This window comes from Actinoplanes sp. TFC3 (genome assembly GCF_001553785.1).
GTDB lineage: Bacteria > Actinomycetota > Actinomycetes > Mycobacteriales > Micromonosporaceae > Actinoplanes.
This window is the reverse complement of sequence record NZ_LOJP01000001.1, coordinates 2996633-3045279: the sequence shown is the minus strand read 5'-3', so window position 1 is coordinate 3045279 and position 48647 is coordinate 2996633. Positions and strand designations below refer to the sequence as shown.

Below are 48647 nucleotides of genomic sequence, written 5' to 3'. Positions count from 1 at the left end.
GGGGTGCTGTCCACCCCGGCGCCCATCGCATCGACCGCTTCACCGGTCGACGTCCCCGCCGGCCCGCCCACCCTGCGGCTGGAGAAGGTCACCGCGGCTTGGGCCCCGGGCCGCCCGGTGCTGCACGACACCGATCTGGTCTTACGGGCGGGAGAGCGGGTCGCGCTGGTCGGCCCGAGCGGTTGCGGTAAGAGCACCGTGGCCGCCCTGCTGGTGCGTTTGCTCGACCCGTCGGCCGGTCGGGTCACCCTCGACGGTGTCGACCTGCGCCGCATTGCACCCGAACGGGTCCGGCAGCTCGTGGGTTACCTGGCTGAGGACGCGTACCTGTTCGACACGACCATCGCGGCCAACCTGCGGATCGCCAGCCCGCAAGCCACCGAGGAGCAGCTCCGCGGCGCGCTGGCCGGCGCGCGGCTGCTCGACTGGGTGGACACCCTGCCCGACGGCGTGCAGACGCTGATCGGTGAGCATGGCCGGTCCCTGTCCGGCGGTCAGCGGCGGCGGCTGGCCTTGGCCCGGGCGCTGCTGGCCGATTTCCCGGTGCTCATCCTCGACGAACCCACCGAACACCTCGACGACCCGACCGCGGTGTCCCTGCTCGCCGACCTGCTCGCCGTCGCCGCCGGCCGGACCGTGCTGGTGATCACCCACCGCGCCGACATCGCCGCCCGGGTGGACCGCGTGGTCGATCTGCACCGCCACCCGGCACCCGTCTGAGCCTCCTGCACCGAGGGCAGGAACCGGCCGCGGGTTCAGCGGCCGGTGCGGTGACGGGGATATCCGTTCGGGTACGACCGCACCCTCCACTATGGCCATCCGGCTGAGCCGGTGGCGTCGAACGGGCATTCCGCCGGCCGGTGAGGGCATCGATGGGGGTATGGCTAAGGTCACACGGTGGCGGGCGTGCGGGGATTTACCCCAGCAAATATCTCGGCGAATCGGCCATATCCGCTCTCCGTAATGCCGATGTCGTCGGTTTTTACCCCGTTTCGCGGCTCCCGGCGCCGCCGTCGCGCGGCTTGAATACTCTCCGATTGCAAGCCTTGACCCATCGTTACCGCCGGGATAGCTTTTCCCTGGCCACCTGACCGAGTGGTTTCTCAGCTGCATTCCACGCCGTTTTGCGCGCCTGCGGGATCGGTGCCCGGTCAAGCCAGCTCCGCGCCCTCGACAATGGTTGTCGGCAGGCGCGAAACAGCCGCATACGCCGGGCGCTGAACCATGCCCGAAATGACGAGGTGAATTCCCCTGAGCAGGCCGATATCATGACGCGTACCCTTGTTCTCTTCGACGGCCTCGGCGGGAACAACGATAAATTGCTGTCCGCGCTGGCAGCGCTTTATGCCGAGCCCGCCAATGCCGCCTATTTCCATTGTGTTTTCGCTGCCCTCGATCAGGTGCGCGAGCGCTTCGCCGCCGAGGCCACGCCGGCGCCGGTGCACCTGCTGAACCTGCGGCAATGGCTGGAGAAGCCGGGCACCGTCCCGGCGGACCCGCTCTGCAACTCGATCGCCGCCGGCATCTGCGTGGTCGTGCACCAGCTCTGCCGGCTGCAACCGGCCCGCCGCCTGGGTGCCGGCCCGGTCGTGGCCGCGCTTGGTTACAGCATCGGGCTGCAGGCGGCCCTGGTCTGCGGTCTGCGACTGCGGCGCCTCGACGCCTTCCTCGACGCCGTGACCTGGTCAATCAGATTGGTCGCGAGCAGTCTGATCCGCGCTCACCACCTCACCGCCGAGCACAGCGCCAGCCCGGCAAGCCCGATGGCGCTGCTGAGCGGGACGTCACGCCAGGACGTGCAAGAGGCGGTGGAGGCCTACAACAAGGTACGTCCCCAAGCCCTCACCGTCGGCCTGGTCAACTCGCGGTCCGTGCAGGTGGTCAGCGGCCCGGCCCCCGACCTGCTGGACTTCCACCGGGTGCACGGACCCGAGCTGATCCGTACCGGCGCCACCTGGTCCTTTCTGGCCAACACCATTCCCTTTCACAGCCCGGCGCTGGCCGAAGCGGTGCGCCAGGTCCACGCCGATCGTGCGTTCATCGGCGGGTCACCCACCGGCCCTGACCTGCAGTTACCCGTTTACGCGATGGATCGGGCCGGCAATCTGCAGGATGCCGGTGACCTGATGACCGAGTTTCTCGACCAGGTTTTCCTGCGCCGCGTCGAATGGGAAACGGCCATCTCGCACGCCATTTCCGACGCCGATATCGAACGCATTGTCGACTGCGGTCCGGGCGTGAGTGCCCGTCGTTTCTCCCGGGAATGCATGCAGCCTCTTTCCCGGCGACTGCGTTTCGAATCGGTCCAGCAGTTCGCTCATCATGCCCACGAGGAGTAACGCGTGACCGATACGAGTGCCACCGTGCGATGTCTACTTTTTCCTGGTCAGGGTGTGCAGCGCCGGGGAATGGGAGCAGAACTGTTCGACCGGTTCCCCGAGGACACCGCCGCCGCCGACGAGATTCTTGGCTTCTCCATCAAACAGTTGTGCCTGGCCGACCCCGACCGGCAGCTACGCAACACCCGCTACGCCCAGCCCGCGGTGTTCGTGGTCAACGCGCTGCTGGGCCGCGAGCAGCTCGCCGCGGATCCGCAGCGGTACCGGTTCTTCGCCGGGCACAGCCTGGGCGAGTACAACGCGCTGGTCGCCGGTGGGGTGCTCGACTTCGCCACCGCGCTGCGGGTCGTCAAGCGCCGGGCCGAGCTGATGGCCGAGGTCACCGGCGGTGGCATGTCGGCAGTGCAGGGGGTCCCGGCTGCCTTCGTGCGCCGGGCGCTGGCCGAGGCCGGGCTGACCAAGGTGTTCATCGCGAACCTCAACGCCGACACCCAGACCACCATCGCCGGGGACCGGGCCGAGGTCGCCGTCGCGGGCAAGGCCATCGCCGCGCTGCCCGGCGCCCGGGTGGTCCCGATCAACGTCAGCGGTCCCTTCCACACCGAGCTGATGCAACCCGCGGCCGACCGCCTGCGCGCTGTGCTCGACGACTGCGTCTTCCAGCCACCGCAGACACCTGTGGTTTCGAGCATCACCGGCGAGTTGTTCGACGTCGCCGACGGCGCCGGCCTGCTCGCCCGGCAACTGTCGGCGCCGGTCGAATGGGTCCGCGCCGTGACCACCCTGCGCTCGGCCGGTGTGACCGCCTTCGACGAGGTAAACGGCCACACCTTGAGTTCACTTGTCAACAAGATCGCTGAGGGAAGCCTGAAATGAACACGGATATCGCGGTCGTCGGCGTCTCGGTCGAGGTGCCCGGAGCTCGAACCCTCGAGGAGTTCTGGCAGATCATCAGCACCGGCACCAGCCTCACCCGCCCCTTCCCGCAGGAGCGGCGGCACAAGCTCGACGAGTACATCCGCTACCTGCGGGCCACCAGCGTCGACCCGGTGACCGACCCGGACATCGACTACCACAACGGCTGCTTCCTCGACATCGTCGACAGCTTCGACTACGCGCTGTTCGCCATGAACCCGCGCCAGGCCACGCTGACCGACCCGCACCACCGCATGGTCATGCGCGCCATGTTCCTGGCCCTGGAGGACGCGGGCTACTCCAGCGATCGGCTGCGGGGCAGCCGGACCGGGGTGTTCGTCGGGTTCGCGGTCAACCCCGGCTCGACGTACCTGGACTACATCTGCCGGGTGGACCCGACGGTGGGCCAGCAGGCGATCACCGGCAACATCCCGACGATGCTGGCCAACCGGCTGTCGCACTACCTCGACCTGCGGGGGCCCAGCATGACCGTGGACACCGCCTGCTCGGCCACCCTGGTGGCGGTGCACCAGGCCAAGAACGCCCTGCTGGCCGGCGACTGCGAACTCGCCGTGGTCGGCGGCGCCCGGATCGTCTTCGCCCCGGTCAAGCATCCGCACTCCACCATCGGCATCGAGTCCTCCGACGGTGTCACCCGCACCTTCGACGAGGCGGCCGACGGCACCGGCTTCGGCGAGGGCTCCGGCTCGGTGGTGCTCAAGCGCCTCGACCAGGCAGTGGCCGACGGCGACCAGATCTACGCGGTCATCAAGGGCAGCGCGGTCAACCACGACGGCAACACCGAGGGCATCACCAACCCCGACTCCGACTCCCAGGCCGATCTGCTGGACGCGGCCTGGCGCAACGCCGGGGTCGACCCGCGTTCCATCGGCTATCTCGAGGCGCACGGCACCGCCACCCGGGTCGGCGACCCCATCGAGCACGAGGGGATGCGCCGCGCGTTCGCCCGGCACACCAGCGACCGCAACTTCTGCGCCGTCGGGACGGTCAAAGCCAACGTCGGCCACCTCTTCGAGGGTTCCGGAGTCATCGGGCTGCTCAAGGCGATCGCCGTGCTGCGTCGCCGGGCGATCCCGCCGCAGGCCAACTTCGTGCACCCCAACCCGAAGCTCGACTTCGCCTCCGGCCCGCTGTACGTCTCCACCGACCTGCACCCGTGGGAGTCACCCGGCGGCCCCCGTCGCGCCGGGGTCAGCGCGTTCGGCCTGGGCGGCACCAACGCCCACGTCGTCGTCGAGGAGTACGTGCCCGCCGACGCGGCCACCCCGGACGCCGGCGGCCCGTACCTGTTCACCCTCAGCGCCGCCACCATCCGCTCGCTGAGTGCCCTGGCCGAGAGCTACATCGCGTTCATCGACAACGGGGGCCTGGCCGGGGTCAGCATCGCCGACGTCTGCCACACCGTACGGGCCTCGCGCAGCTCACACCGGCACCGCATCGCCTTGGCCGTCACGTCCGCCGCCGACCTGCGCGAGCAACTGGTCGCAACGCTGGCCGGCGGTGCCACCCCGGTGCAGGGTCCGCTGGCCGAGCAGGCGTCGGCGTACCTGCAGGGCGCTCCGGCCGGCAGCACCGGCGCGGGCCACCGCCCTCGCATCGTGCACCTGCCCGGGTACGAGTTCGACGAGAGCACGGCCTGGGTGGAGTTCCCCGCCACCTGGCGCGAGCAGTTGTCCCTGGCCACCGTGGACGAGAGCCACCCGGTGACCCACGGCGTGGAGCTGCAGCCCGCCGCTGCCCCGGAGGTGCCCGCCACCGCCGGGGCAACGAAGGTCCTCATCCTGGCCGACCCGGACACCGGCGGCGAAGCTGTCGCCGTGGCCGCGAGTGGCGCGGACGCTCAGGTGCTGCGCCTCGGCGAACCGGTCGTTGCCGGGGGCACCGCGTTCGACGCCAGCGATCCCGCCTCGTTCGAGGCAATCGCGCGGATCGTCGGCGACGAGGACGTCACGCACATCGTGCACGCCCTGGCGTTCGAGGCCGGCCCGGCCGTTTCGATCGACGAGATCGAGCGCCGGACCTCGAAGAACCTGCACAGCCTGTTCCTGCTGTGCAAGGCGCTGATGGCGGCCGGTGTCAAGGTGGACCTGACCGTGCTGACCCACCGCGCCGTCTGCGCCATCGACGGCGAGGAGGCTGTCGTCGCCGAGAACGCCGCCCTGGCCGGCTTTGGCAAGGTGATCAGCCGCGAGTACCCGTACATCCGGACCACGCACGTCGATGTGGACACCGAAGTACCCTCCGGCGCCTTGCGCGCCGAGATCCTGTCCCACGAGTACGGCCTGTTCGTGCTGCGCGGCACCGAACGCCGCCGCGAGGTCTTCGTCGAGGTCGAGCAGCCCGCCGGCGAGGATCCCGCGGCCTACCTGCGGCCCGGCGGCACCTACCTGATCACCGGCGGCACCGGCGCGCTCGGGCTGGCCGTGGCCACCTCGTTCGCCCAGCGCCAGAGCGGCATCACGCTGGCCCTGCTCAGCCGCTCCGGCATGCCCCCGCGCGAGCAGTGGGACACCCTGCTCAGCAAGTCCGCCACCTCCGCGGCGGCCGGTCGCATCCAAGCGGTGCAGGAGCTGGAACGCCTCGGCGCCACCGTGCTGGTCACCCCGGCCGACGCCGGTGACCCGGGCGCGCTGGCCGCGGCCGTGGTGGAGATCCAGCGCAAGTGCGGGCGCATCGACGGCATCGTGCACGCCGCCGGCCTGCCCGGCGGAAGCACCATCATGTTCCGCGACCTGGCCGACTTCGACGCGGTGATCCGGGCCAAGCTGCACGCGGCGTTCAAGCTCGACGAGCTCACCCGCGACGACCGCCCCGACTTCGTCGTGCACTTCTCCTCGGTGGCCTCGGTGTTCCCCGCGCCCGGGCAGGCCGACTACGCCGCCGCGAACTACTACCTCGACAACCTCGCCCGCACCCGGGCCGGGGATGCCTGCCATGTGATCGCCCTCGACTGGGTTGCGTGGAAGGAAATCGGGATGGCGGTCGACTACGGCACCAACGGCGACACCATGTTCAAGGCGCTGCCGACCACGCTGGCGCTGGATGTTCTCGACGCCGGGCTGCGCTCGCGCCGGCCCCGGCTGTTCGCCGGTGAACTGCACTACCGCGGCGAGCTGATCCACCTGCTGCGCTCCTACGACGTGGCCCTGTCGGCCGACATCGAGGCCAAGGTGGAACGGGAGATGCGGGCGCTGGAGGAGCGGCTGCTGCAGGCCTCGAAGAAAATCAAGGAAAACGTTGCCGCCGTACGAGTGGAGCTCGAAGGCCGCCCCGACGGTGACTACACCGCCCTGGAAACCTCGGTTGCCCAGTGCCTCGCGCTGGCCTTCGGCTACGACTGCCTGCAACTGGAAGCTGACTTCTTCGACCTGGGCGGCGACTCCATCATGGCGGCGTCGGTGGCCAGCACCATCGCGGTCTGCCACGGGGTGCCGTACGACGTGGCCGACCTGCTCGCCGACCGCACGATCGCCGAGATCGCCTACCACATCGAGGACCTGACCGACCTCGCGGCGAACGCCGCGTAGGCGAGGAGCGGGCATGTCAGACATGACCACCGGACCGGTGCTGCGTCACATACTCCGGTTCTCGCTGCCCCTGACCGCGGCGAACCTGCTGCAACAGGGCTACCTGCTGGTCGACAGCATCGCCGTGGGCCGCTATGTCGGCATCACCGGACTGGCCGCGGTGGGCGCCTGTGCGCCGCTGTTCTACCTGCTCAACGCGATGTTCATCGGGCTCGGCACCGCGTTCACCATCCGGCTGGCCCACCTGCAGGGCGCCCGGCAAGGCGGGGAACGGCGCGGTGTCGTGCTGGCCCTCGCCCTGCTCACCGCGGGGTGGGCGGCCGGCTGCATCATCCTGGCCACCGTGCTGGCCGGGCCGGTGCTGGGCCTGATGGGCATCCACGGCCAACTGGCCGAGGACTGCCGCTTGTTCTTCGGCGTGCTGTCGATCGGCTTCCCCGGCATGTTCGGCGGCGCTGCCGTCAGCGCGTACTTCCGCGGGCTGGGCGACTCGCGGGCGGCGATGTGGGTGCAGGGCCTGAGCAGCGTGGCCAACATCGTGCTGGTGTGGGCGTTCCTGGCGCTGTTCGGCTTCGGGATCGCCGGGGCGGCCATGGCCACCGTGGTCGCCAGCACCCTGGGCCTGCTCGGCGGGCTGGCCTACGCCCGCCGGCGGCACCCCGTCCCGCCGGGCGCCGCGACCCCGGCCGTGCGGCGGGAGCTCATCGATGCCGTACGGCTCGGCTTCCCCCTGGCCAGCCAGCACATCATCCTGGCCCTGGGCATCCTGGTGCTGGTCTGGATCATCCAGTTCTACGGCGAGACGGTGATGGCCACGTTCACCATCGTGTCGCGCATCGAGTCGTTCGCCAGCCTGCTGTTCCTCGACTTCTCGGGGGCGGTCACCGCGTTCGTGGCGCAGAACCTCGGCACCGGCGACGAACCCCGGGCGCGGCTCGGGCTGCTGCGAACCCTGGGCCTGACCGCGGGGCTGGCGGTGCTGACGAGCGCGGTGGTGCTGCTTGCTCGTACCCCCATCGCCGCCTTGTTCACCACCGACCCGGCCACCCACCGGCTGACCGAGCACTACCTGCTCATCATCTTCCCGTTCTTCGTGCTGTACACCGTGATGGTCGTGCTGCACGGCTATCTCAACGGCGCGCGGCGCACCGTGGCCCCACTCGTCTGCACCATCATCGCCTTCGTGGCGGTGCAGATCCCGTTCGCCTGGTTGCTCAACGGCCCGTTCGGCATCGACGCGGTGATGTGGGCCGTGGTGGCCAGTTGGACGGCCGGGTTGACGTACTCCATCTTCTGCCTGCGGCACGTGCTGTTCGCGCGTCCCGTGTCCGCCCTCACCCGGACGGGAACCCTGTTGTGATCACCCAACGTACCGCGCAGATCGAGTTCTACGGTGGACGCTCGCGCACCGCAGCCTTGGCCTGGGGCCAGCAAGGCACTTGGGACCTGTTCCAGGACTGGCTGCCGGAGGTCAAGCCGTTCTTTGTGCTGACCCGCTGGCTGCCCGTCCCGTTGCTGATGAGCCTCGAAGAGGTTTTCGAACAGATCGGGGAGATCCTCAACCGCCATGAAGCTTTGTGTACGTTGTACCGCGCGCCGGCCCGCGGCCAGGCCAGCCAGGAGGTGCTCGCTTCGGGCACGCTGAGCGTCGAGGTCATCGACCGCGCCGCCGACGACCCGGTCAGCTTCACCGACATCGTGACCGGCTGCCTGCAGCGCTTCAGCTCGCGGGCCTTCGAGCACGGCGAGGAGTTACCGGTACGGTTTGCCGTTGCCACCCAGGACAACATCCCGATCCTTGTGGTGTTCGCCGTCTCGCACCTGTCGGCCGACTACACCAGCGCGGAGATCCTGGTCGCCGAACTGAGTGCGCTGCTGCAGGCACGGGTCAAACGCCAGGATCCGCCGCCGCCCCGCCCGGCGCTGCAACCGGTGGACCTGGCCACCTTCGAGGGATCCCCGGCCGGTCAGCTGCTCACCGTCGACGCCATGCACCACATGCGCGCCCAGCTCGCCCGCATGTCGCAGGGCATGCTCCCGGCCCGGCGCGCCCCGGAATCACCCCGGTTCTTCCGCGGCGAACTCGAATCCGACGCCATCCCGGTCGCCCTGCGCGCGGCCGCCCGCCGGTATCGGACCACTACCTCGGTGCTGCTGCTGGCGATCACCACCAGCCTGTTGCGCCCGTTCCTGCCCGGCCCGTTCTATCCCCTCGACGTCATGCACAGCAACCGTACGACCCCGGATCTGTTCTTCACGGTGACCAGCCTCAACCAGGCCGTCCTGTGCGCGGTCGACCTGACGGCCACCTCGTTCAAGGACCTGCTGGCCCAGAGCGACAGCGTGATGACCAGGGCCCGCCAGCATGCCCGCTACGACCAGCGCGCCGCGGCCCGGGTGTTCCGCGGCGCCGCCGACGCCCGCGGGGCGGCCTTCGATCCCGGCGGCCAGTTCAACGACATGTGGTCCACGCTGCCCCGGCCCGCCGGCCCGGTCGCCACCACCCCGCAAGCGCTGGCCCAGTTGGCGCGGAGCACGACGTTCAGCTGGCCCCAGAAGACCGAGGCGGAGGGGGTGGCGCTGTTCCTGGACACGCGGGGCACCGCGCAACGGATCGAGCTGTCGCTGATGGCGGACACCGCGGTGCTGGCCCCGGCCGAGATCCGGGCCATCCTGGAAACCTTCGAGCAGGTGGCGATCGCGCTGGCCGGCGGGGACGTCACCCTGGACGCGGTGGCCGGGCTGCTGGACGAGCATCTGTCGGCTCAGAGACCAACGGCGTCAACGCCGTAGGTCGCCTGGGCCGTGGCCCGGGTGGCGGTCGCGGTGGGGACCACACGGCCGTGACGGGGGATGAGGCCGTGAAGGTGACGGCCCCGGGCCCCGGCCGTCGGCTGGCCGGTCCGGGGAGTAAGCAAACGCCAGGGCGACCGGGGTGGCCGGTCGCCCTGGCGCTGGACCCGGACCTGGGTCAGGCGACGTCGATCGCGTCGATTTCGGCGAAGTTCGCGCCCTTGCCGTACGAGATGGTGTTGGTGCCGGCCTTGAGGGTCACGCTGCGCTCGGTGACCTGCCAGTTGTCCCAGCCGGTGTTGGGGTAGTCAACGGTTCCGGCGGCGGCGTTGTTGACGAACAGCGAGTGGCTGGCCGCACCGGCGTCGGATCCGTTGGCGTAGCGGGTGAACAGGCGGTAGTCGCCGGCCCGGGGGACGTAGACGCTGAAGGTGACCCGGCTGTCGGCGAAGTCGATGCCACCGACCACGACGCCGTTGCTGGCGCCGTTGGCGGCGTAGCGGGCGTTGGCCCGGGTGAAGTTCGCGTCCTCGGCCTCGTAGCGGATCTTCGCGCCCTCCACGATGGGCCGGCCGTCCTGCCAGTCCAGGCGCGCGGAGTACACGGCCCGGTAGGTGTAGGTCGGGTCCCAGCCGTGGAAGATGATCCGGTCCTTGCCGTCCGGGCCGGTCACGATGTCCTGCCCGCCGGGTCCGCGCACGGCGCCGGCGAAGGCGTCGGTGGTCATCAGCGGGGCTGCCGCCTTGGTGTACGGGCCCTTCAGATCGGTCGAGGTGGCGTAGCTGCTGATGTAGCTGTTGTTGCCGAAGAAGTTGCCCGAGTAGAACAGCACGTACGTCTTGCCGTGCTTCCACAGCGTCGGCGCCTCGACCAGGGTGCCCTCGAACGGCTTGTTCTGCTTGATCAGCTGGGTCTCGCTGCCGGTACGGCGCAGCCCGTTGTCGCTGACCTTCTGCAGGTGCAGCCAGGTGTCCTGACCGCAGCAGTTGCCGTCGTTCTTCCACAGCACGTAGCGCTTGTTGCCCTCGGTGTACGAGGACGCGTCGATCACCCCGCCGGTCTCCGGGGTGCAGATCAGGCTGGTGCTCTGCGGCACGAACGGGCCGCCGGGCGAGGTAGCCGTGGCCGCTCCGATGCACTGCTTGCCCGACGCGCGGTCGTGCGCGGTGTACCACATGACGAAGCTCTTCGAGCCGGTGGCGAACACCTCGGGGGCCCAGACGCCGTGGTCACCGGAGCCGCCGGACGGGAACGACCAGTCGGAGTCGGCCCAGGCGCCCAGCGTGGGCAGCGCGTCGCTGGCCTGCACGGTCCAGGTGACCAGGTCGGTGGAGGTGGCCCACTTGATGTGCCGGCCGTCGCTGTTCGTGGCGTAGGCGTAATAGGTCTTACCGACCTTCATGACATCGGGGTCGGCGAAGTTCTGATCGATGACCGGGCCGGCCGGCGCGGCAGCCAGTGCGGCAGCCGGGGCAGCGGCCGGGGCGGCGGTGGACGGCTGGGCCGGGACGGCGACCGACGGCATGGCTGAGGCGCCGAGCAGGCCGGCGGCCAGGGAGAGCGAAGCGGTGAGGGCGGTGGCCAGGCGCAGGGAGCCGCGCCGGGCACTTGATGTGATCATTTGTTCTCCACTGAGGTCGGTGGTGTTACATCATGGCCGTTTACCTCTCATTAATGTCAAGAGATGTTCGAAAATCGGCGGTTAACCGTCACGCTTGTACGGGTTATGGGCTGTCCGGGTCTTTCGAACGGTGATGCCGGAATGGCATTCCGCCGAATTGATGGGCATTCATAATTGCCGGCCGGCCGGTCGATTCCGGCATCCCACGCACCCGGCGGTTCTTCGGTGTACGAGGAAGAGCCACCACTGCCGGGATCGCCCGCAGCGTCGGGCAGGCGGCCAGGGCTCCGCGTATCTCGCCGCCACCATCGCCGGCGTCGCCCAGGCAGCCGAGCACGTCCCCTCCGGCGCCGACGAACCCCGCCAGACCGCTGCCGAGCACGGTGCCGGCCTGCCGCCTCTGAGCGCAGCCAAACCTAGGCGGTGCGGGGCCGGGCCAGGTGGGCGGAGAGCCAGTCGAAGGCCGGGGCTTCCATGCGCCGCCAAAGGGCGTGGCTGTGCCCGCCGCGGGCCAGCTCGGCCGTCGTCAGCGCGATCGGGGGCCGGGCCAGGCGGGCGACGAGGCTGGAGCCGGTGCGCGATTGACTGTCGTCGGCGGCCCAGGAGACGTACAGGGCAATCCTGGGTGGGGGCAGGTTCTGCAGGCGCCAGCCGATGTTGTTGGTGGTGTTCTCGCTCTTGTCCCCGATGGTGATGCCCGGCTTGGCATCGCCGGACAGCGACGCGGCGGCGGCATAGCGCTCGGGGTGGCGCAGGGCGAGGTTCATGGCGCAGTAGCCGCCGGCGGAGTAGCCGATCAGCCCCCAGCTCTCGCGGTCGGTGCGCACCCGCAGATGCTCGGCGGCGTAGGCGGCGACGTCGGCGGTGACGAACGTTTCGCTCTGCGGGCCGCCGGTCAGGTTGGTGCATTCGGTGTCCAGCAACCGCCGCGGCGTCTGGTACGGGAACAGCACCACGGTCGGGGCCATGCGCTGGGCGGCTATCTCCTCGTCAAGCACGCGGACCACGTTGAGGCGGCGGATCCAGGTGCTGGGGGAGCCGGGGTAGCCGTGCAACGCCTCGATGACCGGGAACCGCTGATCTGCCCCGGCCGGGGTGTCGTAGGTGGCCGGCAGGTAGACGCCCATCGTCAGGCTGAGGCCGCTGGCCTCGCCGGGGACGGTGACGGTGAGCAGACGCCCGCCGCCGGGGCGCGGACGGCTGGCCGGGGGCAGGCTGGAGGTCAGCGAGGCGGCCTGGGCGGACCCACCGAACAGAGCCGACCAGGATTCGTACGTCGCGGTGAGCCGGTTGGCCTGCAGCGCGCTGGTGGCGGCCAGGGGCAGGATCGCGAGCACGGCCAGAAGGATGCGACCGGCCACAGCACGGCGGTCCCAGAAGAACGCCAGGGCCACGGTGGCGAGCAGCGTAATCACCACCCCGGCCACGATGGTGGCGGTGCCGTCGATGGTCACGGGACCACCGGCTTGGCCAGAGGGGCGGGGAGCCGGTCGGCCGCCTCGGTGAGCGCGGCTTCCCATCGCCCCCCGGTGACGACGACCGGGGCAGAGGCGAAGGACGAGCCCGCGCTGAGCTGCTTGGCCAGCCGCTGGTGCCGGTCGTCGGTGAGCAGCACCCAGCCGTGCTCGGTGACCCGGGCCCGGCGCTGCAGCCCGGTGATCACGGGGGCCAGAGCGCTCGCGCGGGTGCCGGCGGGCGGGCTGACGGCGACAACGACCGCGTCGGGCACCGGCGGGAGGTGCTCCGGCCCGCCGAGCACGACAATCACGGGGAACCGGACGGGTGAGCGGGTGGCGTAGCCGGCGGGGGCGCTCACCTGGACCGGTGCGCCGGCCCACGCCAGGCTGGTGGGCGCGGGGTCGGCCGGGCCCGCGGCGGCCGGTGGTGGTGGGGGCGGCGCGGCTGCCGACCCCTCGGCGACCAGATCCGACCAGGACGGGTAGAACGTCTGGGCGCGGTTGTAGGCCAGGGCGACGGCGGCGACGGCGAGGATCTGCACGCAGAGAACTCCGGTCGTACGGGTGAGCAACCGGCGCCGGCGCCCGCCGCGCGACCAGAACCGGATCGTCAGAGCCAGGGCCGCGAGGGCGCCGGAGCCCGCCAGAGCGATCAGCGGAAGACCGGTCAGGCGCACGGACCACGCTCGGGGGTACGGCGAGCACGCCCGGAGGGCAGGAACGCCTCGGCGCTGAGCGCGGCGACGGTGACCCGCGACAGGTCCCGGGCCGACGGGAAGCACAGGAACCGCGGCTGCCAGCACGGCTGATACTTGGCGTTGGCCCGGTACAGCGACTCGATCTGCCACAGCCCCGACACGGCTCGCAGGGCCCGCGCCCACAACCGGATGACCGGTCCGGCGCCGAGTTGCTCGGCCCGGGCGAACACCGAGCGCAGCACCGCGAAGTTCAGCGACACCTGCTTGACCCCCAGCTCGGGTGCGGCCTCCACCGCGCTGACGATCATCAGCTCGGTGATGCCGTTGTCGGCCCCCCGATCGGCGCGCATCAGGTCCAGCGACAGGCCGTTGCCGCCCCACGGCACGAACTGCAGCAGCCCGCGCAGGCGGCCCTCGCCGTCGTGGCACAGCACCAGCAGGCAGTCGCCGTCGGCCGGGTCACCGAAGCGCGACAACGCCATCGAGAAGCCACGCTCCACACTGCCCTGCCGGAACGCCACGGCACACTGCCGGGCCCGCTCCAGGGTCTCGTCGTCCAGGTCGCGGGGCCGGACCACCTGGCAGGTGTAGCCGGCCCGGCGGGCCCGGCCAACCGCCTGACGTACGGTCCGCATCGACCGGCCCTCCAAAGTGAACGCGGCGGTGTCGATGATGGCCTCGTCGCCGAGCTCGATGGCGTCCAGACCGAAGCGCTGGTACGCCGTGCCGCCGGCGGTGTTGCAGCCCAGCACCGCCGGGGTCCAGCCGTGTTCGCGGCAGTCGGCCAGCCACGCCGAGATCGCGTCGGGCCACGCCGAGGCGATGCCCAGCGGGTTACCCGAGGCCAGGCTCACGCCGTTGATCACGCGGTACGACACGGCTGCCCGGCGCGAGGGAGCCCAGATGATCGACTTGTCCGAGCGCAGGGCGAAGTAGCCGAGGGAGTCGCCTTCGCCGTGCTGGGTGAGCAGTGTTCGTACCTGCGGCTCGTCCTCGGCCTGAAAACCAGCGTGCCGGGTCCCCGGACGCAGCAGGAGCACGGCCCCGGCGACAAAGCCCAGTAAACCGAAGGTGCCGGTGGTCAGCTCGACAGCGGTGCCGGTGACGGGGTGTTCGAACTCCAGCGGACCGGTGATGCCGATCATGCCCAGCGCCACGTGCTGGGCCCAGGCGAGCGGCCCGGCGTCGCCGATCAGCTGCCGGGAGCGCAGCGCGACCTCCACAAAGCCCAGAACGAACCCGGCGGCCAGGAATCCCGCGCACACCCACAGCGCCCGCCACCGGTTGCGCACGTCACCGCGGGCATGGAAGCGGTCCCGCTCGACGATCAGGACACCCAGCAGGGCGGCGGCCACCACGGCCGGGGCGGGCGTGGCCTTGACGATGTGCAGCACCACGCTCAGGGCACACAGGCCGGTCGCGAGCTGCCAGGCCCGGCGCTTGCCGCGGCGCAGCCCGGCGCCCAGATACACCAGCAGCAACCCGACCACGGCGGTTGCGGTGCGCGCGGTCAGCATCCCGGCGGTGGGCATCATGTGCGCCAGCGTCGCCATCCGGTTGTGCCAGGACGGCAGCACCGCGGCGACCGCGTCAAACGCGCCCACCACCTGCACGCAGCGCGCCACCACCACCCGCGCCGGCGGCGGCTGCCACGGCGCACGCTCCCGCGAAGACGTCTTCCCGCCGCCCTGCGGAACCCGCTGACGCTGCTCAACCGCCGTAGCCACGCTGTCTCCCACCGATCAGGTCACATTCATCCTCTGTAGCCGGCTCATCGTCCATCGCCGCGTCAAGCCGGCGCATCGGCCGTGCGTTGATTCCGCAAGCCCCCCGGCTACGACTTTCGGCGGAGCCGGCGATCGCGCGGACATCGTTCGCTGCCCATTTGCACCTGCGCCGATCGAAACCGGCTCGTGCCGCGTACTGCCGGGCATGCCTTCGTTGAAGAGGAAAGTCGCCATTGCCGCCGCCGCCGTGGTTGCGGTCGCCGGCTCCGCGGTCACCTACCAGGCGTCCGCCGCCGAGAGCTCGCCGCTGCAGCCGCCGGCCGGGCTTAAGATCATCGGTCAGTTCGTGGTCGGTGACGGAACGCAGACCTATACGTGTACGGGTGGCAGGTTCACCGGCTCGTCGGTGCCCGAGGCCCGGCTGTACGACGGCGCCAACCGCAAGATCCACCACTTCGGCGGGCCCACCTGGCAATCGGAGGCCGACGGCTCGCTGGTCACCGCGTCACCGGTGGCGAACTCCCCGGTGCCCGGTGCCATCCCGGAGCTGCTGCTGGAGGTCAAGACCCACTCCGGCCAGGGCCTGCTGGACACGGTGACGCACATCCAGCGCCTGAACACCTACGGCGGCGTCGCCCCGGCGACCGGCTGCACGGACGGGGAGAAGGCCAGCGTGCCGTACAAGGCCAACTATGTGTTCTGGGGTAACTGAGCGTTGATGTGAGGTGGGCGGCTCCGGCCGCCCCTTCCGTTGTCCTCCGGTTCGCACCGGAGCCTGAGCGAGCGGCACCACCTGTCCGGCCTCGCCGGGCACCCGGCGCCGCGGCGGATCGAGCGCGACGACCCGCACCGGCCCCGTCAGGCTCCGGACGCGATCAGGCGGCGGTGGTTTGCAGGGCTCGCGGCTGAGCCGGGGCGGGCAACGGCAGCGTGAAAGTGAAGCGGGAGCCGCCTGCCGGGTCGTCGGTGGCGGTGATGGTGCCGCCGTGGCGTTGCACGATGCGTTTGCAGATGCCCAGGCCCAGACCGGTGCCGGGGTGGCCGGCGGTGCGGTGCGCGCGGTGGAAATTGTCGAAGATGGCGTCGTGCTGACCGGCCGGGATGCCGATGCCGTTGTCGGCGATGCTGACCTGGCGCATGCCGCTGAGTTCACAGGCGTCCACCACCAGGTGCGGCGTTACGCCCGCTGCGGTGTACTTGATGGCGTTGCCGATCAGGTTGTCCAGTAGTTGCCGGGTCAGCGTGGGGTCGGCGGCCACGCTGCCCAGGTGCCCGATCGCGAACACCGGGGCCGCCTGCCCGGCCGCCAGGGCGCTGTCGGTGCGGATCGCGGCGATGTCAGCGACGAGTTTGTCGAGGTCGATGCTGGTGGTGGCCAGGGCGGCGTCGCGGGCGGTGGTGTAGGCGAGCAGGTCGGTGATGAGACCGCGCATCCGCGCGGCGGCCCGGCTCACCCGGACCAGGCTGCCCAGGGCCGCGGTGGTGGCGGGATGCCCGGGTGCCTCGGTGAGTGCCTCGGTGGCGGTGCCGGCCCACCCCTCGACCGCGGTGAGCGGGTTGAGCAGGTCATGGGCAACCACCCCGGCGAAACCGGCGAGCTCGTCGCGGTGGCGGCGCTCGGCGGTGACGTCGTGCATCAGCAGCACGGCGCTGGGCCGGCCGTGGTAATCGAGCCGGGCGGCGCTGACGCTGACGATGCGCCCCTCGGGCACGTCGGGGTTGCGGATGAGCACGTCGTGGTTCTCGACATTGTCGCCGGCGATGACCCGGGCGTAGGCTGTGGCTTCGATGCGGATGGGGCTGCCGTCAAGGTTGTACAAGCCGTAGTAGCCGTTGGTGGTGATGCGGTTGCCGGGGCTGGTCCGCCCGCCCAGCAGCCGGCTCATGGCCGGGTTGCGCAGCACGACGTCACCGTCGGCGGTGATGACGGACAACCCGTCGCCCATCGAGTCGATGATGGTGTTCATCAGCTGGGCCTGCCGTGCGGCGTACTCCTTCTCCCGGGCCAGGGCCGCCTTGTCGGCGTCAAGCTCGCGGAGCAGGGCTTGGCGTTCGTCTCGGCCCAGCGCCAGGGCAAGCCCAACGACCGCGACCATGGCGACGAACAACTGCACCACCATCGCGCGCAGCGGCAAAGAGCCGATGTGGGCGAACGGGCCGTTGTCATGCAGGGTGAACAGCACCGCGATGACGCCGACGGCCATGTCGTGCAGCACCACGAACGGCGTTGACAGGCGTGTCGCGCCCCACACGGTCAGCCCGATCAGGGTGAAGCTGATCGGCAGGTCACTGGTGAGTCCGAAGCTGACGATATACGCGGCGGCCGAGCACGCGGCCATCGCGGCGTACTCGAGAATGCGCAGGCGGGGCGTGCGCCGCAGGGCAGCTACGACAGCGCGCGGCCATCCGGCGAGGCTGCCGTTGTGCCGGGTGAGGTAGGCGGCCAGCGCGTGGCCGAAGCACAGGCCGACGGCGCCGATGAGCAGCATGCTGGCGGTGTTGCGGGCCATCCAGACGGCGGTCGCCGACCACGAGTAGTGCCCGGTGAACAGCCACACCCCGCTCGGGCCGATCGCGGCGCCGGCCACGGTGGCGCAGAACGCGGCGCTGAGCAGCGCCCACAGGTCGCGCGGGCTGCGCAGGCTCTCGCTGCCACCGGCGCCCCACAGATGCGGTCGCCAACGGTTCATCAGGTAGCCGAACAGCCCGGCCTGGATCAGGTTGGCGATCACGAACATGCCGGCCAGCGCGGCGCTGGCGCCGGTGAGCATGTTGATCACCATGGTGACCGCCGCCAGCGCGAGGGCATCGGCCCAGCGCACAGGGGAGTGACGCTGGGCGCAGAACCAGACCACCGCGATGCCGGCGGCGGGCCAGACGATGCTGAGGCTGGTGCCGTCCATGATCGTGAGGCGACCGGCGAACGTCGCAACGGCGTAGAGCAGGGCAAACACAGCTGTACGTGTCAGCGCGGCACGTACGCTCATCGGCTCCTGCCTTCCCTGGGCTGTTCGATCCGCGGCCGGTGCCGCTTCACTTGCCTCTATCGGCTGGTCGGGCCGGAAAGTGAGCGGGTGCTGGTCCGCATCGCCGCGTCCAGGTCTCCCGCGCTCATCGGCCGGGCGAAGTGGTATCCCTGGGCGTAGTCGTAGCCGGCCGCGTGCAACCGGGTGGCCTGGTCGCCGGTCTCGACGCCCTCCGCGACGGCCTGCATGCGCAGACCCGTGGTGAACCCGATGATGTTCTCGACGATGACGGCGCCGGTGCCCTCCGAGGCCGACCCGCTGACGAAGGACTTGTCCACCTTCAGCACGTCGACCGGGCATTCGAGCAGCAGGCTCAGCGACGAGTGGCCGGTGCCGAAGTCGTCCAGCGCGATCTGCAGACCCAGCTCCCGCAACGCGGTGAGCACCGGCGCGGCGGTCTCTGCGCTCAGCACGGCGGTCTCGGTCACCTCGATGAGCAGGCATCGCCGGTCGGCGCCGCTGCGCTCGATGATACCGGCAACGGTCTGCACAAAACCGGGTTCGGCGAGTTGCCGTGCCGAGACGTTGACGCTGACCCGGCCCGGCGCGGCGGGGCCGTGCTCGTGCTGCCAGGCAGCGGCCTGCCGGCAGGCCTGCTCGAGGACCCAGTAACCGAGTTCGACGATGAAGCCGTTGTCCTCGGCCAGGGGAATGAATACATCCGGCGGTACGAGACCATGCTCCGGGTGGTGCCAGCGCAGCAGCGCCTCGACCCCCGAGAGCTCGCCGCCCGGCAACCGGACGATCGGCTGGTAGAGGAGTTGGAACTCTTTCTGCTGGAGCCCTTTGCGCAGGTCAGCGCCCAAGCGAGCAGTCTCCTCGGCGATCGTGTCCATGATCGGGTCGAACCACGCCCGCCGGTCGCCGCCGGCCGCCTTGGCCGTGTACATGGCGACGTCCGCGCGGCGCAGCAGCTCCTGCGGAGGCTCGCCGTCCACGCCCTTGGTGATGCCGATGCTGACCCGCGGTGTCATCTCGACGCTGTCCAGCTCGACCGGCTCGTGCAGCGCGCTCAGCAAAGCGTCCAGCAGGCTGTCGAGCTCGGCGGGGTCGATGGCGCCCACCACGACGACAAATTCGTCGCCGCCGAGGCGGGCCACGCTGCCCCGCGTACCGGCGGTACGGTCGAGGCGCGCTGCGATCGTCCGGATGAGCTGGTCTCCCATGCCGTGGCCCAGCCGGTCGTTGACCATCTTGAAGTCGTCGAGGTCGAGCACCATGACGTGCAGGGCGGCGTCGCGCTGCAGCAGCTCCCCGGCGCGGTGCTCGAACAGCGCGCGGTTGCCGATGCCGGTCAGCCGGTCGTGGGTGGCATCGTGCTTCAGCTGGTCCTGGTAGTGCTGCAGCTGGCCGAGGTTCGCATCGACGGTGTCCAGCAATCGCTGGTTGTCACGCAGCACCACGATCTGCCGCGCCACCACCAAGGCGGTGAGCACCACCGAGGTCACCTCCATGATCGTCGTCTCGTGCGGGTCCCCGGTGCCGGTCAGCAGCAGCAGCGCGTCGGCCGAGGCCACCGCGACGTACGGCACAAGGTTGATGCGCTTCGAGCGTCGCCGGCGTGCTGCGGTGACCGGTTCGGCGCGCAACTGACGTCCGGCAGCCAACTGGACGCTGAAGGCAGCGGTGGACACCGCCACGAAACTTGACGACAGGTATGGACGGTCAATGAGAAAGGGGGACATGCCGCCGAAAATGGCGCTGATGGCGGTGCCCGTGGCCAGCACATGCAGGGCGCGGCGGTCCAGCAGTCCGGCACCAGCGAAGGCCACCTTGGCGAAGGTGACCATCGAGACGAACGCGACCACACAGATGGACAGCATCGCCGCCGCCGAGCCGGTCTGCTCCCGCCACACCTGGTGCTCGCGCAGCGAGAAGTGCCACACGAACGCGACAGCGGTCACCAGCATCACGCAGGCGTCCAGCCCGAAGCGGATCCAGTCGGCGCGGCTGCGATGCCAGGCCGGCAGCCGCAGCAACGCCCAGATCGCCATCGCCAGGACAGTCAGATACAGCACCAGGGTCACCGGGCTGAGGCGCTGCGAAGGCTCGGGCCCGCTGACCGCATCCCAGGCATTGGCCACGATGGCAATCGCCAGCACCAGGCAGGCTACGCCCAGGTGGTGCCAGAAGCGCTTGGTGCCGGCATCGAAACGGGCGTCCTGAGCAGCCCGGCGGCACGTGCGGGCCGCCAGCACCGCCATAACGGGTAGCGGCAGCCAGCCGATCACCGGATGAGCGTGGACATGGACCAGACCGGCGCCGAGCCAGAGGAAGCTGACGCCCAGCAGCACTCCGCCGATCATCCTGAAGGCGCGCTCTTGCGCCACGTGCCAGTTCTGCGGCATTACCGGGTCCAATGCTCACGAGTGGGACCATGCTGATCGGCTCGCTTGAGCTGAACTTGAGGCAAGCTGCGGGCATTGGTGAGCACCCTCACCCAGCCGGAGGTGAAGCGGCTTCGAATCCCCGTTGTCCAGCCAGCGAGCGGTCGTGGGGATGATGACGGTGGCGCACGCCCAAAGGAACATCGGTGTGGAGAGCCCGGCCGGGGGCCTGACCGTGGCCGGACGGTACCGGCTGGTCGCGCTCATCGCGGCCGGTGGCATGGGCCGGGTATGGCGTGCGCATGACGAACTCCTCGAGCGCACGGTGGCGGTCAAGGAGGTGCTGCCGCCCGCCGGTCTGCCGGCGTCGAGCCGGGCCGAGGCTGTCCAGCGCACGGTCCAGGAGGCACGCGCGGCTGCGCGGCTCGATCACCGCAACGTCGTACGGATCTTCGACGTGGTGCGGGCGACCGGCCGGTCCTGGATCGTGATGGAGTACATACCGTCGCGGTCGTTGCACGAGGTCGTGTCCGCCGACGGCCCGATGACCCATCAGCAGGCGGCCCGGATCGCGCTGGCGGTGCTGGACGCGCTCAGCGCCGCGCATCGCGCCGGGGTGCTGCACCGTGACGTCAAACCGCAGAACGTGCTGCTCGGCGAGGACGGCCGGGTGGTGCTGACGGACTTCGGGCTGGCCACCATCGGGGGGCACCGGGCCGAACGCGGCGAGCCGGTGGTGGGATCACCGCACTATGTCGCCCCCGAGCGGCTGCGCCACGGGGTTTCCACCCAGCAGACGGATCTGTGGTCGCTGGGGGCCACGCTGTACACCGCGGTCGAGGGCCGGACCCCTTTCGCCCGGCCGACCGTCAACGAGTCGCTGTCCGCGGTGCTGGCGGGGGTGCCCGATCCGCCCAGGCATCCGGGTGCGCTGCACGCCATCATCGGGGGGCTGCTCACTGTCGATCCGGCCGACCGGCCCGGTGCCGGGGATGTTCGCGTGGCCCTGCAGGAAGTGGCCCGTGGGGCGGTGGGCATCCATGCCGCACCGGTGCCGGGGATCGTGCGGCCCCGCCGGTGGCGGGTTCTGGCCGGTGCCGGCGCCGCTGCGATAGCTGTGGCCGGTGCCGGTGCCGTGGCGGTGCTGTGGACCGGCGGCACTGAGCCGGCGGCACCAGCCCCGTCCGTGGCCGCCGCGGCGCCGGTAACCGGGCCCTGCGGTGGCGCAGCGCCCGAGCCGTTGCGCAGCACCGCGGCCGGAGCGCCGATCTCCTTACCGGAAGGCTGGGTGTGGCACGCCGACCCCCTGGGCTTCGCGCTGCCGGTGCCGCGGGGCTGGGAACGCAGCACCGCCGGGTCTGCGGTGTGCTTCAGCAATCCCGGCGACGCGCGTTCCTTCACCGTTGAGCCCGGCGGGCCGCTGAGCGGCCGGCCCCTGCAGCACTGGCAGGACGCTGAGCAGTCCGCTCTGCGCCTCGGGACGCTTCCCGGCTACCGCAAGGTCAGCATGGGCCCGCTGTTGGTCAACGGTGGCGGCGCCGACTGGGACTACACCTGGCAGCCGGGTACGGGTGCGCAGTTGCGGGTGTATCGCATGCTGCGGGCCGCCGGTGCCGACCGGTCCTATGCGCTGACCTGGACGACCCGGGCCGCCGACTGGGACCTCGACCGCGCCAACCAGCGCCTCCTGCTCGCCGGCTTCCGGGACCCGGCCCGGCCCGCGGCGACCTGGTCGATACCAACCCCTCGGTGATCGATACGCAACACAAAGTCAAATTTCAATACATACCAAGCTGGATGCCGCTCCGGTCCGAAGCACTGGTGACCACAACACCGGTTCGAACTGAGCCCCTCCGGCAAGGAGAACCCCTCGTGAGACTCGCCCGTACGCTCCTCGCGCTGCCCGCCGCGGCAGCCATCCTGTTCGCGGTTCCGTCCGCTGCCTTCGCCGATGAAAGCGTGCACGTTCAGCTCGATGCGCTCAACAAGTCGGGGGCCTCGGGTACGGCCACCCTGACGGCGATGTCCGACGGTGATCTGAAGATCAGCATCCGGTCCCGCGGGCTGGTCCCGAACTCGCCCCACGCCCAGCACCTGCACGGCTCCACCAGCGGCATGGACTTCCACTGCCCTGACATGTCCGCGGACAAGGACGGCAACGGCTTCGTCAGCACCGAGGAAGGCGTGCCGATGTACGGCGACATCTTCGTCTCGCTGACCACCAAGGGTGACATCAGCAAGGCCAGTGGCCTGGCGGTGGACCGGATGCCGACCGCGGATGCCAAGGGCAATCTGTCCTACGAGCGGACCATCGCCGCGGCCGATCTGCCCAAGGGCACCATCGAGCACCTCAAGGATCTGCACATCGTCGAGCACGGCATCGACGCCAACCACAACGGCAAGTACGACATGGACGCGCTGGGTGAGTCGACGCTGGCGAAGTCGGCGGGTCTCAAGGGGATTCCGGAGGAAGCCACCGATCCGGCCGTGTGCGGCATGGTGTCGGGGGCGGCCGCGGGTTCTGTGCCCGTGGGCGGGGTTGCCACCGGTGACGGCAGCACCAGCCACGACTCGACCCCCATGTACGGCCTCGGCGGCCTGGCTCTGCTGGGTGCCGCCGGTGCCTTCCTCGCTCGCCGCCGGCTGAGCCGCCAGAGCTGAGCAGGCCATGACGAACGCCGGCACCTCGCCGGCCGGGAACCGCTGGGGGCGCTACGCGCTCTCAGCGGTAGTCCTGGTCCTTACCGTTGTCGGGGTCTTCACCATCGTCAGAGGGGCGCGGGAGCACCCGAGCCAGCCACCGCTCGCGGCGGCGGCCACCGACGCGCCGCCCCCGGAAGCCGTCCCCACGGCCAGCGCACAGCCCGGCGCAGCACTGACGACCGGACCGCTGATGAGCACTTCGGCACCCACCCGGGTCGTCATCCCCGCGCTGAGCGTCGATGTGCCGCTGACCGGGCTCGGCCAGCAGGCTGACGGCGCCATGCAGGTGCCCGCCGACGCCACAACGGTCGGGTGGTACACCAAGGCGCCCACCCCCGGATCCCTGGGCCCGGCCGTGCTGGCCGGGCACGTCGACTACCGGAACAAGCCGGGCACGTTCAACCGCCTCGCCGAACTCAAACCCGGCGCGACCATCTCCGTGGACCGCGAGGACGGCAGCATCGCCATGTTCTCCGTCGTCAAGGTCGAGCGGTATGCCAAGGACAAGTTCCCGAGCGACGCCGTCTATGGCTCGATCAACCGCGCCGGGCTCCGGCTGATCACGTGCGGCGGGAATTTCGACAGGACCGCCGGGCACTACGAGGACAACATCGTGGTCTACGCCGACCTCAGCATGGCCCATCCCGCCCGGTGATCCCGCGACCGGGCCCAGCCCTGGCCTGACCGCCATCCGTACCTCAGATGCCCTTGCCGGGGTTGAGGATGCCGTACGGGTCGAACACCGCCTTGATCTGGCGGTGCAGCGACAACGAAGCCGGACCCAGTTCCCGTTCCAGCCACGCCCGCTTGAGCACCCCCACGCCGTGCTCCCCGGTGACCGTGCCACCCAGCCGCAGGGCCAGGGCGAAGATCTCGTCCGCGGCGCGGTGGGCCGCCTCGGGAATCGGCTCGCCGGGACGGCCGGCCACGATGATCGGGTGCAGGTTGCCGTCCCCGGCGTGAGCGAGCGTGCAGATCGGCACCTGATGGCGCTGCGCCACGGCCTCGATCTCGCGGACCGCCTCGGCCAGCCGCGAGCGGGGCACCGCGATGTCCTCGATCAGCGGCCGCCCGAGCCGTTCGATCGCGGGTAGCGCCTGGCGCCGGGCGGCCAGCAGCGCGGCCGTCTCGGCCGGGTCGGTCGTGCTGCGCAGCGTGGTGGAACCCTTGGCGAGCACCTCAGCGGCGTGCGCGGCCTCGTCCGGCCCACCGTCGGTCTGCACGATCAGCAGCGCCGCGCCGGCCGCGCGCAGGGCCGGGTCGATCGCGTTCAGCGTGGCCTCGTCCAGCAGCTCGGCCAGCACCGGCCGGATCCGGGCCTCGGCCAGCGCCACCGAGGCGGCTGCGGCGGCCGCGACATCGGGGTAGGAGGCGGCGATGGTGGCCGACGGGTCCGGCAGGGGACGCAGCCGCAGCGTGGCGCCGACCACGATGCCCAGCGTGCCCTCCGAGCCGACGAACAGGGCGGTCAGGTCGTACCCGGCGACGCCCTTGAGGGTGGCCCGGCCGGTGCTGATCAGGTCGCCGCCGGCCAGCACGACATCCAAGCCCAGGACGGCGTCGCGGGTGACGCCGTACTTGGCGCAGCGCAGACCGCCCGCGTTCGTGGCGATGTTGCCGCCGATCGTCGAGATGGCCACGCTGGCGGGGTCGGGCGCGTAGCTCAGCCCGTACCCGGCGGCGGCCCGGTCCAGCTCGGCCGTGATCACGCCCGGTTGCACCACGGCGACCCCGTCGGCGGGCCGGATCTCGACGATCCGGTTCATTCTGCTCAGATCCAGCACGATGGCCCCGGCTCCGGCCGCACTCGCGCCGGTCAGCGCCGTGCCCGCGCCGCGGGCCACCACCGGTGTCCGGCTGGCCTGCGCCTCCCGCAGCACCTCCTGCACCTGCGCGGCGGTGCGGGGAAAAGCCACGGCCGCCGGGGTGCCGGCCGGCTCCCAGCCCGAGCGGTCGAAGCGACGCTCAGCCAGCAGCGCGGCGTCGGTCGACCATTGCACCCCGCTCATGCCACCGGCCGCGACGGGTCGGCGGACCAGGCGGACCACGAGCCGGGGTAGAGCGCCGCGTCGATGCCGGCGACGGCGAGCGCCACGATCTCGTGGGCCGCGGTCACCCCCGAGCCGCAGTAGACACCGACCGGCCCGCTCACCTCGGCGAAGCGCTCCCGCAGGTCCTCGGCGGTCCGGAACAGCGGTACGCCGTCCTGCAGGTTGCCGGTGGTCGGGGCGCTGACCGCGCCCGGTATGTGGCCGGCTCTCGGGTCGATGGGCTCGACCTCGCCGCGGTACCGCTCGGCGGCCCGGGCGTCGAGCAGGGTGCCGCCGGTCGGCAGGGCCGCGGCCTCATCGGCGGTGAGCGTGGGCAGGTGGCCCGCGGTGAGCACGACATCGCCGGGCACCGGCGTGCGGGCCTCGCCGGTGGCTTCGCCGTAGCCGGCCGCGCCCCAGGCCGCCAGGCCGCCGTCGAGCAGGCGCACGTCGCTGACCCCGGCCCAGCGCAGCAGCCACCAGGCTCGGGCTGCGGCGAGCCCGCCGGTGTTGTCATAGACCACGACGGCCCGGTTCTGCTCGAGCCCCCAGCGGCGGGCCGCGGCCTGCAACTGCTCGACTGGCGGCAGTGGGTGCCGTCCGGCGCTGGGCGCGTGCGGACCGGCCAACTCGGTGTCCAGGTCGACGTAGACGGCACCGGGCAGATGCCCGGCCCGGTAGTGCTCGGCGCCGTGCGGGTCGCCGAGCGCCCAGCGCACGTCGAGCAGCAGCGGCGCGTCGGGCTGGGCCACCCGGCGGTACAGCTCCTCGGCGCCGATCAGCACCGGGCGGTCGGCGGTGCGGCCCGGCCGGGGCAGGCCGGGCAGGGTGGCGCTGAGATCCGCGTCGTCGAGCGAGGCGGCGGGTGTGCCCTCGGCGACCGCCCGGTGCAGGCGGGCCTGGACGGCGGCGGCGGCCGGGGTGTCCACCCCGTGCAGGCGGCCGAGCAGCACGATCTCCCCGTCGAGGTAGTCGGTTTCGGGGGTCGCGGCGCGAGCCAGGCTCTGCCGGGTCGAGTTGCCGGCGCGGGCCCGCCCGGGCACCTCGGCAACCCGGAAGTCACCGGGATCGGGCTGGACCGCCTCGATGCCGGCGGCCGCGTAGACCGCCCGGGCCTCGGTCTTGAGCCGTTGCAGGGCCGCGTCGCGCAGCACGCTGGGCGCATAGAGCGCGTCCAGGGTATTGACGAGGTTGCCGAGCAGCTTGCCGGCCTTGTGCGCGGCGATGTCGCCGGCCTCCTGGGCGAGGATGCCGCCGCGGCGCAGGTCGGCGGCGATCCGGGCGACGGCGGCATCTGGCTGGGCCGGGAGCCGCCCCAGCCAGACCGCGGCGGGCGCGGGGAAGCCGTGGTTGACCACCTCACCGGGGACGGCGAAGGTGGCCGGGATCCACACCACGGCACCGATCACCCGGGCGAACGAGCGCAGCGCAATGCGTTCGTTGGCCAGCCCGTTCTGCAGCGTCACCATCGGCAGCTCGGTGGCCGCCAGCCCGGAGCCGCCATCGGCCAGCTTGACCGGGCGCCACGCCCACTCGCGCACCGCAGCCTCGGTGCCGGTGCTCTTGGTGGCCAGCAGCAGAACGTCATCGCCGGTCAGGTCGACCTCGTCCGGTCCGGCGGCGACCGGGATGCGTAGCTGGTGCTCGCCGTCCGGGCGCAGGTAGGTCAGGCCACGCTCGCGCAGCGCGGCGAGCTGGGCGCCCCGGGCGATCAGCACGGTCTCGATGCCGGCCCGGTGCAGCTCGGCGGCGATCGAGGCACCGACCGCCCCGGCACCGATCACCACGTAGCGGCTCATCTATTGCCCCTTTTGCCCATCAATTTGCTAGGAATTTGGTCGGGTTCAGCATGGTGGTGCACCGGCCCGGCTGTCCAGCCTGGATTGCCGATCGGCATCGAACACAACTTCTTATCAATCGGTTGCTAGCGTGCGCCGCATGGGACAGGTGCTGGACATTCTTGCGCTGCGCAGCCTCGTAGCGGTGGCCGACTGCGGCGGCTTCCACCGGGCGGCGGCGGCGCTGCGGGTGAGTCAGTCGGCGGTGAGTCAGCACGTACGCCGCCTGGAGAAGACGATCGGCCGGCCGGTCGTCGAGCGACAGGGCCGGGCCACCGCGTTCACCCCGGACGGGCAGGCGCTGCTCGGCGAGGCCCGGCGGATCCTCGCGGCGCACGACGAGGCGCTGCGCCGGCTGGTCGGCCCCGAACGCCCGGCGATCACCTTCGGCACCAGCGAGCACGCTGCGGACCTGATCCTGCCCGCGATCACCGCCGCGCTGCCCGGACACCAGGTGCGGTTCCGCATCGACCGCACCCGCCGGCTGGACGCTGCGGTCGACCGGGGCTCGCTCGACGTGGCGGTGCACCTGGCCGAGGCGTCCTCGGCCGACGGGGTGCCGGTGGGCTCGCTGCCGTTGACCTGGTACGCGGCCACCGGCTGGGAACCGCCCAGCGGGCCGTGGCCGGTGGTGGCCATCGAGGAGCCCTGTGTGCTGCGCAGCCGGGCGCTCACCGCGCTGACCGGCCGGGGCCTCGATCCGTACGTGGTCTGTGACAGCGGTTATGTGGCCGGGGTGCTGGAAGCGGTGCGCAGCGGGCTCGGCGTGGCCCTGATGGCGACCGCTGCGGCCACTCCGGACGGGCTGCGCGAACGTACGGATCTGCCACCGGTGCTGCCTGCCGCGCTGAGCCTGCGCGCCCGCAACGGTGCCGACGCGCAGGTGGTGGCGGCGGTCACCGAGGCCTTGCATGCGGTGCTTGCCCAGGGTCGCATCCCCGCCGTTCGATAAGCGATCGCAATCGGTGTGATCGCGAATCCGCGTTGGACGCCGTCCCGCATGCCCTACTAGCTTGGTAGGTGTTGTAGGCAATCAACCGCCGGAAGGCCCTCGATGACCCTCACCCACCAGGCCGAAGTGCTCACCTGGACCGAGCCCGAACCGATGCCCCTGCGGGGAACCGTCATCCTGCTGCCCGGGCGCGGTGAGTCGCCGCAGGTGTACGAACGCCTCGGCAAGCGCCTGGCCGCGGACGCCTACCGGGTGCACGTCGTCACGGCGCCCAGCGACTCGCCGGATCAGGCGCGGGCCCAGCTGACCGGGCTGCTCGAAACCGCCGACGCCGACAAGCCCCGCGTCGTTGCCGGCTCGGACGGGGGAGCGGCGTACGCGGCCCACCTGGCCGCCCGCGCCGAGCTGCCCGGCGTCAACGCCCTCATCCTGGCCGGGCTGCCCACCGCGGCCACCGCGAGCACCGCCCGCGACTGGGATGGCGAACTGGATGCCCGCAGCTTCTGCCCCACCCATCGGGGCCGGATCAGCGCTTCGGGCGTACGGGCGGGGGAACTCTTCACCGATCTCCCGCCGGACTGGTTCGACGCGCAGGCCGCAGCGCGCATCTCCCTGCCCGTGCTCGGCCTGCACGGCCGTGAGGACACCGTCAGCCCGCTCGCCGACGCCCGCGACTTCTACGCCGCGGTGCCCCACGCAGAGTTGGTGAGCATCGCCGGAGGCCCGCACGACGTGCTCAACGACCAGACGCACCGCACCGTGGCCGCGACCATCGTGCTGTTCCTCGAACGTCTGCGCGGCGGCGCCGGACTGCCACCCATCGCGCTCGCCGAGCCGCTGCGAGCCGGGTCGCCCGCATGAGCGTCCAGTTCATCAGCGCCGTCAACGTCAACGCCGGCAACGAACTCAACCGCCTCGGTCAGGCCGGCATCGACCTGCCCTTCTTCACCCGGTACGTCAACGCTCTCGAGGACGCCGGCTTCGACTACACCCTGTGCGCCTACGCGTCCTCGTTCCAGGACCAGTTCGCCATCGCCAATCAGATCGTGGCCCGCAGCGAACGCGTCACCCCGATCGTGGCGCTGCGCCCGAACACCGTCTATCCGACCGTGGCGGCCAAGGCGCTGGCTACGCTCGATCAGTTCGGCGCCGGCCGGGCGGTGGTGCACTTCATCTCCGGCGGCAGCGACGCCGAACAGGCCCGCGAAGGCGACTACCTGCCCAAAGAGCGGCGCTACGCCCGTACGGCGGAGTACATCGACATCGTCCGCAAGGTCTGGAGCAGCACCGAGCCGTTCGACCACGAGGGGGAGTTCTACCGCTTCGAGAACTTCCTGAGCCTGGTCCGGCCCACGCACGGCACCATCCCGGTCTCCGTCGGCGGGTCCTCGGCCGAGGCGTACCGGGTCGGTGGCGCCCGCGGCGACATCTTCGGGCTGTGGGGTGAGCCGCTGGCCGACACCCGCGAGCAGATCGATGCCGTGCAGGCCGAGGCTCGCGCGGCGGGCCGCACCGACCGGCCCCGGATCTGGGTGACGTTCCGCCCGATCATCGCCTCCACCGAGGACCTGGCCTGGCAGAAGGCCGAGCGCATCCTCTCGGTGCTGCGCGCCGGTGGTCCCCACCCGTTCCGCTCCTCGCTGGGCGGGGCGGCCCCGCAGAACGTGGGCTCGCAGCGCCTGCTGGAGATCGCCGGTCGGGGCGACGTGCACGACCGGGCGCTGTGGACCCCGACCGCCTCGGCGACCGGTGCCGCCGGCGCCTCCACCGCGCTGGTCGGCACCCCCGAGACGGTGGCCGCCGCGATCCTGGACTACGTGGATCTGGGCGCCGAGCTGATCTCCATCCGCGGCTACGACAACCTCAACGACCTCATCGACTACGGCCGGTACATCCTCCCGCTGGTCCGCCAGGAACTGGCGCACCGGGAGGCGACGGGGCAACGCGGCCCCCTGCAGGACGAACACCCAGGGGCATACGCAGAGAGGACCCCCGCATGAGCACCGACGACCTTCCCTCGACGGCCGCACCCGACGTCGAGTTCATCAGCCTGTCGCACCTCAACCCGTCGACCGAGCTGCACCCGGTGCCCTCGCGGGGCATCGACCTGGCGTACTTCCGGCGCTACGTGCGTTCGCTGGAGGAGGGCGGCTACGACTACACGCTGCTGCCGTACGGCTCGGGCACCGCCGACTCGTTCGTCACCGCCAGCGCGGTCGGCCAGCTCACCGAGCGGATCAAGCCGATCGTGGCGCTGCGCCCGAACACCACCCTGCCCACCGTCGCGGCGCAGAAGCTGGCCACCCTCGACCAGCTGACCGAGGGCCGCGCCGTGGTCCACCTGATCTCCGGGGGCAGCGACGCCGAGCAAGCCCGTCAAGGCGATTACCTGCCCAAGAACAAGCGCTACGCCCGTACGTCGGAGTACATCGACCTGCTGCGCCGCTCCTGGAGCGAGCCGGCGGCGTTCAGCCACGACGGCGAGTTCTACAAGTTCGACGACTTCGGGCCGGGCTTCGCCCCGTACGAGCAATCGATCCCCATCTCCATCGGTGGGCAGTCCGACGAGGCCTTCGGGGTCGGCGGGGCCAAGGCCGACATCTTCAGCTTCTGGGGTGAGCCGCTGGCCGACCTGCGCACCGAGATCGACCGGGTCAACGCCATCGCCCGCGACGCCGGACGCACCACCCGGCCGCGCATCTGGGTGACCTTCCGGCCGATCATCGCGCAGACCGACGAGCTGGCCTGGCGCAAAGCCGGCGAGTACGTGCAGCGGATCGCGGCCAACTTCCGCACCGTACGCCCGCAGCTGCAAGGCACCCCGCAGAACGTCGGCTCGCAGCGGGCGCTGGCCTTTGCGAACAGATCCGAGCTGTACGACCGGGCGTTGTGGACGCGTACCGCCGCTGTCACCAACGGGGCCGGCGCCTCCACGGCCCTGGTCGGCTCGCCCGAAACCGTGGCCGCCGCGATCCTCGACTACGTCGACCAGGGCGCGTCGCTGGTGTCGATCCGCGGCTACGACACCCTGGCCGACGCCGTCGACTACGGCCGCTACGTGCTGCCGCTGGTGCGTCAGGAGATCGCCCACCGCAAGGCCACCGGGCAGCGCGGCACCCTGCAAGCCGAGCACCCGGGCAACTACGCCCCGGAGTACGCGCAGTTCGCGGGCCGGTCGTGACGTACCCGTTCGCCGGACCCGACCTGTCCGACGCGGCCCTGACCGCCCTCACCTCGGAGATCGCGAAAACCGCCGGCGAGTACGACCGCAGCGCCGAACTCCCGTGGGCCGGCATCGAAGCCGTGCACCGCGCCGGGCTGCTCACCGCGACAATCGGCCGGCAGTACGGCGGCCCCGGGCTCGGTCCGCGCGACACCGCCCGCATCCTCACCGCCATCGGCGAAGGCGACGCCTCGGTCGGCCTGCTCGCCGCCAACACGCTCACCACCCACGCCGCTCAAGCCGCGTCCGCCACCTGGCCCGAGCGATCCTACGACGACCTGCTGCGCCGCTCGCAGACCGGACCGGCCCTGGTCAACGCCATCCGCGCGGAACCCGAACTCGGTGCCCCGGCCCGCGGTGGCCTGCCCCGGACCACGGTGACGCGTACGGCCGGCGGTTGGGTGCTCAACGGCCGCAAGGCGTACGCCACCGGCGGTACCGGCCTGGCCTACCACGTGGTGTGGGCCGTCGCCGACGAGCCGGACGGCGACCCGCAACGCCCCCGGGTCGGCCACGTCATCGTGCCCGGCGACGCCGCCGGCATCACCTGGATCGACACCTGGGACCACCTGGGCCTGCGCGCCTCCAACACCCACGACGTCCGGTACCAGGACGTGCTGCTGGGCGCCGACGCCTTCCGGGAGATCCCGCGGCAACCCGACGGCAGCTACCGTGATCCGGCGGCCGCGACCGGACCCGGCAGCTTCGGCCATCCCGCCCTGTACGTCGGCGTGGCCCGGGCGGCGCGCACGGCGTTCGCCGAGTTCGCCCGCAGCCGGGTGCCCGCCGCGCTGGGCAAGCCGATCGCGGCGACGGAGCGCATCCAAGCCGTTGCCGGCGAGATCGAGCTGCAGATCGTGCAGGCGGAGACGCTGCTGCACGGGGTGCTGCTGCGCCTGCAGGCCGGGGAGAAACCCGACCTGTCCGCCGTCAAGGTGGCCATCGCTCGCTCGGTGATCGCCGCGACCCAGACCGCGGTGGCCGCGCTGGGCAACCCGGGGCTGTCGCGCCACAACGCCCTTGAACGGCATCTGCGCGATGCCTTGTGCATCCGTGTGCACCCGCCCCAGGAGGACGCCGTCCTGCTGGCCGGCGGCCGCCGCGTGCTTCTTTCCTCCCCCTCGTGAAGGACTCCGCATGAGATTCATGAAACCCCTCGCCGCGACGGCCGCCGCTCTGCTGGCGCTCACCGCGTGCGGCAGCGGCGGCTCGACCGCCGCCGGTGGCGCCACCCTCAAGGTTTCGTTCTGGCCGGACAACCCGTCGTTCTCCTGCATCGACCCGTTCCAGGTCTACTGGATCGAACACCGCTCGATCCTGCGCAACGTGGCCGACTCGCTCACCGATCAGGACCCGCAGACCGGCAAGATCGTGCCGTGGCTGGCCCAGAGCTGGCAGATCAGCCCGGACGGCAGGACGTACACGTTCAAGCTGCGCGACGGTGTGACGTTCAGCAACGGCAAGAAGGTCGACGCGCAGGCGGTCGCCGACAACGCCACCGGGTGGATCGCCACGGTCAAGGCGACAAACGGGGCTGCGTACGGCGCGTCGTACATCCAGGGCCTGACCGGGGCCAAGGCGGTCGACCCGCAGACCGTTCAATTCGAGCTGAGCAAGCCCAACTCCTCGTTCCTGCAGGCCACCTCGACCACCAACCTGGCCATCACGGACCCGGCCGAGTTCCAGCTCAGCCCGGCCGAGCGCTGCACCGGCAAGGCCATCATCGGCTCCGGGCTGTTCGTGCTCGACCACTACACGCCGAAGGTCGAGACGGTGCTCACCAAGCGCGCCGGTTACGCGTGGGGTTCCGAGCTGGTGGCGAACAAGGGTGAGGCCAAGCTCGACCGGGTGGTGTTCAACTACGTGGCCGAGGACAGTGTCCGTACCGGCAACCTGATCAGCGGGGCCACCGACATCGCCTGGCCGCGTAACCCGTTCACCCCGCAGGACGTCCAGCTCATCGAGAAGTCCGGGGACAAGGTGGAGAAGCGGGCGCTGCCCGGCCCGGCCTACGCGTTGTACGCCAACACCTCGGCGGGCAAGCCGCTGGCTGATGCCTCGGTGCGCAAGGCGTTGTACAAGGCGATCGACGTGAAGACGTACGCGTCGACGATCTATGGTCCTGACTACCCCGTGGTGCAGGGCGCCTTCGACTCGACCACGCCGTACTTCAAGGCCCAGTCGGCGAAGCTGGCCTACGACCCCGAGGGCGCCAAGAAGCTGCTGCAGGACGCCGGCTGGACCGAGGGGGCCAACGGGTTCCGGGCCAAGAACGGCACCGAATTGAAGATCGAATATCCGATCACGGCGGCCAGCCCGGGTGCCGAGCTGCTGCAGGCCCAGCTCAAGCAGGTCGGCATCAACCTGACCCTGCGCACGCTGACCACCGCGCAGCAGGCGACCTACACCACCGAGGGCAGCTACGACCTCGCCTCGACCTATTTCACCCGGGCCGACCCCGGTGCGCTGCAGTTCATCCTCAACCCGCAGGTCGCCAACTCCAAGGCTCTCGCGCAGCGCTCGGCCACCCCCGAGGTCATCAAGGGCATCCAGGACCTGTTCGCCAAGGCGCTCGGGACCACCGACCAGAAGCAGACCAAGCAGGCGTACGCGGACCTGCAGGACTACCTGATCGACCAGGGCGTGGTGATCCCGCTGTTCGAGCGGCTGCAGTACGCCGGGGTCAGCGCCAAGGTCACCGGCTTCGCGTTCACCTCCGAGAGCTTCCTGCGGCTCAACGACGTGGCCAAGGCGTGATGAGATGACCAGGTACGTGCTGGGCCGCATCGCCCAGGCGGTGATCGTGCTGTGGGCCGCCTACACGCTGACCTTCGCCATCCTGTTCCTGCTGCCCAGCGACCCGATGGAGCTGCAACTGGCCGCGGCCGGGGTGCAGCCGGACAGCTTGAGCGCCGAGCAAGTGGCGGCCATCAAGCACCAGTTCGGCCTCGACCAGTCGATCTGGGCGCAGTACTGGCACCACCTGTCCGGGGTCGTCCGTGGCGACTTCGGCACCTCGCTGACCCAGCAGGTGCCGGTGAGCGACCTGCTCAGCCAGCGTATCGGGCAGACCCTGCTGCTCAGCGTCAGCGCCGCGGTGGTGTCGCTGGTGGCCGGCTCGGCGCTGGCGTACCTGGCCACCTTCGCCCGCTGGAACCCGCTGCGGGTGTTGCTCACCCGGTTGCCCGCCCTGGGCGCCTCGTTCCCGCAGTTCTTCGTGGCCCTGTTCGCGATCCAGTTCTTCTCGTTCCAGTTGGGCTGGTTCCCGGCCACCGGCACCCAGGGTTTCGCGTCGCTGATCATGCCGGTACTCACCATCTCGGTGCTAACATCCTCGGTGCTCGCCCAGGTGCTCATCAAGAGCTTCGACGAGACGCTGTCGCAGGCCTACATCACCACCGCGCGTGCCAAGGGCCTGTCGCGCTCGGCGGTGCACCTGCGCCACGCCTTGCGCAACGCAGCCCTGCCGGCACTGACGATTCTGGGCGTCATCGTCGGTCTCACGGTGACCAGCTCGATCGTCACCGAGACGGTGTTCACCCGCGACGGCGTCGGCAAGCTGGCCCAGGAGGCCGTGCTGGCGCAGGACGTGCCGGTGGTGCTGGCCGTGGTCACCGTCGCCGCGACCATCTTTGTCCTGGTCAACCTGGTTGTCGACCTGCTGTACCCGCTGCTCGACCCGCGCATCTCGCACACCCGGGGGCGGCCCTCCGGCAGGCCGGTCGCCGTCGTGGAAGGAGCCACGCTGTGACCGCAGCGATCGCCGAAGCCATCGAGACCGAGCGCCCGCTTCCCGTCGAGCAGTCCGGCGGGCGCAGGGCGGCCCTGCGCGCCGGCCTGGACCAGCTGGCCCGCAAGCCGGTGTTCCTGATCGCCGTGCTGTACGTGGTGTTCGTGCTCGTATCGGCCTTCTGGCCGACGCTGTTCACCGCCCACGGCCCCTATGACACCAACCCGGGCTCGGCCGCCCTCGCACCCAGCCCGGACCACCTGTTCGGCACCGACATCTACGGCCGGGACCTGTGGACCCGGGTGCTCTACGGCTCCCCGCTGACCATCAAGGCCACGCTGATCGCGCTGAGCATCGCCGTCGTCGCAGGGCTGGCACTGGGCATCGTGTCGGGCTTCTTCGGCGGGCTCACCGACTCGTTGCTGATGCGCTTCGTTGACGTGCTGCTCGCCATCCCGGGCCTGCTGCTGGCCCTGTCGATCGTCACCGCGCTGGGCTACGGCACGGTCGCGGTCGCGGTGGCGGTGGGCGTGGGCATCGTGCCCGGCTTTGCCCGCACCACCCGGGCCGAGGTGCTCAAGGTCAAGACTCTGCCGTACGTCGAAGCCGCGCGAGCCGGCGGTGCCTCCTGGACCCGGGTCCTGCTGCGCCACATCCTGCCCAACTCGTGGGGCCCGGTGGCGGTGCTGGCCGTACTGGACGCGGGCGTGGCCATCATCGCGATCGCGTCGCTGAGCTTCCTCGGCTTCGGCGCCGCGCCCCCGGCTGCCGAGTGGGGCACCCTCATCGCCGACGGCCGCAACTACCTCATCACCTCGTGGTGGCTCAGCCTGCTGCCCGGACTGTTCGTGGCGCTGCTCGTGCTGAGCCTCAACCACATCTCCAAGACCCTGCAGGAGCTGACCCGATGACGCTCGTGGACATCCGGGGCCTTGACGTCGGCTACGTGCGCCATCGCACGATCCAGCCGGCCGTGTCCGGGCTCGACCTCACCGTTGCCCAGGGGGAGGTGGTGGCCATCGTCGGGGAATCCGGCTCGGGCAAGACCACCACCGCCAGCGCCCTCATCGGGCTGCTGCCCGCCAACGGCCGGATCACGGCCGGCTCGGCGAAGGTGGACGGCGTCGAGACCGCCGGGGCCCGCGAGCGCACGTTGCGCGGCCTGCGCGGCTCGGTTGTCGGGCTGATCCCGCAAGACCCGATGGTCGGGCTCAACCCCACCCAGCGCGTCGGCGCCCAGATCGCCGAGGCCGTGCGGCTGCGCGGCATTGCCGGCCCGGCCGCGGCCGCCGAGGCGCTGTCCTTTCTGGAGCAAGCCGGGGTGAGCGAACCGGACCTGCGGGCGCAGCAGTATCCGCACGAGCTCTCCGGAGGCCTGCGCCAGCGGGTGCTGATCGCCATCGCCTTGGCCGGGCGGCCCAAGCTGATCATCGCCGACGAGCCGACCAGCGCGCTCGACGTGACAGTGCAGAAGCGCATCCTCGACCATCTCGGCGGCCTGGTCCGCGACCAGGGCATCTCGCTGCTGATCATCACGCACGACCTGGCCGTGGCGGCCGAGCGGGCCGACCGCGTGGTGGTCATGCGGCACGGCCGCAAGGTGGAGGAGGGTGACCCGCAGGCGCTGCTCAACACGCCGCGGCAGCCCTACACCCGGCAGTTGGTGGCCGCCTCGCCCCGCCTTGAACCCCGGTTCCGCACGGCAACGCCGCAGACACCGGCGCCCATCCTGACCCTCACCGAGGTCAGCAAGACGTTCGCGGTCAACGACCGGCGGCGCGGGCGGCGCGGCTTCAACGCCCTCGACAAGGTCAGCGTCGAAGTGCCGCGCGGGCAGACCCACGCGCTGGTGGGCGAGTCGGGCTGCGGCAAGACCACCACGCTGCGCATCGCGCTCGGCCTGGAAACCGCCACCAGCGGATCCGTGGTCCTCGACGGCACCGGGATCAGCGGCTTGTCGTGGAACCGGCTCCGGCCGCTGCGCCGCAAGGCCCAGTTGGTGCACCAGGACCCGTTCGCCACTCTCGACCCCAAGTTCACCGTCCGCCAGTCGGTGACCGAACCGCTCGTGTCGTTCCGCGTGGGCGACCGCCGTACCCGTGAAGCCCGGGCCCGTGAGCTGCTGGACCAGGTGGCGCTGCCCGCGTCCTACCTCGACCGGCTGCCGCGCGAGCTCTCCGGCGGGCAGCGCCAGCGGGTGGCCATCGCCCGGGCCCTCGCCCTCGAACCCGAGCTGATCATGCTGGACGAGCCGGTCTCCGCCCTCGACGTGCTGGTGCAGGAACAGATCCTCACCCTGCTCGCCGAGCTGCAGCAGGCGCTGGGCCTGTCCTACCTGTTCGTCTCGCACGACTTGTCGGTGGTGGCCCGGATCTCGCACACCGTCTCGGTGCTCAGCGAGGGCCGCGTCGTCGAGCAGGGCCCGGTGGCCGAGGTGTTCACCCAGCCGCAGAGCCCGTACACCAAGGAACTCATCAACGCGATCCCCGGCCGCAGCCTCGATGCTGCCTGACACCCGCCGGCGGTCCGCGCTGGCGGCCCAACTGTCCGGCGCGCGCGCCAACCCCGCCGCGGCTGCGCTCGCCACCGTCACCGGTCTGCTCAACGGCGCCACCATGGTGGCCGGGGCGCAGGCCATCGGCTGGTCCACCGACCACCTCGTGCTGCCCGCGCTGGCCGGCGAGCAGGTGCCGGCCCGCGCGTGGTGGCTCAGCGCCCTGCTCATCCTGGGCATCTCCGCGGTGCGCTGGAGCACCATCTTCGTGCGTGGCGTGGCCACCGGCCGGGTGCAGTACCGCGCGCAGGCCGAGACCCGCCGCGCAGTGGTCCACCGCTACCTCGACCTGGACCTGGAATGGCACCGGCGCCGCTCGCCCGGACGGCTGCTGGCCTGCGCGATCTCCGACGTGGACGCGCTGTGGTCACCCATGCAGTTCGCCTACTTCGCCGTCGGCATGGTGTTCATGCTGGCCCTCGCGCTCATCGAGCTGTTCCGGCGCGACACCGGGCTCGGCCTGACCGCCCTGGCGCTGATCACTCTGGTGCTCGGGTTGAACGTCGGCTACCAGCGGCTGCTCGCACCTCGCGCCCGACAGGCCCAGCAGGCCCGCGGCGTGCTGGCCGGCGTTGCCCACGAGTCCATCGAGGCCGACCCGGTGGTCCGCAGCCTCGGCCTCACCGGCACCGAGGACGCCCGCTTCGCCCCCGGCGTCGAACGGCTGCGCCGGGCCGACCTGCGCATGGCCTCGATCAGCTCGGTCTTCGACCCGCTCCTGGAACTGCTGCCCACCGCGGCCGTCCTGGTCGTGCTGGCGGCCGCCGCGCCGCGTGTGCAGGGCGGGGCGCTCAGCGTGGGCGATCTCATCGGCGTGGTCTACCTGCTCATCACCGTCGCCATCCCGCTCAACGTGATCAGCCGGTTCCTGTCCATGCTGCCGATGGCCACCGCAGGCCGTGAACGGGTGCAGGCGGTGCTGGAGAGCCGAGAACTGCTCAGGCACGGCGCTCACCGGCTGACCGGGGCCGGGCCGATGCACGTCGAGCTGCGCGGCGCCGGGGTTGCCCGCGACGGCCGCCCGCTGCTCAGCGACGGTGACCTGATCCTTGAACCGGGCACGGTCACCGTGGTCCTCGGCACGGTTGGGGCCGGCAAGACCACGCTGCTGGAGCTGGCCGGGGGTCAGGGGCATCCCAGCACCGGCACGGTCCTGTTCGATGGCGTCGATGGGCGTGAGCTGGACCGTGACGTATTGCCGGCGAGCGTGGCGGTGGTGTCGCAGGATCCGTTCCTGTTCGCCGAGTCGATCCGCGACAACCTGCGCCTGGACCGGGCCTGCGACGACGAGCAGATCTGGCAGGCGCTCACCGTCGCCGCGGCCGACGACTTCGTCCGTGAGCTGCCCGCCGGGCTCGACACCGTGGTCGGTGAGCGGGGTGCGACGCTGTCCGGAGGCCAGCGCCAGCGGCTGTGCATCGCCCGCGCCGTGCTGCGCCGGCCCCGGCTGCTCGTGCTGGACGACGCCACCTCGGCCCTCGACTCACGCGTCGAGCGGCACCTGCTGACGGCGCTGGCCGCACTGGCCGCAGCGGACGGCCCGACCCTGCTGCTGAGCACCAACCGGCCGCGGGCCGTCGACATCGCCGAGCGGGTGGTGCTGGTGCACGCCGGTCGGATAGCCGCCACCGGCACGCCAGTCGAGATGCGCGCGGTCGAGCAGTACCGGCGCATCGTCACGGCCTACGACCCGGAGGTGACCGGCGATGCGCGTACGCCCGTACCGTGAAACAGCGACCGGCCTGAGCGACCTGTCCCACCTCGGCCTGCGCGATCTGCTCGGCACCGCCGTGCGGGTCTCCCCGCAACTGCGGCAGGGGCTGATCGGGACCGGGCTGCTGGCGCTGCTCGCCGGTGGTGGCCGCATCGCCGCGCCGCTGAGTGTGCAGCGCGCGGTCGACGCCGGGCTGGCGCCGCACACCGTCGTCCCGTCCGTGGCCGTCGGGGCCGGCGCGGTGCTGGTGGCCGGGGTTTCCTCGATGGCGCTGAACCGCAGGCTGCAGGACCGGGTCGAGCAGGCGCTGGCCGGGTTGCGCCGCGCCGGGCTGCGCCGGGTGCACGACATGGCCGCCGGCGTCGCCGACCGGACCCCGAGCGCCGACCTGGTGGCCCGGCTGACCAGCGACGTCGACCAGGTGACGACGTTCCTGCAGGGCGGCGGCATCCAGTTCGTCACCAACGCTGCCCAGTTGCTGATCGCCGCGGTGATCCTGCTGGTGTACAGCTGGCCACTGGCCCTGCCGGTGCTGGTGCTGGCCGGGGTGCTGATCGCCTTCATGCTCGGCCTGCAGGCGGTGATCGCGCGTCGCTACGACCGCGCCCGGCGCGACTTGTCCCAGTTGCAGTCGGTGGTGGCCGAGTCGGTCGCGGGAGCGCCGGTGATCCACTCCACCGGCACCCAGGCGCGCACCCGGCGCCGGCTGGACCGCGCCGTCGACCGGGCCCGCGACAGCCTGCTGGGGACCCTGCCGGCCCTGCACGGCAACGCCGCGCTGGGTGAGCTGGCCATCTCGGTGATGACCGTGACGGTGCTGCTCGGCGGCGTCTGGCTGGCCCTGGCCGGGAGCCCGGCGCAGCCGCCGCTCAGCGCCGGGCAGGTCGTGGCGATGGTGTTCCTGGTGACGTTCTTCGTCCGCCCGTTGCAGTTCCTCGTACAGAGCCTCGGGGAGGCGCAGAACGCGCTCACCGGCTGGCGGCGGGCCCTGGAACTGGTCACCACCGTGAGCGCCGAGGTGCCCGACGGCTCGCCACCGGTGCCGGGCCCGATCGGCGTACGCGTGGAGCACCTGTCCGCACGCTACGGCGACGGCCCGCGGGTCTTGCACGACGTGAGCGTGGAGATCGGCGCCGGCGAGCATGTGGCGATCGTCGGGCGGACCGGCTCCGGCAAGTCCACGTTCGCCAAGGTGCTGACCCGCCGGCTGGAACCCTGCGACGGCTCGATCCGGTTCGGCGAAGTGCCCCTGCACCGGCTCACCGGCCTGGCCGGGCGGGTCGTCATCGTGCCTCAGGACCCGTTCCTGTTCGACGCCACGCTGGCCGCCAACGTCAAGCTCGGCCGGCCGGGCGCCAGCGACGCCGACGTGCTGCGCGTCATCGATCAGCTCGGCTTGTCCGGCTGGCTCGCCGAGCTTCCCGACGGCCCGCACACCCAGGTCGGCCTGCGCGGCGGGCGGCTCTCGGTGGGGGAGCGGCAACTGGTCGCGCTGGCCCGCACCGCGCTGGCCGCGCCCGACCTGGTGGTGTTCGACGAAGCTACCTCCGGGGTCGATCCGGCGACCGACGTGGCGGTGCAGCGGGCGCTGGGAGTACTCACCCGTGGTCGTACCACCGTTTCCATCGCCCATCGGATGAGCACCGCCGGGACCGCCGATCGGGTGCTGGTCTTCGACGGCGGCCGGCTCGTGCAGTCCGGCCCGCCCGGGGATCTCGCCGCGCAGCCCGGACCCTACGCCGGGCTGCTGCAAGCCTGGAGCTGACGCGCCCGCTTCTCGCAACCGCACCGCACCTGTTGTGAACCGCAAAGCACACCCCAGCCGCGATGTGCTGAAGGCCGGAGTCGACGGGTGAGGAACGAGGACGTCATGGGCGGGCGCGCTGGGAAGCTGTTCGCCGTGCTGGCCGGGGTCTGCGTGGCGGGATACCAGCTTGTGCCCGAGTCCCCGTGGTGGAAATCTGCCTGGCAGATCGGCATCGGCTACGGCGCCGTGGCGGCCGTGCTGCTGGGGGCACGCCGGTTGGAGCCGCACCAACGCCTGCCGTGGTGGTGCTTCGCCTTCGGGCTCTTCGCCAACGCGTCCGGTATCGCGGTGGCGATCTACTCCTCCAAGGTGCTGCACGTCGACGAGTCCCCGACGCCGGCCGACCCGCTGTTCCTGCTGCTGTACCCGGCCTGCGCCGTGGGCTTCGCGCTGCTGATCAAGCGCCGCGAGCCGCGCCGCAACTGGGCCGCCATGGTCGACGCCAGCACGTTCACCACCGGCCTGGGCCTGCTGGCCTGGGTGTACGTGATCGAGCCGGCCGCCTTCGGGGAGCAGACCTCGCTGCCCGGCCGGATCATCCAGATCGCTTACCCGATCGGTGACCTGCTCCTGCTGGCCATGCTGACCCGGCTGGTGCGCTCGGGTGGCAGCCGCGGATCGGCGTTCTGGTGGATCACCGGGTCGGGCATCGCCTTCTTCGGCGGCGACACGACCTGGGTGGTGCTGGGCAACCTCGGCATCGACATCGACGACATCCGGGTGCTGCACCGCGGGGTCGACTCCATTTTCCTGATCGCCTTCTGCTTGTTCGCCGTCGCCGCCCTGCACCCGAGCGCCCGCGACCTGGACCGGGCGGCCGTGCAGCGGGCGCCGCGGCTGAGCACCGCCATGCTGGCCTCGCTGACCGTTGCCTCGCTGATCGCGCCGGCCGTGCTGGCCGTGCAGCTGTACACCGACACGCTCAACGACGGCGCGGCGATCGTGGCCGGTTCCACGGTGTTGTTCCTCCTCGTCGTGTTGCGCATGTGGCAACTGGTGCGCGAGGTCGAACGCCAGGCCGACCGGGTCCGCACGCTGTCGCGCGAGGACGAGCTCACCGGCTTGCCGAACCGGCGCGCCTGGAAGGACGAGATGCCCCGGGCCTTGGAGATGGCCCGGCGCGGCACCGTGGCGGTCACTATCGCCATGATCGACCTGGATCACTTCAAGCGGTTCAACGACAGCTACGGTCACCCGGCCGGCGACCGGCTCCTCAAGGACGCCGCGGCAGCGTGGGGCGCGGCCCTGCGCGAGGGCGACATCCTGGCCCGCTACGGCGGCGAGGAGTTCATTGCGCTGCTGCCCGATGCCACCGCCGGCGAGGCTGTTCACATCCTGCAGCGGGTTCTGCGAGCCACACCGCTGGGTCAGAGTTTCTCCGCCGGGCTGGCCTGCTGGGACGGCTCGGAGAGCCCCGAGGAGCTGACCGCCCGCGCCGACGCCGCACTGTACGAGGCCAAGGCCGCCGGCCGGCACCGCATCGTGACCTCCCAGCCGGTGGCCCCGGCGCCGGCCTCGCCAACGGCAGTGGTGGCGCAGCTTTAGTTTGCGCTGATCCTGGGTAGCCCCCGAAGGCCGAAATGTCTTCCTTTCAGGAGCAGCCCATGCGCGCGTTGACCGTCGAGCCGCTCAAGGCCGGATCCGCCGAGGTCCGCGAGGTACCCGATCCCGAGCCGGGGCCGGGGGAGCTGCTGGTCGAGGGGCTCGCGCTGGGCATCTGCGGCACCGACCACGAGATCATCGACGGTCAGTACGGCTGGGCGCCGCCGGGCCGCGACCGCCTCGTGCTGGGTCACGAGTCGCTGGGCCGGGTACGCACCGCGCCGCCGGACAGCGGGTTCGCGCCCGGGGACCTGGTGGTGGGCGTGGTGCGCCGGCCCGACCCGGTGCCGTGCGGGGCTTGCGCGCACGGCGAGTTCGACATGTGCCGCAACGGCGGGTACACCGAGCGCGGTATCAAGCAGATCGACGGGTACGGCAGCCAGCTCTGGAGCGTCGAGAAGGACTACGCGGTCAAGCTGGATCCGCGGCTGGAACAGGCCGGCATGCTGATGGAGCCGGCCAGCGTGGTCGCCAAGGCCTGGGACCAGGTCGAACGGGTCGGGTCCCGGTCGTGGTTCGAGCCGCAGCGGGTGCTGGTCACCGGGGCCGGTCCGATCGGGTTGCTGGCGGCGCTGCTCGGCGTGCAGCGCGGACTGGACGTGCACGTGGTCGACCTGGCCGCCGAGGGGCCGAAGCGATCGGCGGTGCAGGCGCTGGGCGCGCACTACCACAGCTCGGCCGTCGGGGACGTCACCGGGCAGCTCAACCCGGACATCATCATCGAGGCCACCGGGGTGCCGGACGTGGTGTTCGCGGCGATCGCGGGCACTGCTCCGTACGGCATCGTCTGTCTGACCGGGGTTTCCACTGTGGGCCGCAAGACCCGGGTGGATCTGGGGGCGGCCAACCGTGAGATGGTGCTGGAGAACGATGTGGTCGTCGGCTCGGTGAATGCGAACCTGAGCCACTACGATGCCGCGGCGCAGGCGCTGGCGCGGGCCGACCTCGACTGGCTTTCCCAGCTGATCACCCGGCGGGTGCCGCTGGACCGTTTCGAGCAAGCGCTGCAGTCCCGGCCCGACGACATCAAGGTGGTGCTGGAGCTGACGCAGTGAGCGGGCGGCCGGTCAGGTCTCATCGCCGCCCACGCAGAGTGCCCCCGGCAGCGGCGATCAGCACCGCGGCGGCTGCGGCGTCAGCCAGCGCCACGGTGCGCCAGCGCGAGGACAACGCGGCCAGGCCCATTTGGGAGCTTGCGTGCAGCGCGTCGACGCCGGCGCCGGCGGTCACCACCCGGGTGGTCGGTGCTGCGGCGGTCACAACGGCCTGCATCAGGTGGCGGGCGCCGAGCACCCGGGCCACGGTGAGCGCAGCGTCCGGAAGCGGCGGCCGGGCGCCGAGCCTGAGCAATCGCTGGGGCAGCAGGAGCAGGGCGGCACCGTACGCGGCCCGCGCCGTGCTGGTCATCCAGATTGTGCTGCCGGCTGGCCCCTTGTCGCTCACCGGGCCCGCATACCCGGTCGGCGGGTGGTCACACCTGGCGACCCCGCGTTGCCCCCGCAACTGACCATCCACAAGTGAGGTGACCGCTGGATCATTGCTGCTGATCGAGCCGGTGTGGTCCCGGGTGCGCGACCTGCTGCAGGCCGAGATCGGCTACCGTGCGCAACGGCTGACCGAGGGCGGGCTGGACTGGCTGTTCGCCGGGCTGTGCGACGCGGGCCTGGTCAGCGGCACCGCTACGAGGTCCGCTGACGCCGCTCGGCACTGGGACCAGCGCTCTTTGATCGCGGGTGAGGCGGGGCTGACCCCGATTGCAACCTGGCAGCGGCTCACCTCGGGCGGCAAAGTGCCGATCGAGGGCTACATGGTTCGTGTTTTGCCCAGCACCGGGTTCGTCCGATTGCGGTTGTTCGTCCAGCGGGACGTGATGCGCTCGTTGCGGTTGTTGTTCCTGATCTCGCTGCTCATCTGCGCGACCGGGCTGACCGTGCAGACCTACCACTCCGGTGGCGGGGCTGCCGTGACCGTGCTGTGCGCTGCGGTGCAGCTCTTCGGTTTCTCGCTGCGCATTGCCGAGTTCCGCCGGGCGCGGCCGCTGCCGGTCTGGGTCGACGTGCTCGAACTGGGTGCCGTGCTGCTGCTCTTGTCGCAGGTCAACGCGATCCAGCCGGTGATCAGCACGTTCTTCATGGCCGTGCTGTTTCGCGCCGCGATCGGCGGGCTGCCCCGGCTGCTGCTCTCGCAGGCCGGCTACCTGGGCATCTGGGTCATCGCCATCGTCATGCCGTGGCACATCGAAGCCGTCGCGGGAGCGATGCTCTCGCTGCCGACCACCAGCCTCATGGTGTACGGCACCCGCACCCTGATGGCCAAGCTGCAGGAACAGCACCAGGCTCGCAACGCCCTGCTCGGCAGCGTGCTGACCGAACTACCGTTCCCCGTGGTGGTCACCGACGCCGCCGGGGACGTGGCGCTGGCCAACCCGGCGGTGCTGAACCTCATCGGCTGGTCCGCCGACGACAAGCCCGGCCTGCGCGAGCTGCGGCTGGCAGACCTGGAGGGCCGCCCGGTCGACCTGCACGAGATGGCCGCGGCCAGCGCGGCCGGTGCCACCCGGGCCGAACGCGAGGTGCAGTTGATCCGGGCCGACGGCTCGAGCCTGCGGATCGTGGTGCAGAGCGTGCCGATGAGCGAGAGCCTGGCCGAGGGCGGCGGGGTGGTGCTGGCCCTGCTGGACGTGACGGCGCAACGCTCGTACGAGGAGCACCTGCACAACGCCGCCTACTTCGACCTGCTGACCGGGTTGCCGAACCGGCGCCTGCTGTTCGAGCGGCTCGGCCTGGCCCACAGCTCGGGCATCTCGTACGCCATGCTGCTGCTCGACCTGAACGACTTCAAAAGCGTCAACGACACCCGCGGTCACAAGGTCGGCGATGAGCTGCTGGCCGGGGTGGCCCAGCGACTCAGCACCGCAGTGGACGAGACGGCCACGGTGGCCCGGCTCGGCGGCGACGAGTTCGCGGTGCTGCTGCCCCACGCGGGAGCGGCCGAGGCGGAAACCGTGGCCCAGGCCGTACGAGCCTGCTTCACCGAACCCCTGCAGCTCAGCTGTGGCCCGGTGCAGAGCGGGGGAACGGTCGGTGTCGCGCTCGCGGCCCCCGGCCAAACCCCCGACAGGGTGATCGAGCGCGCCGACTATGCCATGTACCTGGCCAAGCCCGAGCACAAGCGACGATTCCGGACGGCCCAGAGTCCCCGCACCGCAATCACCGCCCCGCATCCGCCTCGATGACGTAGCCGCCGGTGAACCGCGCCGGCATCGGCTACCGCTTCCCACGCCTGGGCGGCGGGTACATCGACAGGGTCTCGACCCGCACTGTTGCCATAATGGTCAGCCTGCGATGAGGGGGAGTGGCGTGCGCCGGTGGCTGCGGGGGTTGTCGGCAATGGGGACGCTGGTGCTGGTGCTGGTCGCCGCGGGCTCGGCGCGGCCGCCGGCTTCGCGATCGCCCCTCGTGACGCTCGTGCCGGGCCAGGATGCCGTCTCAGGACCGGTTTGCGGGCACGCGCAGCCGGCAGACGCGCAGCCGGCAGACGCGCAGCCGGCAGACGCGGGGCCGGGCGTGCTGCCGGTCGACTGCGTCGCGGTGGCCGAGACCGCGCCGCCGCCCGCCGCTGTCCCCGTGACCTTCCAGACCGGCGCGGTGCCCGGATGTGTGACGGGCGAGCACCGGCCGTTTGTCGCGACGAGCACGCCGGCGCTCACTGTCGTCTTCGCCGCGAACGCTCAGCCCGCTGCCACCTTCGAGTATCGGGCGCTGGGCGACCCGGACAGCACCTACGCCGAACCCGCCACCGCCTTCGGCGCCACGGTGACAATGACGTTTGAGCCGGGCGAGCTCACGCCGGGGCACTCCTACCGTTGGCGGGCCGCTGGTTCGTCCGAGACCCTGGACGCCTCCCCGTGGTGCGAGTTCACAGTGGACGAAACGGCGCCGGATCTGAGCCGGGTCGCCGATGGCTCCCTGGACGCCTTGCAAGAGCTGGGACTAAGGCCGGAGAAGCGTTATCCGGTACGTCTGAAAGCCCGCCAATGGCACCACGTCCGCGAAGCCCTCGGACCCGACGGCCTGGACAACAAGCCCCTGGCCCGCGTCGTTGCCCGTTCGTCGGATGGCGGAACGGTGACCCTGACGGGCGCGGACTGGGCCGAGCTGACGGCTGATGTTGCACAGTGGGCAGACATCCTGGGGGAGAACGCCGCCGAGCAGGACCCGGGCACAGCAGAGGACGGCACCGCAACCTGGGCGGCCCGGCCCGGCCGGCCCTGGGCTGCGACCGCTGACTCGTTGCTGCGCAGGGCCTAGCCGTTGATCGTCACCACGGGGGCGTTGCGCTCCAGCGCCCACGCCAGCGCCTGCCGCAGCTCGTTCTCGGGTAGCGGCCGGCTGCGGGTGACGGTCAGGGCCACGGTCACCGTCGCCGACAGGAACGCGCTGCGCTGAGCGGCCTCGGCGAAGTCATTCACCAGCTGGTACGCGAAGGCCACCGCGTCGTCGTGGGACCGGGCGGGCAGGAACAACGTGAAGTCGTTGTCGCTGGCCTTCATGGCTCGGTCGGCCGGTCGGAGCCGGGTGACGAGCAGCTCGACGGCGGCTTGTTGCTGACGGGTGGCCGTACGCCCAATGGGTCCTTGCTGTCCCCCGGCCGCGTGCGTGATCCGCACCGCCAGCACCGCCACCGGCAGGACCCCTGAGGCGGTGACCCCTTCCGCCCCGGACCACTGCCGGATCCCGGGCTCATCGGCCAGATCGGTGGCGGGGTTCCGGGTGCGCAACCGGGTGTGGTCCCGTTCGGCCTGAGCGGCGAACAGGTGCAGCATCGCATCGGCGCGGCTCTCGCCGGGAGTTGCCGGCAGCTCGCGGACCCGGCCGACGACGGCTTCCACGGCGTCCTGCGCGGCCGGCGACAGGCGGCCGGCCAGCCGGTCGCGCAACCGGAGCACCTCGTGCAACGCCTCGTCGCGGCGCATGCTGGTGCGACCCGCGAACACCCGCCCACTTTCCAGCGTGGTGGTGCCGGGCTGGACCTCCTCCAGGTCCTCGGCCACCAGCAGGGCACCGAAGCGCGGGGTCAGCACAACCACGGTCCACTCCCGCGCCAGCTCCTCCTTCTCGTCGAGCAGCACGGCGTACGCGCCGGCCGGGACCTCGGGGGCCTGCGCGGCGACCAGCCCCACCACCGTGGCCGTGGCCTGCTGCGCGATGCGCTCGTACACCCGGCGTTCGCGGTCGAAGTACGGCAGCCGCTGGAACAACGCGATGACCACCATCGGTCCGTCCTCGGCCGCCGCCAGCGCCGCTTGTTCCAGCGCGTGCGAGACGGTCACCAGCGTTTTCTTGGTCAGCCGCCGGACGGCGGTGGGTTCGGGCACCGCAGCAGCTTAGTGACGCGCAAGTGGCGCCGCATCCGGTGGCGGCGTTACTTGCCGGTGAGGTAGCTCTTGATCGCCTCGACGGTTTCCTCGGGGGCACTCAAGTTGGGGCAGTGACCGGTGGCGTTCAGGACCACCAGGGTGCTGCCGGGCAGGCGCTCGTGGACGTACTCGCCGACGTTCTGCGGGGCGATGACGTCGTCGGTGCACTGCAGGATCAGCGACGGGGTGCGCACGCTGGCCAGATCTTTGCGGTTGTCGGACAGGAACGTGACGTGCGCGAACCGCTTGGCGATGTCCGGGTCGGTGGCGCAGAAGCTGTTGATCAGCTCGATGCTCAGCTCCGGGCGCTGCGGGTTGGCCATGATGATCGGGGCGATGACGCTGGACCAGCCCAGATAGTTGCTGTCGAGCGAGTTCATCATCTCGTCGATGTCGGACCGGGTGAAACCGCCGATGTAGTCGCCCTCGTCGATGTAGGACGGGGACGGCCCGATCAGGATCAGGTCGGCGAAGCGCTCCGGCTCGCGGATGGCCGCCAGCACGCCGATCATCGCGCTGACCGAGTGTCCGACGAAGATCACGTCGTACAGGTCGAGGTCGTGGATGATCGTGAGGACGTCGGAGGCGTAGCCATCCAGACTGGAATAGCGGGTTTTGTCGTAC

At 71.1% G+C, this 48647-nt stretch carries 36 protein-coding genes and 1 pseudogene (1 of these 37 cut by a window edge); 25 read left to right on the top strand and 12 right to left on the bottom strand.

Features of this window, described 5'->3' with window-relative positions:
* The 6 genes from TFC3_RS13500 to TFC3_RS13475 all read left to right on the top strand — a co-directional run.
* A partial coding sequence (locus tag TFC3_RS13500; RefSeq protein WP_153040431.1) for an ABC transporter ATP-binding protein occupies positions 1–720 on the top strand: 720 nt, incomplete at its 5' end.
* Between the two features lie 548 nt (positions 721–1268).
* Complete coding sequence (locus TFC3_RS13495) at positions 1269–2339, top strand: hypothetical protein (RefSeq protein WP_067499690.1); 1071 nt, start codon at positions 1269–1271, stop codon at positions 2337–2339.
* A 3-nt stretch (positions 2340–2342) separates the two neighbouring features.
* Positions 2343–3215 carry an ACP S-malonyltransferase gene (locus TFC3_RS13490; protein WP_369819619.1) on the top strand — a complete coding sequence of 291 codons (873 nt, stop codon included), beginning with the start codon at positions 2343–2345 and terminating at the stop codon, positions 3213–3215.
* Positions 3212–6802: a type I polyketide synthase gene (locus TFC3_RS13485; RefSeq protein WP_067499686.1), complete on the top strand. Its 3591-nt coding sequence runs from the start codon at positions 3212–3214 to the stop codon at positions 6800–6802. Before TFC3_RS13490 ends, TFC3_RS13485 begins: the two co-directional genes overlap by 4 nt.
* Before the next feature lie 13 nt (positions 6803–6815).
* Entirely contained in the window at positions 6816–8162 is a 1347-nt protein-coding gene (locus TFC3_RS13480) for an MATE family efflux transporter (RefSeq protein ID WP_082772032.1), read from the top strand.
* Positions 8159–9595 carry a condensation domain-containing protein gene (locus TFC3_RS13475; RefSeq protein WP_067499682.1) on the top strand — a complete coding sequence of 479 codons (1437 nt, stop codon included), beginning with the start codon at positions 8159–8161 and terminating at the stop codon, positions 9593–9595. Before TFC3_RS13480 ends, TFC3_RS13475 begins: the two co-directional genes overlap by 4 nt.
* Positions 9596–9773: 178 nt before the next feature.
* Here TFC3_RS13475 and TFC3_RS13470 read toward each other — a convergent pair whose 3' ends face one another.
* The 4 genes from TFC3_RS13470 to TFC3_RS13455 all read right to left on the bottom strand — a co-directional run bounded on the left by TFC3_RS13470 (position 9774) and on the right by TFC3_RS13455 (position 15098).
* Complete coding sequence (locus tag TFC3_RS13470; RefSeq protein ID WP_067499680.1) at positions 9774–11216, bottom strand: family 43 glycosylhydrolase; 1443 nt, start codon at positions 11214–11216, stop codon at positions 9774–9776.
* A 416-nt stretch (positions 11217–11632) separates the two neighbouring features.
* The gene (locus tag TFC3_RS13465) at positions 11633–12670 is read right to left on the bottom strand and encodes an esterase family protein (RefSeq protein WP_236718108.1); all 1038 of its coding nucleotides are present in this window, start codon (positions 12668–12670) and stop codon (positions 11633–11635) included.
* Positions 12667–13350: a hypothetical protein gene (locus tag TFC3_RS38530; RefSeq protein ID WP_067499678.1), complete on the bottom strand. Its 684-nt coding sequence runs from the start codon at positions 13348–13350 to the stop codon at positions 12667–12669. Before TFC3_RS38530 ends, TFC3_RS13465 begins: the two co-directional genes overlap by 4 nt.
* Entirely contained in the window at positions 13341–15098 is a 1758-nt protein-coding gene (locus TFC3_RS13455) for a phosphatidylglycerol lysyltransferase domain-containing protein (protein ID WP_082772030.1), read from the bottom strand. Before TFC3_RS13455 ends, TFC3_RS38530 begins: the two co-directional genes overlap by 10 nt.
* 205 nt (positions 15099–15303) lie before the next feature.
* On the opposite strand from TFC3_RS13455, the gene TFC3_RS13450 reads away from it, so the two are divergent.
* Positions 15304–15810 (top strand): DUF3455 domain-containing protein, encoded by a 507-nt coding sequence (locus TFC3_RS13450; RefSeq protein ID WP_067499676.1) that lies wholly within the window; start codon positions 15304–15306, stop codon positions 15808–15810.
* A 163-nt stretch (positions 15811–15973) separates the two neighbouring features.
* On the opposite strand, the gene TFC3_RS13445 is transcribed toward TFC3_RS13450, so the two are convergent.
* Both TFC3_RS13445 and TFC3_RS13440 read right to left on the bottom strand, forming a co-directional pair.
* Positions 15974–18085 carry an ATP-binding protein gene (locus tag TFC3_RS13445; protein WP_067499674.1) on the bottom strand — a complete coding sequence of 704 codons (2112 nt, stop codon included), beginning with the start codon at positions 18083–18085 and terminating at the stop codon, positions 15974–15976.
* Positions 18086–18141: 56 nt separating this feature from the next.
* Entirely contained in the window at positions 18142–20472 is a 2331-nt protein-coding gene (locus TFC3_RS13440) for a bifunctional diguanylate cyclase/phosphodiesterase (protein WP_067499672.1), read from the bottom strand.
* Between the two features lie 151 nt (positions 20473–20623).
* Between TFC3_RS13440 and TFC3_RS13435 the strand changes: the two genes are divergently transcribed.
* From TFC3_RS13435 to TFC3_RS13425, 3 genes are all read left to right on the top strand, one after another.
* Positions 20624–22204, top strand: coding sequence for a serine/threonine-protein kinase (locus TFC3_RS13435; protein ID WP_082772029.1), 1581 nt, complete (start codon positions 20624–20626; stop codon positions 22202–22204).
* A gap of 119 nt (positions 22205–22323) precedes the next feature.
* Positions 22324–23112 (top strand): hypothetical protein, encoded by a 789-nt coding sequence (locus TFC3_RS13430; protein ID WP_067499668.1) that lies wholly within the window; start codon positions 22324–22326, stop codon positions 23110–23112.
* Positions 23113–23119: 7 nt separating this feature from the next.
* Positions 23120–23809, top strand: a complete 690-nt coding sequence (locus TFC3_RS13425; RefSeq protein WP_067499666.1) for a class F sortase — start codon at positions 23120–23122, stop codon at positions 23807–23809.
* A 43-nt stretch (positions 23810–23852) separates the two neighbouring features.
* On the opposite strand, the gene TFC3_RS13420 is transcribed toward TFC3_RS13425, so the two are convergent.
* The 3 genes and pseudogenes from TFC3_RS13420 to TFC3_RS38715 all read right to left on the bottom strand — a co-directional run.
* Positions 23853–25154, bottom strand: coding sequence for an FAD-binding oxidoreductase (locus TFC3_RS13420; RefSeq protein ID WP_236718107.1), 1302 nt, complete (start codon positions 25152–25154; stop codon positions 23853–23855).
* A gap of 5 nt (positions 25155–25159) precedes the next feature.
* Positions 25160–26002, bottom strand: a complete 843-nt coding sequence (locus tag TFC3_RS38720; RefSeq protein WP_369819673.1) for a sulfurtransferase — start codon at positions 26000–26002, stop codon at positions 25160–25162.
* 81 nt (positions 26003–26083) lie between these two features.
* Positions 26084–26983: pseudogene (locus TFC3_RS38715) on the bottom strand (ketopantoate reductase family protein); the annotation flags it as partial.
* A 139-nt stretch (positions 26984–27122) separates the two neighbouring features.
* On the opposite strand from TFC3_RS38715, the gene TFC3_RS13410 reads away from it, so the two are divergent.
* The 13 genes from TFC3_RS13410 to TFC3_RS13350 all read left to right on the top strand — a co-directional run bounded on the left by TFC3_RS13410 (position 27123) and on the right by TFC3_RS13350 (position 43659).
* Positions 27123–27974, top strand: a complete 852-nt coding sequence (locus TFC3_RS13410; protein WP_067499662.1) for a LysR family transcriptional regulator — start codon at positions 27123–27125, stop codon at positions 27972–27974.
* 102 nt (positions 27975–28076) lie between these two features.
* Positions 28077–28835, top strand: a complete 759-nt coding sequence (locus TFC3_RS13405; protein WP_067499660.1) for an alpha/beta hydrolase — start codon at positions 28077–28079, stop codon at positions 28833–28835.
* On the top strand, positions 28832–29974 hold the full coding sequence (locus TFC3_RS13400) for an LLM class flavin-dependent oxidoreductase (RefSeq protein ID WP_067499658.1): 1143 nt from the start codon (positions 28832–28834) through the stop codon (positions 29972–29974). Before TFC3_RS13405 ends, TFC3_RS13400 begins: the two co-directional genes overlap by 4 nt.
* A complete protein-coding gene (locus TFC3_RS13395) occupies positions 29971–31155 on the top strand; it encodes an LLM class flavin-dependent oxidoreductase (RefSeq protein ID WP_067499656.1) in 1185 nt (394 codons plus the stop codon). The genes TFC3_RS13400 and TFC3_RS13395 overlap by 4 nt, the downstream gene beginning before the upstream one ends.
* Positions 31152–32324 carry an acyl-CoA dehydrogenase family protein gene (locus TFC3_RS13390; protein WP_067499654.1) on the top strand — a complete coding sequence of 391 codons (1173 nt, stop codon included), beginning with the start codon at positions 31152–31154 and terminating at the stop codon, positions 32322–32324. The genes TFC3_RS13395 and TFC3_RS13390 overlap by 4 nt, the downstream gene beginning before the upstream one ends.
* A 10-nt stretch (positions 32325–32334) precedes the next feature.
* Positions 32335–33954: an ABC transporter substrate-binding protein gene (locus tag TFC3_RS13385; protein WP_067499652.1), complete on the top strand. Its 1620-nt coding sequence runs from the start codon at positions 32335–32337 to the stop codon at positions 33952–33954.
* Between the two features lie 4 nt (positions 33955–33958).
* Complete coding sequence (locus tag TFC3_RS13380; RefSeq protein WP_067499650.1) at positions 33959–34948, top strand: ABC transporter permease; 990 nt, start codon at positions 33959–33961, stop codon at positions 34946–34948.
* A complete protein-coding gene (locus TFC3_RS13375; RefSeq protein ID WP_082772028.1) occupies positions 34945–35838 on the top strand; it encodes an ABC transporter permease in 894 nt (297 codons plus the stop codon). The genes TFC3_RS13380 and TFC3_RS13375 overlap by 4 nt, the downstream gene beginning before the upstream one ends.
* Positions 35835–37439 (top strand): ABC transporter ATP-binding protein, encoded by a 1605-nt coding sequence (locus TFC3_RS13370; RefSeq protein WP_067499648.1) that lies wholly within the window; start codon positions 35835–35837, stop codon positions 37437–37439. Before TFC3_RS13375 ends, TFC3_RS13370 begins: the two co-directional genes overlap by 4 nt.
* Complete coding sequence (locus TFC3_RS13365) at positions 37429–39210, top strand: ABC transporter ATP-binding protein (RefSeq protein ID WP_067499647.1); 1782 nt, start codon at positions 37429–37431, stop codon at positions 39208–39210. The genes TFC3_RS13370 and TFC3_RS13365 overlap by 11 nt, the downstream gene beginning before the upstream one ends.
* Positions 39188–40960, top strand: coding sequence for an ABC transporter ATP-binding protein (locus TFC3_RS13360; protein WP_067499645.1), 1773 nt, complete (start codon positions 39188–39190; stop codon positions 40958–40960). Before TFC3_RS13365 ends, TFC3_RS13360 begins: the two co-directional genes overlap by 23 nt.
* Before the next feature lie 87 nt (positions 40961–41047).
* Positions 41048–42547 carry a GGDEF domain-containing protein gene (locus TFC3_RS13355; protein ID WP_236718106.1) on the top strand — a complete coding sequence of 500 codons (1500 nt, stop codon included), beginning with the start codon at positions 41048–41050 and terminating at the stop codon, positions 42545–42547.
* A gap of 59 nt (positions 42548–42606) precedes the next feature.
* Entirely contained in the window at positions 42607–43659 is a 1053-nt protein-coding gene (locus TFC3_RS13350; protein ID WP_067499641.1) for a glucose 1-dehydrogenase, read from the top strand.
* Between the two features lie 19 nt (positions 43660–43678).
* On the opposite strand, the gene TFC3_RS13345 is transcribed toward TFC3_RS13350, so the two are convergent.
* The gene (locus TFC3_RS13345) at positions 43679–44047 is read right to left on the bottom strand and encodes a hypothetical protein (protein WP_067499639.1); all 369 of its coding nucleotides are present in this window, start codon (positions 44045–44047) and stop codon (positions 43679–43681) included.
* Between the two features lie 79 nt (positions 44048–44126).
* Here TFC3_RS13345 and TFC3_RS13340 point away from each other — a divergent pair, with 79 nt between their 5' ends.
* The gene (locus tag TFC3_RS13340) at positions 44127–45839 is read left to right on the top strand and encodes a GGDEF domain-containing protein (protein WP_153040222.1); all 1713 of its coding nucleotides are present in this window, start codon (positions 44127–44129) and stop codon (positions 45837–45839) included.
* Positions 45840–45948: 109 nt separating this feature from the next.
* Complete coding sequence (locus TFC3_RS13335; RefSeq protein WP_153040221.1) at positions 45949–46914, top strand: hypothetical protein; 966 nt, start codon at positions 45949–45951, stop codon at positions 46912–46914.
* Here TFC3_RS13335 and TFC3_RS13330 read toward each other — a convergent pair.
* The gene (locus TFC3_RS13330; protein ID WP_067499633.1) at positions 46911–47981 is read right to left on the bottom strand and encodes a DICT sensory domain-containing protein; all 1071 of its coding nucleotides are present in this window, start codon (positions 47979–47981) and stop codon (positions 46911–46913) included. The two genes, TFC3_RS13335 and TFC3_RS13330, sit on opposite strands and share 4 nt — an antisense overlap.
* 47 nt (positions 47982–48028) lie before the next feature.
* On the bottom strand, positions 48029–48647 hold the 3' portion of the coding sequence (locus TFC3_RS13325; RefSeq protein ID WP_067499631.1) for an alpha/beta fold hydrolase. It continues 182 nt past the right edge of the window; only the last 619 of its 801 coding nucleotides appear in the window; its start codon lies off the right edge, out of view — the gene reads right to left on this strand; it ends in the stop codon at positions 48029–48031.

What these genes read in the sequence shown, in the direction of transcription:
- TFC3_RS13495 (WP_067499690.1), top strand. Translation starts at nt 1,269, where the DNA reads ATGACGCGTACCCTTGTTCTCTTCGACGGCCTCGGCGGGAACAACGAT.
- TFC3_RS13485 (WP_067499686.1), top strand. Translation starts at nt 3,212, where the DNA reads ATGAACACGGATATCGCGGTCGTCGGCGTCTCGGTCGAGGTGCCCGGA.
- TFC3_RS13480 (WP_082772032.1), top strand. Translation starts at nt 6,816, where the DNA reads ATGTCAGACATGACCACCGGACCGGTGCTGCGTCACATACTCCGGTTC.
- TFC3_RS13470 (WP_067499680.1), bottom strand. Translation starts at nt 11,216, where the DNA reads ATGATCACATCAAGTGCCCGGCGCGGCTCCCTGCGCCTGGCCACCGCC.
- TFC3_RS13450 (WP_067499676.1), top strand. Translation starts at nt 15,304, where the DNA reads ATGCCTTCGTTGAAGAGGAAAGTCGCCATTGCCGCCGCCGCCGTGGTT.
- TFC3_RS13445 (WP_067499674.1), bottom strand. Translation starts at nt 18,085, where the DNA reads ATGAGCGTACGTGCCGCGCTGACACGTACAGCTGTGTTTGCCCTGCTC.
- TFC3_RS13440 (WP_067499672.1), bottom strand. Translation starts at nt 20,472, where the DNA reads ATGCCGCAGAACTGGCACGTGGCGCAAGAGCGCGCCTTCAGGATGATC.
- TFC3_RS13435 (WP_082772029.1), top strand. Translation starts at nt 20,624, where the DNA reads ATGATGACGGTGGCGCACGCCCAAAGGAACATCGGTGTGGAGAGCCCG.
- TFC3_RS13425 (WP_067499666.1), top strand. Translation starts at nt 23,120, where the DNA reads ATGACGAACGCCGGCACCTCGCCGGCCGGGAACCGCTGGGGGCGCTAC.
- TFC3_RS13410 (WP_067499662.1), top strand. Translation starts at nt 27,123, where the DNA reads ATGGGACAGGTGCTGGACATTCTTGCGCTGCGCAGCCTCGTAGCGGTG.
- TFC3_RS13405 (WP_067499660.1), top strand. Translation starts at nt 28,077, where the DNA reads ATGACCCTCACCCACCAGGCCGAAGTGCTCACCTGGACCGAGCCCGAA.
- TFC3_RS13400 (WP_067499658.1), top strand. Translation starts at nt 28,832, where the DNA reads ATGAGCGTCCAGTTCATCAGCGCCGTCAACGTCAACGCCGGCAACGAA.
- TFC3_RS13395 (WP_067499656.1), top strand. Translation starts at nt 29,971, where the DNA reads ATGAGCACCGACGACCTTCCCTCGACGGCCGCACCCGACGTCGAGTTC.
- TFC3_RS13385 (WP_067499652.1), top strand. Translation starts at nt 32,335, where the DNA reads ATGAGATTCATGAAACCCCTCGCCGCGACGGCCGCCGCTCTGCTGGCG.
- TFC3_RS13380 (WP_067499650.1), top strand. Translation starts at nt 33,959, where the DNA reads ATGACCAGGTACGTGCTGGGCCGCATCGCCCAGGCGGTGATCGTGCTG.
- TFC3_RS13370 (WP_067499648.1), top strand. Translation starts at nt 35,835, where the DNA reads ATGACGCTCGTGGACATCCGGGGCCTTGACGTCGGCTACGTGCGCCAT.
- TFC3_RS13365 (WP_067499647.1), top strand. Translation starts at nt 37,429, where the DNA reads ATGCTGCCTGACACCCGCCGGCGGTCCGCGCTGGCGGCCCAACTGTCC.
- TFC3_RS13360 (WP_067499645.1), top strand. Translation starts at nt 39,188, where the DNA reads ATGCGCGTACGCCCGTACCGTGAAACAGCGACCGGCCTGAGCGACCTG.
- TFC3_RS13350 (WP_067499641.1), top strand. Translation starts at nt 42,607, where the DNA reads ATGCGCGCGTTGACCGTCGAGCCGCTCAAGGCCGGATCCGCCGAGGTC.
- TFC3_RS13335 (WP_153040221.1), top strand. Translation starts at nt 45,949, where the DNA reads ATGAGGGGGAGTGGCGTGCGCCGGTGGCTGCGGGGGTTGTCGGCAATG.